Here is a 56,046-nt window from a genome sequence, read left to right as displayed (position 1 = left end):
GATGGAAATCATCGTGTGACCTTTTTCTGGAGACTCTTGACGAGAACCGACGCCAACGAGCAAATCACGAAATAGCATGCGCCGGCGAACAGGACCATCTCGACGGTCGTGCCGTCGCGATCGCCGACGTTGGCGGCCGTGCGGAAGAAGTCCGCGAGGCTGATCACGTACACGAGCGACGTATCCTGGAACAGGACGATCGCCTGCGTGAGCAGCAGCGGCACCATCGCGCGGAACGCCTGCGGCAGGATCACGAGGCGCATTGCGTGCGAGTAGTTCATGCCGAGCGCGAACGCCGCATTCACCTGCCCGCGCGGCACGGACTGGATGCCGGCGCGGATGATCTCTGAATAATACGCGGCTTCGAACAGCGAGAACGCGACCATCGCCGACGCGAGCCGGATGTCGATCGTCGGCGACAGCCCGAGCACGCCCTGCAGCAACTGCGGCACGATCAGGAAGAACCACAGCAGCACCATCACGAGCGGGATCGAGCGAAACACCGTCACGTAGCCCTGCGCGAACCACGCGAGCGGCTTGACGCCCGACAGCCGCATCAGCGCCAGCAGCGTGCCCCACACGATCCCGATGACGATCGCGATCAGCGTGATCTGCAGCGTGACGATCGCACCTGTCCACAGCGTCGGCAGCGCGCCGGGAATACTACTCCAGTCGAACTGATGCATCACTTGCCTCCGATATAGCCGGGCAGCCGCGTACGGCCTTCGATCCAGCGCATGAGCGCCATCACGACGAGGTTGATCAGCACGTACGCGAGCGTGACCGCGATGAACGACTCGTAGGTCTGCGCGGTGTAGTCGACGAGCTGCCGCGCCTGCGCGGACAGGTCGAGCAGGCCGATCGTCGATGCGACGGCGGAGTTCTTGAAGATGTTCAGGAATTCCGACGTGAGCGGCGGCACGATGATCCGGTACGCAACGGGCAGCAGCACGTAGCGGTACGTCTGCCATTGCGTGAAGCCCATCGCGAGGCCGGCGGCGCGCTGGCCCTTCGGCAGCGCGTTGATCCCCGAGCGCACCTGTTCGCACACGCGCGCGCCCGTGAACAGCCCGAGACAGACGATCGACGCGGTAAAGAACTGCGTGCCGGGCGGCAACTGCTTGATCCAGGTACCGATCGACGCGGGCAGCAGTTCGGGTATCACGAGATACCAGACGAAGAACTGCACGATCAGCGGAATGTTCCGGAAGATCGACACGTACGCGGTGCCGAGCGCGGACAGCCATTTGTTCGGCACCGTGCGCAGCACGCCGAACAGCGAACCGACGATCAGCGCGATGACCCAGGCGGCGAGCGACACTTCGATCGTCACCCGGAAGCCGGACATCAGCCATCCGAAATAAGTCGTCGGCTCGCCGGTCGACACGGGGCTCAGGAAGATGCCCCAGTTCCAGTGGTAAGACATGGGCAAGACTCCAGCAAAAAGAGACGGAAGAAGCGTGGCCTCTTCCGTCTCAGTAGCGTCATTTCTGCATCAACGGCCGTATGGTCAGTCGAGCGCCTTGTCGTTCGGGTTCGCGTACAGCTTCTTCATCGAATCGGACAGCGGGAAGTTCAGGTTCAGCCCCTTCGGCGGGATCGGGTTCTCGAACCACTTCGAGTAGATCTTCGCGGCTTCGCCCGACTTCTCGACTTGCGAGATCGCGTCGTCGACGACCTTCTTGAAGTCCGCATCGCCCTTGCGCATCATGCAGCCGTACGCTTCTTCCGATTGCGGCGTGCCGACGATCACCCACTCGCCCGGCTGCTTCGCCTTCGCGCGCTCGCCCGCGAGCAGCGCGTCATCCATCATGAACGCAACCGCGCGGCCCGATTCCAGCGTGTTGAACGAATCGCCGTGATCCTTCGCGCTGATGATGTTCATGCCCAACTGCTTGTCGTTGTTCATCTTGCGCAGCAGGCGCTCGGACGTCGTGCCGGCAGTGGTCACGACCGTCTTGCCCTTCAGGTCCGCGAAATCCTTGACGCCCGAATCCTTCTTCGTCATCAGGCGCGTGCCGATCACGAAGATCGTGTCGGAAAAGGCAGCCTGCTGCTGACGCTCGGTGTTGTTGGTCGTCGAGCCGCACTCGATGTCGACCGTGCCGTTCTGCACGAGCGGAATGCGGTTCTGCGACGTGACCGGGATGTTCTTCACCTGCAGGTTCGGCAGGTTCAGCTTCTTCTTCACCGCGTCGACCACCTTCAGCTGGAATTCGCGCGAATAGCCGACTACCTGCTGGCTCTGGTCGTAGTAGGAGAACGGGATCGACGATTCGCGGTGGCCCAGCGCGATCACGCCCGTGTCCTTGATCTTCTTCAGCGTGCCCGTCTCCTGAGCATGCGCGCCGCTTGCGAACGCGCAGAGCGCCGCGGCCATCAGGACTGCCTTGTGGTATTTCATTTTGGTCATCTCCTTGGCTAAAACCCGCGCCAGTGTATCAAAGTAATATTTTTGAAAGTACTGGTTGTTTACCGAACTACGAATCGCGCTGCCCGGCGCCTTCCTCCCGGCTCCGGGCCCCTTCCCGCGCCCCAATGCGCGCGCGGGCGGCACCGCATTCGGCACCGCCCGCGAGGGTTCATGTACGCAACCGGATGGATTGCGTCATGGCTAGATCATAGTCAATGATCAGGGGTAGAGGCCGCGCATTTCGCGCGCCATCAGGATGCGCTTGCACGCGACGATGAACGCCGCCGTACGCACCGTCACCTTGTGCTCTTCCGAGACCGCCCACACGCCGGCGAACGCTTCGCGCATCACGCGCTCGAGACGGTGATTGATCTCGTCTTCCGTCCAGAAGAAGCTCGAGAAATCCTGCACCCATTCGAAGTACGACACGGTCACGCCGCCCGCGTTCGCGATCACGTCGGGGATCACGAGCACGCCGTTCGCGCTCAGGATGTCGTCCGCGGCCGTCGTCGTCGGGCCGTTCGCGCCTTCGACGATGATCTTCGTGCGGATCTTCGCTGCGTTCTTCTCGGTGATCTGGTTTTCCAGTGCCGCCGGGATCAGGATGTCGGTCTCGACCGTCCAGAACTCGTCGTTCGGCATCGGCTCTGCGCCTTCGAAGCCCGCGACACCGCCCGTGCGTGCGACGTGGTCGAGCAGCTTGTTCGAATCGAGGCCGGCCGGCTGGTAGATCGTGCCCGTGTGATCCTGAACCGCGATCACCTTCGAGCCCGCTTCCTGGAACAGCTTCGCCGCGATGCCGCCGACGTTGCCGAAGCCCTGCACCGCGATGCGCGCGCCTGCGATTTCGAGGCCCTTCTTCTTCGCCGCTTCCGAACCGACGACGAACACGCCGCGGCCCGTTGCTTCCTTGCGGCCGAGCGAACCGCCGAGCGCGATCGGCTTGCCGGTCACGACGCCGGTCGACGTCTGGCCCTGGTTCATCGAGTAGGTGTCCATCATCCACGCCATCACCTGTTCGTTGGTGTTGACGTCCGGCGCCGGAATGTCGGTGTTCGGGCCGATGATGATGCCGATTTCGCTGGTGTAGCGGCGCGTCACGCGCTCGAGCTCACCACGCGACAGCTTGCGCGGGTCGACGCGGATACCGCCCTTCGCGCCGCCGTACGGCACGTTCACGGCCGCGTTCTTGACCGACATCCATGCGGACAACGCCATCACTTCCGACAGCGTCACGTCCTGGTGGTAGCGCACGCCGCCCTTGCCCGGGCCGCGCGACACGTTGTGCTGCACGCGATAGCCTTCGAAGTGCGCGACGGTGCCGTTGTCGAGCTCGATGGGGCAGTCGACGATCAGGATGCGCTTCGGACGCTTCAGCGTCTCGAGCCAGCGCGACAGCGAGCCGAGGTACGGCGCGACGCGATCGACTTGCTGAAGGTAGTTGCCCCACGGTCCGAGATCGTCGGCGTGCAGGTAGGACGGGATGGACTGCAATTGCGAAGACATGGATGCTCCAACGGTCAACAGGTGCGCACATTGTCGAAAAACCCGTTTTTTTTATCCAATGCCGTTTGCTTATTCGATTATGCGTTTCTTGCATGATCGCGATTTTTCGCAAATCCGCGGTCGATTTGCGCAAGAACGCACGCGATCGGTCATGTATCGCGTCCGAGAAAAATCGTGTTGTCGGGTGCGGGCCGGCTGCCGGTCAGCCGTCCGACAGGCGCCGCAAGGTCGCCGTCAGCCCGCCGCCATCAAGCGGCCACAATCAGGCGTCGGTATCGCGCAGCTCGTCGCGCACGACCTCCCACAGCGCGCGCACCAGCTTCTGGCGTGGATCGTCGCCCTGCAGCGCGAGCTTGTCGCAGTACAGCCGGATTTCCATCGTCAGCGTGAACGGATGCGCGCCGCCGCGCACCGACCGGTCGAGCCGGATCAGGCGACCACCGGCAACCGAGTCCTCGACCGCGCTGTGCGGCAGGAACGCGACGCCGTGGCCCGCAAGCGCCATCGCCTTCAGCCCTTCGGCCATGTCGGTTTCGTAGACGCGATCGAGGAACAGCCGGGTCGGCGCGTTCGCGACGATGACTTCCGTCATCCGGCCGAGATACGCGTTCGGCGTATACGACAGGTACGGCACGCGCGCGTCGGCCGTGCCGGGCAGCGTATAGCGCGGCCGGCCGGCGCGGCCGGGCGCCGAGAACGGGCTGATCGGCTCGCTGCCGAGGACCAGCATGTCGTAGCGCGCCGGGTCGAGTGCGACCGGATGGCTCGGATGGTGGTAACCCATCACGAGATCGCAGCCGCCCTCGACGAGCGACAGCACCGCGTCGTGCACGTTCAGCGCGCGCAGCCGCGTGTGGACCTGGCCCATCTTCGCCTCGATCCGCTGCAGCCAGCGCGGGAAATACGTGAGCGACAGCGTGTGCGGCACCGCGAACTCGATCGTCGGCACCGGCGCGCCGACGTGGCCGCGCAGCAGCGTGCGTGCCTCGTGCGCCTGCGACAGCATCGTCAGCGCCTGCTCGTAGAAGATCTGCCCGGCCTGCGTGAGCCGCGTCGGATAGACCGAACGATCGATCAGTTCGGTCGCGAGCCATGCCTCGAGCGCCTGGATGCGCCGCGAGAACGCCGGCTGCGACACGTGCCGCAGTTCGGCGGACCGGCTAAAGCTGCGCGTTTCCGCGAGCGAAACGAAGTCTTCGAGCCATTTCAGTTCCATGCAGGCGGGCGCGGCGGGCGGCGGTCGGGAAGAAGCCTGCATTCTACCGGCGGCCGGGCCCGGCCGGCGGCGTGGCGAGCGGCCCGGCGGCCCGCTGCGGACGGGCGCCGGCGCGGCGTTCGCCCGCGACGGCACCCGCCGGCCGGCCGCGGCCGGGATCGTCCCGCGCCGATGGTAAAATACCGGATTCTCCTCCCCTCGCTTGCCCCGGCTTCAAGGCCCGCCCGATCATGTCCGACACTCGTCCCGATACGCTTTTCGCCCTCACCGCGCTCTCGCCCATCGACGGCCGCTACGCCAGCAAGACCGAAGCGCTGCGCGACTGGCTCTCCGAAGCCGCCTTCATGCGCCACCGCGTCACCGTCGAGGTGCACTGGCTGATCGCGCTGTCGCGCGCCGGCTTCGCGGAAGTCCCGCGCTTCTCCGACGCCGCCGAGCAGTTCCTGCTGCAGCTCGCCGAGCGCTTCACCGCGCACGACGCCGCACGCATCAAGGAAATCGAGCGCGTGACGAACCACGACGTGAAGGCCGTCGAATACTGGCTGAAGGAATCGGTGAAGGGCCAGGCCGAACTCGAGAAGGCAAGCGAGTTCATCCACTTCGCGTGCACGTCCGAGGACATCAACAACACGTCGCACGGGATGATGCTCGCCGGCGCGCGCGAACACGTGATCGTGCCGGCGCTGCGCACGGTCTACCAGCGCCTCGTCGCGCTCGCGCACGCGCATGCCGAACAGCCGATGCTGTCGCGCACGCACGGCCAGCCGGCCAGCCCGACGACGCTCGGCAAGGAACTCGCGAACGTCGCCGCGCGTCTCGCGCGTGCGATCGCACGCATCGAGAAGGTCGAGATCCTCGGCAAGATGAACGGCGCGGTCGGCAACTTCAACGCGCATCTTTCCGCATATCCGGAATTCGACTGGGAAGCGTTCTCGCGCGACGTGATCGAGAACCGCCTGAAGCTCACGTTCAACCCGTACACGATCCAGATCGAGCCGCACGACTACATGGCCGAGCTGTTCGACGCGGTCGCACGCGCAAACACGATCCTGCTCGACCTCGACCGCGACGTGTGGGGCTACATCTCGGTCGGCTACTTCAAGCAGAAGACCAAGGCCGGTGAAATCGGCTCGTCGACGATGCCGCACAAGGTCAACCCGATCGACTTCGAAAACTCGGAAGGCAACCTCGGCCTCGCGAACGCGACGCTGCGCCACCTCGCCGACAAGCTGCCGGTGTCGCGCTGGCAGCGCGACCTGACCGACTCGACGGTGCTGCGCAACATGGGCGTCGCGCTCGGCTACTCGCTGCTCGCGTACGACTCGCTGATCCGCGGCCTCGACAAGCTCGAAGTGAACCCGCAGCGCCTGAACGAAGATCTCGACAACTGCTGGGAAGTGCTCGCCGAGCCGGTGCAGACGGTGATGCGCCGCTACGGCATCGAGAACCCGTACGAGCAGCTGAAGGAACTGACGCGCGGCAAGGGCATCACGCGCGAAGCGCTGCAGCAGTTCGTCGGCACGCTCGCGATCCCGCAGGACGCGAAGGATCGCCTGCTCGCGATGACGCCCGCGTCGTACATCGGCAAGGCCGTCGAACTCGCGAAGCGGATCGCATAAGCGCCGCCGTCGCCGGACGAACCAAAGCCCGATGCGAGCAATCGCATCGGGCTTTTTCCTTTTCGGGCGCTCAGAACGAAATCATCCGGCCCGGGTTGAGCGCACTCATCACGCTCATCGCGGCTTTCGCGGCCGGAATCGCGATCGGCGACAACTGTCGGCCGAGCGGAATCTCGCGATGGTCGATGCCGGTCAGCATCGAGAAATCGTCGTTGCGGCCGACGAAATCGTCGCAGATCGCCTTGCCGATCCGCACCGTCTGCGCGACGCCGTGGCCGCTCCAGCCCTGCACCATGTACATCGGCACGCGGCCGTCGGTCTTGCGGCTGTCGGTGGCGCCGTTCAGCGTGAAGTCGCTGACGCCGCTCCAGCAGTAATCGAGCGCGAAGCTGCCGTCCGCCTGCGGAAACACCGTGTTCAGCCGCGTCAGCAGATACGCGTTGACGTCGGGCTGCGCCCAGCAGGACCCGGTACCCTGCCCGCCGAACAGCAGGCGGTTGCCGCGCACCGGCCGGTAGTAGTCGATCTGGAACTGCGTGTCGTACACGGGCATGCCGGCCGGCATCAGCGTCGCGACATCGACGTCGAGCGGCGCCGTCACGCTCACGTACGTGAAGAACGGCACGGTCGTCGTGCCGCCGTCGTCGAGCAGGCGGAACGTCGTGTTGTGCAGCGCGAGCACGACGCCCTTGCGCGCGGTGATCGTGCCGCCCGGCGTCGTCGCGACGACGCCCGCGGGCGTCTCGTCGAGCTCGAGCACCTCGGTGCCCTCGAACAACGCGCCGCCGTTCAGCCGGAAGCCGTGCACGAGGCCGCGCACGAGCGCGAGCGGATGGATCTGGCCGCCGATCGCGTCGATCGCCGCGCCGTGGTACAGCCCCGAGCGCACGTATTCGTCGTGCAGCTGATGGCGGCCGACGAGCGTCACGCCCGCGTCGCCGAGATGGCGGCGCGCATCCGCGCCGTCGAGCAGCGCGCTCATGTGGCCGGGGTGGACGGCCGCGGTGACGTGGCCGCGCTTGCGATCGAGATCGAGCGCGTAACGCGCGCCGATCGCATCGATCAGGTCCATCGATTCGCCCGACGCGAAGCGCCACAGCCGCTTCGCATCGTCGTGCGACAGGTAATCGATCATGTCGGCCGCTTCCCAGCGCGCGAGGCCGGGCGTCAGCTGCCCGCCGTTGCGGCCCGATGCGGCCGAGCCGACGTGATGCTTGTCGACGAGGATCGTGTCGACGCCCGCTTCCGCTAGATGCAGCGCGGCCGATGCGCCGAGCAGGCCCGCGCCGATCACGAGCACGTCGCACACGGCATCGTGCGCGAGCGGCGCGCTGTTCGCATGGTGCGACAGCGACGCCTCGTACCAGTTGGCCGGGCGCTCGCCGTCGTGGCGGGACGGATCGCACCAGTTCCAGTTGTCTTTTTCGATGTTCAGTTGCGTTTCCACGAAACGCGATTCGCCCTGGATCAGGGGCTTGTGATTGAAAGTCATGATTGCACTTGCATGGTCTTGGGCCGCCTTCGAAGTGCCTGTTGGCTTCGCGGGTGGGGCAGCCGGTTCCACTTGGGTGTCAACGAGATAAAGGGCGCGATGGCCCGTGTTGACGGCGGGCACGCTCGTGCCGCCTGGGTCCCGGACCGTGCGAAAGCACGCATTGAAAAGTACCGGGACACCCAATTTCTACACCGCAGAAATAATTCTACAGTGTAGAATAAGCTTTCGTCAAGTTTACAGCCGGGCCTGTGCCGGCTGCCCGGTCCGATCGATGAAAGACAAACCCGCCCAGGGCCCGCGCGGCCTCGACAAGGACGCGATCGTCGCAGCCGCGCTCGCGCTGCTCGAAGACGTCGGCGAAGCCGCGTTCAGCGTGCGCAAGCTCGCGCAGTCGGTCGGCTGCGACCCGATGAGCGTGCTGTATCACTTCAAGTCGAAGGATGGCCTGAGCCGCGCGATCGCGAACGCGCTGTCGCGCTCGCTCGTGCCGGTCGACCCCACCTTGCCGTGGCGCGAGCGGCTGCGCGACCTCGCGCGCCAGTACCGCGCGCTCGCGCTGCGCCACCCGGCCGCGTTCGCGCTCCTGCAGCGCCACATGAGCACAGGGCCGGCCGATCTCGCGCACATCGAGGCCGTGCATCGCGCACTGGTCGACGCCGGCATCCCGCGCGCGGCGCTGCCGTCGGTGTGCGTCGGCTGGTATGCGAGCGTGATCGGGCTCGCCGCCGCCGAGGCCGGCGGTCTCACGCGGCCCGCGAACGACGTGGAGCTGGAGGAGATGAACGCACTGTCGGACACCGAGCATCCGCTCGTCCGGTCCGCCGCCCCGCTCTATGCACAGCTCGATCCGGAGATCGTGCACGACACGATGCTCGACGTGCTGCTCGACGGCATCGCGAAGCGCGCGCACGCGGCCTGACCGGCTGGCGCGCCGCCAACGAAAAGGCGCCCCGAAGGGCGCCTTTGTCATGACGATTGCCGCGAACCGTGCTCAGTGCTGATGCGCGATGTCGATCTTCAGCATCACCTGATCGACGATCTGTTCGGGCGTCAGCTCGATGCTGACCACGATCGCTTCGTCCGGGCCCGGCTCCTCGAGCGTGTCGAGCTGGCTCTTCAGCAGCGACGGATCGAAGAAATGGCCGGTGCGGGTCTTCAGGCGCTCGTGCAACACCTCGAACGAACCCTTCAGATACACGAACCGCACGTCGGTGTCGGTGCCGCGCAGCACGTCGCGGTACGAACGCTTCAGCGACGAACACGTGAACACGGCCGTCTCGCCCGCGCGCTGCTTTTCCTCGATGGCCTCGCGGATCGAGCGCAGCCACGGCCAACGGTCGTCGTCGGTCAGCGGAATGCCGTTGTGCATCTTTTCCTTGTTCGCCGCGCTGTGAAACGCGTCGCCGTCGGTATAGCTGCACGACAGGCGTTCCGCCAGCATTTCGCCGATTCGCGACTTGCCCGCGCCCGACACGCCCATTGCGATCAGAATCATTGACTACCCCTTGTTACAAAACCATGCTCAGCAGCAGCGTGAAGCTCAGGCCGAGCACCGAGATGATCGTTTCGAGCAGCGTCCACGTCTTGAACGTCTGGCCGACCGTCATCCCGAAATATTCCTTGATCAGCCAGAAGCCGCCGTCGTTCACGTGCGAGAAGATCAGCGAGCCCGAGCCCGTCGCGAGCACCAGCAGTTCCGGACGGACCGCCGCGCCCGACGCCGCCGCGATCGGTGCGACGATGCCGCAGGCCGTCGTCATCGCGACCGTTGCCGAGCCCGTGGCCAGACGAATCAGCGCGGCGACGAACCAGCCGAGCAGCAGCGGCGACAGGTGCGCCTGGGTGGCGGTTGCGACGATCTGCTGCGAGATCCCGCTATCACGCAGGATACCGCCAAAGCCGCCGCCCGCGCCGACGATCAGCGTGATCCCGGCGATCGGTGCCAGGCACTCGCCGCAGAACTTCTGGATCTGGTCGCGGTTGAAGCCCTGCAGCTTGCCGAACGTGAAGAAGCTCACGAGCACGGCGATCAGCAGCGCGACGTCCGAGTTGCCGGCAAAGCGCAGCAGGTTGTTCGGCAGCGTCTTCGGCGCGAACAGCAGGTCGGCCCAGCTGCCGACCAGCATCAGGATCACCGGCAGCAGGATCGTGAACAGCGTGATGCCGAAGCCCGGCAGCTCGCGCTTCTTGCCTTCGGTGTGCGTGTCGACGAATTGCGCGGCGAGCGGGTTGTTCTCCGGCAGCTTCACGAACTTCGAGATCGTCAGCGCGAACAGCGGGCCCGCGACGATCGCGGTCGGCACGCCGACGATCAGGCCGAATGCGATTGTCTTGCCGATATCGGCGCCGTACTGCTGGACCGCGAGCAGCGCGGCCGGGTGCGGCGGGATCAGCCCGTGCACGACCGACAGGCCGGCCACCATCGGCAGGCCGACGACGAGCAGCGACTTGCCGGTGCGCTTCGCGACGTTGAACGCGATCGGGATCAGCAGCACGAAGCCGACTTCGAAGAACACCGGCAGGCCGACGATGATCGCGACGAACATCATCGCCCAGTGGATGTTCTTTTCACCGAACCAGTCGATCAGCGTGGTCGCGATCCGTTCGGCGCCGCCCGATTCGGCCATCATCTTGCCGAGCATCGTGCCGAGGCCGACGACGATCGCGATGTGGCCGAGCGTATTGCCGTTGCCCGTCTCGAACGACTTGACGATCTTGTCCATCGGCATCCCGACCACCAGGCCGAGGCCGAGCGACACGATGATGAGCACCAGGAACGGATAGATCTTGAACCGCGCGATCATCACGATCAACGCCACGATCGCGATCACGGTATAGATGAGCAGCATGCTGCCTTGGACAGCCCCCATGTGGACTCCTCCTTGGGATTATTCGAACCGGGCGGATCGTTGCGAGTATGCCCGGCTATGCAGGTCTCCGAAACAGCGGGGAGACCCCCACCGTCAGGACGCTGAATTTTACTTATCTTTACGGCCCGCGGATAGAACCGGTTCCATCAGCAAAAACCCTCGGTAAAACAAGCATTAAGCGCTTGTTTCACGAGGGTCAGACTACCATTTAGTACAAGTCTTAACGGGGGAGCTGGCTCGCGGCTTGCGCGAGACGCGTGACTTCGGCCCAGTCCTGCGCGGCGAGCGCGGCCTTCGGCGTGAGCCACGAGCCGCCGACGCACACGACGTTCGGCAGCTTCAGGAAATTCGGCGCGGTGTCGACCGTAATGCCGCCCGTCGGGCAGAACTTCAGCGCCGGGAACGGGCCGTGGAAGGCCTGCAGCATCGGCACGCCGCCGGCCTGCTGCGCGGGGAAGAACTTCACGATCTCGTAGCCGAATTCGAGTGCCTGGATGATGTCGCTCGGCGTCATCACGCCCGGCAGCAGAGGCAGGCCCGCGTCGAGCGACGCGAGGTGCAGGTCCTTCGTCAGGCCCGGCGACACGCCGAACTTCGCGCCGGCCTTCTTCGCCTGCGCGCAGTGCTCGGGCTTCGTGATCGTGCCGACGCCGACGACGATGTCGTCCGCGAGCTGGCTCGCGCGCTGGATCGCCTCCAGGCCGGCCGGCGTGCGCAGCGTGATCTCGAGCACCTTCACGCCGCCCGCGTGCAACGCACGCGACACGTGTTCGCCCTGCTCGACCGAGTCGAATGCGAGCACCGGAATGACCGGGCCCAGCTTCACGATTTCAGCAATCGTCTTCATCAAATTCGCTCCTTGAAATTCATGCGTCGACGCGGACGGCCGTTTCGCCGACCAGCGTCCCGAAAACCGATGCGCCCTGCTCGGCCGGCGCCGCGGCCGCGCGGAACACGCCGAACAGTTCGCGTCCGAAACCGACCTCGTTCTCGGCCTGGTGCAGCGGCTGCGCGACCGGGCGCGCGTGCCACTCGGCGGCGTCGACGTCGATGTCGAGCACGCCGGCTTCCGCGTCGATCACGAGCGTGTCGCCCGTCTTCACCTTGCCGAGCGGGCCGGCCAGCAGCGCTTCCGGCGACACGTGGATCACGGCCGGCACCTTGCCCGACGCGCCCGACATGCGGCCGTCGGTCACCAGCGCGACGTGGAAGCCCTGATCCTGCAGCACGCCGAGCAGCGGCGTCAAACGGTGCAGCTCGGGCATCCCGTTCGCGCGCGCGCCCTGGAAGCGCACGACCGCGACGAAATCGCGCTTCAGCTCGCCGCGATCGAACGCTTCCTGCACGGCTTCCTGCGAATCGAACACGATCGCGGGCGCCGTCACCTTGCGGTGTTCGGGCGCGACCGCCGAAATCTTGATCACGCCGCGGCCGAGCCGGCCCTGCATCAGGCGCAGGCCGCCGTCCGGCTGGAACGGTTCGCGGATGCCGCGCAGCACCTTCGTGTCGTGGCTCTCGGCCGCGCCGTCGACCCACGCGAGCTTGCCGTCGATCAGCTTCGGCTCCTTCGTGTAGTGCGACAGCCCCTTGCCGGCAACCGTCGTCACGTCCTCGTGCAGCAGCCCGCCTTCGAGCAGGTTGCGCACCAGGAACGCGACGCCGCCCGCCGCGTGGAAATGGTTCACGTCGGCCTTGCCGTTCGGGTAGATCTTCGCGAGCAGCGGCACGACCGCCGACAGTTCGTCGAAATCGTTCCAGTCGATCAGGATGCCGGCCGCGCGCGCGATCGCGACGAGGTGCAGCGTGTGGTTGGTCGAACCGCCCGTCGCGAGCAGCGCGACGATCCCGTTGACGATCGCCTTCTCGTCGATCACATGGCCGATCGGCGTGTACTGGCCGCGCTCGACGGTCAGGTCGAGCACGCGGCGCGCGGCCTCGGCCGTCAGCGCGGTGCGCAGCGGCGTGTGCGGATGGACGAACGCCGAACCCGGCAGGTGCAGGCCCATCAGCTCCATCAGCATCTGGTTGCTGTTCGCGGTGCCGTAGAACGTGCAGGTGCCGTGGCCGTGATACGCGGCCGATTCGGCTTCGAGCAGCGCGTCGCGGCCAACCTGGCCGGTCGCGAACTGCTGGCGGATCTTCGCCTTGTCGTCGTTCGACAGGCCGCTCGTCATCGGGCCGGCCGGCACGAAGATGGTCGGCAGGTGGCCGAACTGCAGCGCGCCGATCAGGAGGCCCGGCACGATCTTGTCGCAGATGCCGAGGCACAGCGCCGCGTCGAACATGTTGTGCGTGAGCGCGATCGCCGTGCCCATCGCGATCGCCTCGCGCGAGAACAGCGACAGCTCCATCCCCGGGTTGCCCTGCGTAACGCCGTCGCACATCGCCGGCACGCCGCCCGCGAACTGCGCGACACCGCCGTTCTCGCGCGCGGCGACCTTGATGATGTCGGGGAAATCCTTGTAAGGCGCATGCGCGGACAGCATCTCGTTGTACGAGGACACGATGCCGATGTTCGGCTCGCGGATCGTCTTGATCGCGAACTTGTCGCTGCCCTCGAGGCCCGCGAAGCCGTGCGCGAGGTTCGCGCAGGACAGCGCGCCGCGCGCCGGGAACTTGCCCTGCGCGCCGTCGATGCGCTGCAGATAGGCGGAACGGGTCGATTGGCTGCGGGCGATCACGCGTTCGGTGACCTTCGCCAGAGTGGGGTGCAGCGACGTCATGCTGGGCGCTCCTGTATGCCGGCCGACACCGGCGGTTGGAATCGTGGGGACGGTCGAATGCATCGACTGAACGAAGCCAGTCTAGTAGAAAAACTACACGCATGCAATGCGGATCGATTCGCGCGTAACCCTTACTCCCGCCACCAGTATGGCATCACCTAGTGAAAACCCTAATCACCACTCCAATCGCCTCGCCGGAAGCACCACGATAACGCTAGCATTTTCATGTAGATTTTCTACAATTCGATTGCGATACACTCGCTCATCCGAACCCGATTTCCATCTGCCGTCCCATGCTGCCTCGCATTGAAGCGATCCGCGCCGAGTTGCGCCCGTCCGAGCGCAAGCTCGCCGACTACATCCTCGCCGCGCCGCGCGAGGTGCTCGACCTCGCGATGACCGAGCTGTCGACGCGCGCGGGCGTCAGCCAGCCGACGATTGCGCGCTTCTGCCAGGCGCTCGGCTGCAGCGGTTTTCGCGAATTCAAGATCCGGCTCGCGCAGAGCGTCGCGCCGGGCGTGTCGTCGGTGTATCGCGACGTCGAGCCCGACGAACCGGCGCCCGGCATCATCGGCAAGGTGTTCGACCGCACGATCGGCGCGCTGATCGAGGTGCGCAACAGCCTGTCCGCGGGCAGCGTCGCCGATGCGATCGCGCTGCTGTCGAACGCGTCGCGGATCGAGTTCTACGGCGCCGGCGGCTCGGGCATCGCCGCGCAGGACATCCAGCACAAGTTCTTCCGGCTCGGCGTGCCGAGCGTTGCGTATTCGGATCCGCACACGTTCTCGATGTCGTCGGCGCTGCTCGGGCCGCACGACGTCGTCGTCGCGATCTCAAACACCGGCCGCACGCGCGACATCGTCGACGCCGCGCGCTCCGCGCTCGCGTGCGGCGCGAAAGTCGTCGCGATCACGCAGAGCCATTCGCCGCTCGCGAAGCTCGCGACGGTGAGCCTCGCGTCGAACGTCGCCGAGGAAACGGACGTGTTCTCGCCGATGACGTCGCGGATGTCGCATCTCGCGATCGGCGACATCCTCGCGGTCGGCGTCGCGCTGTCGCGCGGCCCAGCGCTGATGGAACGGGTCGGCCGCGCGAAGGAAGCGATCACGCGCCGGCGTATCGACGACGGCGCGAAGGATTGAACAAGCCATGCGGTAAGGCGCGTAAACGACAACGGCGCCCCGAAGGGCGCCGTTGCGCATGGATCGACGCCGGTACTCGCCGGCCGCACCTCGCCGGCCGCACCGCTCAAAACGGCTTGATCACGACCAGCGCGACCGCCGCGAGCATGCCGAGCACCGGCAGCTCGTTGAACACGCGATACCACTTGTCGGTGCGGCGGTTCTCGCCGCGCTCGAACACCCGCAGCAGGTGCCCGCAGTACGCGTGGTAGACGACGAGCAGCAGCACGACCGTCACCTTCGCGTGAATCCAGCCCTGCCCCTGCCCGATGCCGATCACGAGCCAGAGCCACAGCCCGCAGGCCAGCGCCGGCACCGCGATCATCGTCATGAAGCGGAACAGCTTGCGCGCCATCAGCAGCAGGCGTCGCACGGCGGCCGGATCGGTTTCCATGGCCAGGTTCACGTAGATGCGCGGCAGGTAGAACAGCCCCGCGAACCACGCGGCGATCAGAACGACATGGAACGTCTTGACCCAGAGCATTGCCATCGGTTGTGCGCCTCGCTTTACTGGCGGCCTTCGCCGTGTCCGAGCACGATGTACTTCAGCGACGTCAGCCCTTCCAGGCCCACGGGGCCGCGTGCGTGCAGCTTGTCGTTCGAGATGCCGATCTCCGCGCCGAGGCCGAATTCGAAGCCGTCCGCGAAGCGCGTCGACGCGTTGACCATCACGCTCGCCGAATCGACCTCGCGCAGGAAACGCATCGCGCGGTCGTGATCCTCGGTGACGATCGCATCCGTGTGATGCGAGCCGTACTGGTTGATGTGCTCGATCGCGGCGTCGAGGCCGTCGACGACCTTGATCGCGAGCACCGGCGCGAGGTATTCGGTGTGCCAGTCTTCCTCGGTCGCATCGACGAGCGGACCAATGCCCGCATCGGCGAGCACCGCGCGCGCGGCCGCATCGACGCGCAGCTCGACCTGCTTGTCGCGATACAGCTTGCCGAGCGGCGGCAGCAGCTTCGCCGCGATGCCGCTCGCGACGAGCAGCGTCTCCATCGTGTTGCAGGTGCCGTAGCGGTGCGTCTTCGCGTTGTCGCAGACGGTCAGCGCCTTGTCGAGATCGGCGCGATCGTCGACGTACACGTGGCAGATGCCGTCGAGGTGCTTGATCATCGGCACGCGCGCCTCGTTGATCAGGCGCTCGATCAGGCTCTTGCCGCCGCGCGGCACGATCACGTCGACGTATTCGGTCATCGTGATCAGCTTGCCGACCGCCGCGCGATCGGCCGTCGCGACGACCTGCACCGCGTCCTGCGGCAGGCCGGCTGCCGCGAGCCCTTCGCCGATCAGCTTCGCGAGCGCCGCGTTCGATTCGAGCGCTTCGGAGCCGCCGCGCAGGATCGTTGCGTTGCCCGACTTCAGGCACAGCGCGGCCGCGTCGATCGTCACGTTCGGGCGCGACTCGTAGATGATGCCGATCACGCCGAGCGGCACGCGCATCTGGCCGACCTGGATCCCGCTCGGGCGGTACTTGAGGTTGCCGATCTCGCCGATCGGATCGGCCAGCGACGCGACCTGGCGCAGGCCTTCGACCATCGTCTTCAGCGCCTTGTCGGACAGCGTCAGGCGGTCGACGAATGCTGCATCGAGCCCCTTTTCACGGGCGCGGGCGACGTCGCGCGCGTTCGCGTCCTTCAGCGCCTGCGCGTCGCGTTCGATCGCGCGGGCCACGGCGTCGAGCGCCGCGTTCTTCGCGGCCGTGCTGGCGCGCGCCATCGCGCGGGAAGCGTGCCGGGCGCGACGGCCCAGGTCGGTCATGTACTGATCGATATCCATCGTGTGACTCGAGAAGCGAGCCGCGCTGGGCGGCATGAATTCGTGGGGAGCGTGGAGGCCATCCGCGGGACGGCGATCCGGGCGCGGCGGCCGAAAAGCCGCCCCGACTATCGAAGTATTGTAAGCGGGTTGCGCAGCGCGCGCAGAAGGCCCGAACGGGACCTAGCGTCGCACGCGACCCGCGGTCGGCGGTCGCTCGCCGCGCGCGCCCGCGACCGTCATCGCGAGCTGGAACAGCCCGTCCCACGGATCGGGCGGCGGTTCGTCCTGCGTGCGGCGACCCGGCACGACGGCCGTAAGCCCCTTGACCTGCCGGTCGAGCTTCGCGGCGAATGCAAGCGCCTTCTCGAGCACGGGTTCCGACACGCGATTCAGCGCGGGGCCGATCAGCCGCTCACGCGGGCCCCACACGCGGTTCTCGCGCAGCAGCGTCGCCAGCGGCTTGCCGGCCGTCGCGCCGCGCTTGATCCGCAGCAGCGTGCGCAACTCCTCGACGACGGCCCACATCACGAGCACGATCGCCTCGCCCTCGCCCTTCAGCCCGTCGATCATCCGCGCGAGCCGCGCGGCGTCGCCGGCAAGCATCGCTTCGTTCAGCTTGAACACGTCGTAGCGCGCGACGTTCAGCACCGCATCGTGCACCTGCTCGAACGACAGCGCGCCCTGCGGATACAGCAGCCCGAGTTTCTGGATTTCCTGGTGTGCGGCGAGCAGGTTGCCTTCGACGCGCTCAGTGATGAACTGCAATGCGCGCCGCCCGTCGTCGCCGGCCGCGACCCGCTGGCCCTGCATCGACAGACGCTGGCCGATCCAGTTCGGCAGTTGCGCGCGGTCGACCGGATCGATCTTCAGCGCGACGCCGCCGTTCTGCAGCGCGGTAAACCATGCGGATTTCTGCGTGGCCGCGTCGAGACGCGGCAACGTGACGAGCATCAGCGCATCGGGATTCGGCGTGGCCGCGAGCGTCTTCAGCGCATCCGCGCCTTCCTTGCCGGGCTTGCCCGACGGAATGCGCAGCTCGATCAGCTGGCGCTCGCCGAACAGCGACATCGCCTGGGTCGCGCCGAGCAGCACGCTCCAGTCGAAGCCGCGCTCGACCGTATGCACCGACCGCTCGGTGAAGCCGGCCGCGCGCGCGGCCGCACGAATGCGGTCGCACGCTTCCTGCGCGAGCAGCGGCTCGTCGCCGTAGACGGTATAGAGCCCGGCCAACCCCTTCGCGAGGTGCGGCTCCAGCGCATCAAGTCGCAATTGCATCGGTGCGTGCGCCGTCGATCAGAGCGGCGGCGGCGGCAGCGGCGCGCGCGGCGAGACGCCCGGCACCACGTCCTCCGGCGCCGGCGTCAGCGAGTGGACGATCGCGAGACGCCGCATCAACTGGTCGACCGCATCGTTCTGCATGTCGCCGTACAGGATGTCGGCTTCCTGCGCCTTCGCGTTCGTGTACTGGTCGCTGTACGTCATCGCGCGGTTCAGCGCGATCGCGCTCGTCGGGATCAGCACGGTGCCGTCCTTGCTCGTCAGCGTGTAGTTCAGCGTATAGAACAGCGCGTATTCCTGCGCCGACCCGTACTTGTTGAGTGTCAGCGTGTTCTGCCCGCGCGACTCCCACATGCGCAGCACGGCGTCGGCGTCGTCCGCCGACTTGACGATCTTCGTGTCGCTGCCGGCCTCGACGAGACGCGTGAGCCGCGCCGCGACAGCCGCCGGCGCGCCGGCCACCAGCAGGTGCTTGAACGCATAGTCCTGCTGGCCGCGCAACTGGAAGCCGCATGCCGACAGCGCGACCGCGCTGCCGACGAGCATCAAAAACGATCTGCGGATCACCTTCGCTCCTTCTGGGTACGTCCGACGGCCGGCGGCCGTCAGACGACGATGTTCACGAGGCGGCCCGGCACGACGACGATCTTCTTCGCCGGCTTGCCGTCGCTGAACTTCGCGAACGCGTCGTCGGCCACTGCCGCGGCTTCGATCGCCTCGCGGCTCGCGTCCTTCGCGACCTTCAGCGCGCCGCGCACCTTGCCGTTCACCTGCAGCACGAGTTCGATCTCGGCCTGCTCGAGCGCGGCCTCGTCGACCTTCGGCCACGGCGCATCGAGCAGCGGGCCGAATTCGTCCGCGTAGCCGAGCGCCTTCCACAGCTCGAACGTGACGTGCGGCACGACCGGGTACAGCACGCGCAGCAGCACGCCGTACGTTTCGCGCAGCACGCCGGGCGTTGCGCCCTTCGCGCCGTCGACCGCATTCAGCATCTTCATCGCGGCCGACACGACCGTGTTGTACTGCAGGCGCTGGTAGTCGAAATCGGCCTGCTTCAGCACGCTGTAGATCTCGCGGCGCAGCGCCTTGTCGGCTTCGCCGAGCGCAGCCGCATCGAAGCCCGCGCGCGCGGCGAGCGCTTCGCGGTTCGCATGGCCGAAGCTCCACACGCGGCGCAGGAAGCGGCTCGCGCCCTCGACGCCCGCGCCCGACCACTCGAGCTGCTGCTCGGGCGGCGCGGCGAACATCGTGAACAGGCGCGCGGTATCGGCGCCGTACAGGTCGATCAGCACCTGCGGATCGACGCCGTTGTTCTTCGACTTCGACATCTTCTCGATGCCGCCGAGCACGACCGGCTCGCCGTCCGTGTTCAGCGTCGCGCCGACCGGGCGGCCCTTGTCGTCGTGCGTGACCGTCACGTCGGCCGGGTTGTACCAGGTCTTCTTGCCCGATGCGTCTTCGCGGTAGAACGTCTCGTTCAGCACCATCCCCTGCGTGAGCAGGTTCTTCGCCGGCTCGCCGAACTTCACGAGGCCGAGGTCGCGCATCACCTTGGTCCAGAAGCGCGAATACAGCAGGTGCAGGATCGCGTGCTCGATGCCGCCGATGTATTGGTCCATCGGCATCCAGTAGTCGGTGCGCGCGTCGACCATCGTCTCGGCGTCCGGCGCCGTGTAGCGCGAGAAGTACCACGACGAATCGACGAAGGTATCCATCGTGTCGGTTTCGCGCTTCGCGGCCGCGCCGCACTTCGGGCACGTGCAGTTCAGGAACGCTTCCGACTTCGCGAGCGGGTTGCCCGAGCCGTCCGGCACGAGGTCTTCCGGCAGCACGACGGGCAGATCCTGCTCCGGCACCGGCACGTCGCCGCACGACGGGCAGTGGATGATCGGGATCGGCGTGCCCCAGTAGCGCTGGCGCGATACGCCCCAGTCGCGCAGGCGCCACGTGACCTGCTTGTCGCCGAAACCGCCGGCGTTCAGGTCGGCCGCGATCGCGTCGACCGCATCCGCGTAGCGCAGGCCGTCGTACTTGCCGCTGTTCACGCAGGCCGCGACTTCCTTGTCGCCGTACCACTCCTGCCACGCGTCGAGCGAGTACGTCTGGCCTTCGGCCGCGATCACCTGCTTGATCGGCAGGTCGTACTTCTTCGCGAACGCGAAATCGCGCTCGTCGTGCGCGGGCACGCCCATCACCGCGCCTTCGCCATAGCTCATCAGCACGTAGTTGCCGATCCACACCTCGACGGGTTCGCCCGTCAGCGGGTGCGTGACCGAGAAGCCCGTCGCGACGCCCTTCTTCTCCATCGTCGCGACATCGGCCTCGGCGACGCCGCCGCGCTTGCATTCGTCGATGAACGCCAGCAGCTCGGGCTTGTCCTGGGCGAGGCGCGTGGCGAGCGGATGCTCGGCCGCGACCGCGCAGAACGTGACGCCCATGATCGTGTCGGCGCGCGTCGTGAACACGCGCAGCAGCTTCTTCTCGCCGTCGAGTTCGTACGGGAAGCCGAAGTTCACGCCGAAGCTCTTGCCGATCCAGTTCTGCTGCATGATCTTCACGCGCTCGGGCCAGCCGAGGCCGTCGAGATCGTTCAGCAGCTCATCCGCGTACTGCGTGATCCGCAGGTAGTACATCGGGATCTCGCGCTTCTCGACGAGCGCGCCCGAACGCCAGCCGCGGCCGTCGATCACCTGCTCGTTCGCGAGCACGGTCTGGTCGACCGGATCCCAGTTCACGGTGCCCGTCTTCTTGTACGCGATGCCCTTCTCGAGCATCTTCAGGAACAGCCACTGGTTCCACTTGTAATAGTCGGGCTTGCAGGTCGCGATCTCGCGCGACCAGTCGATCGCGAGGCCCATCGACTGCATCTGGCCCTTCATGTAGTCGATGTTGTCGTAGGTCCACTTCGCGGGCGGCACGCCGTTCGCCATCGCGGCGTTCTCGGCCGGCATCCCGAACGCATCCCAGCCCATCGGCATCAGCGTGTTGTAGCCGTTCATCCGCAGATAGCGGTACATCACGTCGTTGATCGTGTAGTTGCGCACGTGACCCATGTGCAGCTTGCCGGACGGGTACGGCAGCATCGACACGCAGTAGAACTTCGGCTTCTGCGAATCTTCCTTCGTCTTGTAGACATCGGCTGCGCGCCAGTCGCCCTGGGCGGCGGCTTCGACGTCGGCGGGTACGTATCTCTCGTGCATGGTGTGGTTCGGACTAGGCTTTAAGCGGCGCGACGGCTCGCGCGCAGGTGTGGATCGAAAATCGTGCTTGCCCGGCGGACATGCAGGTTCGCTGTTGCCGGCCCCGTTCACGGTTTCCGGGCATTTTCCGGGTAACCCGCAGCATGCCCGGGTAGCCTGGAAAATTCCGGGTTACCTGAAACAGCCTGCCAACCGGGAAAAACGTTGATTATACCGCCCGCGCCGACCCATTCGGCCGGTCTTGCGGCGGTCGGCCGATCGCGCGGCGGGTGTGGGCCGGCCGGACGATCCGCTCAGCGGTTCGCCGGCACGGCAGACGGCGCAGCGGAACCGCCCGCCTGCGGCGGCACGTCGGTCACGAAGCCGATCCGCACGAGGCCCGCGGCCTGCGCGGCGCCCATCACCTGCGCGATCACGTCGTAGCGCGTCGCGCGCGACGCACGCAGTCGCAGTTCGGGCGGGCTGCCGCCCGCGGCGGCGGCCCGGAAGCGCGCGGGCAGCGCGTCGAGCGCAACCGGCGCGTCGTCCCAGTACAGCTTGCCCGCGTCGTCGATCGACAGCGTCACGGATTGCGGCGTGTCGCGCGCGACGCTGGCCGCGACCTTCGGCAAGTCGAGCCGGATCGCGTGCGTCATCAGCGGCGCGGTAATGATGAAGATGACGAGCAGCACGAGCATCACGTCGATCAGCGGCGTCATGTTGATCTCCGCCATCGGCGCGGAGGTCTTGTGGTGCTCGAGCCCGCCGAATGCCATGGTCGTTCCTCCCGGGCCGGTGCGTCAGGCGTCCTGCGCGCACACGAATACGTGCAGGTCGCGCGCGAAGCCGTCGAGTTCCTCGGCGAGCTGCCGCACGAGCCGGCCGAGGATGTTGTAGGCCAGCACCGCCGGAATCGCGACGACGAGCCCGAACGCGGTCATGATCAGCGCCTCGCCGACCGGCCCCGCGACGTTCTCGATCTGCGCCTGCCCGCTCGCGGCGATGCTGCCGAGCGCGTGGTAGATGCCCCACACGGTGCCGAGCAGCCCGACGAACGGCGCGGTGCTGCCGATCGACGCGAGCAGCACCTGGCCGAATTCGAGACGCCGCTGCGAGCGCAGCATCGCATGGCGCAACGCACGCAGCACGCGTTCGCTGCGCTCCACGCGCGCGGCCAGCGCGGCCGGATCGTGGTCGTCGGCCGCGTCGCGCGCGGCTTCGGCGAGCGGCACGAACACGCGCTCGCGGTCGGCGCCGGCGAGCGCGGCGATGCCAGCGTCGAGCGACGGCGCACGCCAGAACGCGGCGAGCGCACGCGGCCCCTGCCGCTTCGCGCGGACCAGCAGCCAGGCTTTCATGAAGAGGAAGCACCAGCTGGCGACGGACATCGCCAGCAGCACATAGGCAACGGCATGCGTGATCGCATCGCCGCTTTCGAGGTAGTGGACAACGCCGGTGGGAATCGCCATCGGAGTTTCCCCGTTGGGTGTCAGCGCAGGCCGAGCACGTCCTGCATGTCGAACAGGCCGGCGCCGCGCGCCGACAGGAAGCGGACCGCACGCAGCGCGCCCTGCGCATACGACACGCGGCTCGACGACTTGTGCGTGATCTCGATGCGCTCGCCGATCCCGGCGAACAGCACGGTGTGATCGCCGACGATGTCGCCGCCGCGCACCGCGGCAAAGCCGATCGACGACGGATCGCGTTCGCCCGTCACGCCGTGGCGGCCGTACACCGCGCAATCGTCGAGCGAGCGCCCGAGCGCGCCGGCGACGGCTTCGCCCATCATCAGCGCGGTGCCCGACGGCGCATCGACCTTGTGGCGGTGATGCGCCTCGATGATCTCGATGTCGTAGCCGTGCGAGAAATGCTTTGCCGCGAATTCGAGCAGCTTCAGCGTGACGTTCACGCCGACGCTCATGTTCGCCGCGAACACGATGCCGATCTTGCCCGCAGCGGCCTGCAGTTCGGCCTTCTGTTCGGCGGTGAAGCCGGTCGTGCCGATCACGAGCTTCACGTCGTGGCGCAGCGCGGCCTCGATGTGCGCGATCGTGCCTTCCGGACGCGTGAAATCGATCAGGTAGTCGGCCTGCGCGAACACGGCGTCGAGGTCGTCGGTCAGCTTGATCCCGGTTTCCTTGCCGAGGAACGCGCCTGCGTCCTGGCCGAGGAACGGCGAATCGGCGCGGTCGAGCGCGCCGACGAGCTGGGCGTCGGGATCGTTGAGAACGGCTTCGATCAGCATCCGGCCCATTCGGCCCGATGCGCCGGCAATCGCAATCTTCATGGCTTTCTACACGACAGGTCTAAAGGCGGGCGGCGCTAGCCGCCCGGTTTCCGCACGCCGGCCGCTTACTGCGACTGGGCCGGCGCGGTGATCGGCTGGTTCTGCAGCGTGTCCGAGCCTTGCGGGCCGACCGGCGGCGACGCCTCGCTCGACACGTTCGGCTGCGGCGGACGATGGAACTGGAACTGCGGCTGGATCGCCGGCACCGCGCCCGGCGGCTGGCCGCCTGGCACCGGCGCACCGCCGGCAGCCTTCGTGGACGGCGTGAAGCGGCGCGCGCTCGAGCCCTGACCCGACACCTGGTTGGTCGCGCGGTTCGCCGCGCGGGCGGCCTGCGCGTTCGCATCCTGGTCGACCACCGCGCCGGACGCCGGCACGACGGACGGGCTGGCGACGGTGTCGGGCGCCGGCTCGCTCGCCGCTTGCGCAGCGCGCGCGGCAGCAGCCTCGGAAGCGGCCTTCGCCGCCGCGGCCGCCTTCGCCTTCCTGCCGCCGCGATCGCCGTCGATGTCGGCCAGCAGGTCGAGCTCGGACGGCAGGTTCTCGGCGCCCGTCCAGCCCGCCAGGCGATCGCCCGCGAAGGTCACGACGAGATCGCGCTGCTGGACGATCGCCGTCGAGCCGCGCTTGAAGTAGAAGAGGTAATCCCAGCGGTCGGCGTGGAACATGTCCGCCAGCAGCGGCGTGCCGAGCAATGCGCGCACCTGCTCGCGCGTCATGCCGACCTGCAGTTGTGCGGCCTTCTCCTGCGACACGAAGTTGCCCTGCACGACGGTGATCCGATAGGGCGTGATGCTCTGCGCGATGCGCTGCGTCACGCTGTCGTACGACGAACAACCAGCCAGCGCCGCAACGGCGGCGGCAGCGATGATGGCACTCCGCATGCGACTCCTCTGAAAGTGCGAAAGCGTTTCTGGGATCATTTCCTTCACCGTGCTGGCCCGCGTCGCGGGCCGCGCGTGTATCTGGAACGGCGAAAAGCCGGTAACATTGAAGCCCTGCATTGTACTCTAGGGATGCCTAGCCATGACCAATCCGACGGATCTCAAGAATATCGGGCTAAAGGCCACCCTACCGCGCCTCAAGATTCTCGAGATCTTCCAGCAGAGCCCCGTGCGCCACCTGACGGCCGAAGACGTCTACCGGAACCTGCTCAACGAGCAGCTCGACATCGGCCTCGCCACGGTCTACCGCGTGCTTACGCAGTTCGAGCAGGCCGGCCTGCTCACGCGCAGCAACTTCGAATCCGGCAAGGCCGTGTTCGAACTGAACGAAGGCTCGCACCACGACCACCTCGTGTGCCTCGATTGCGGCCGCGTCGAGGAATTCTTCGACGCCGAGATCGAAGGCCGCCAGCAGGCAATCGCGAAGGAGCGCGGTTTCCGGCTCCAGGAGCACTCGCTCGCGATGTACGGTTCCTGCACGACCGAGAACTGCCCGCACCGCAAGCACTGAATCGCGCCACCCGCGCACGCAGCACGGCCCGGCCGGCATCTCGCCGCCCGGGCCGTGTTCTTTTCGGGATCGTACCGCGCGCCGTGCGCGGGCCGGTTCGGAACGCTTACGAAAACCCTTCGGCGCTCGCGCGAAACCGGTATCCGGTTCCCGGCGCCGGGAACCGGACCCCGGCTGCGCGCCGCGTCAGGCCGTGCTCGCGCAGGCCGGCTCGAACTCGAGCGCCCACGCGTGGTCGAGCGGGATCTCGTCGCAGTTCGGCTGCGGGCCGCCGCGATCGACGATCACGAAATCGCTGACCGCGTCGAGCGCGAGCAGCGGATGGTGCCAGACGCCCTTCGCATAATTCACGCCCTGCCAGCCTTCGGCCAGGAACGCGCGCATCGCGTCGGGCCGGAATTCGCCGGCCGGCGCGACGACGATCGCGTAGCGCGACACGGCCGCGAGCGGGATGAACGCCTGGCTGCCGTGCGGATGGCGCTCCATCAGCGTGACCGCGACCGGCAGCGCGCGCGGTTGCGCGCGAAACACGCTGACGAGCGGCCGGCCGCCGTCCGCGCAGACGTCGATCGTCGCGAGATCGTGGAAACGCTCGGTCGTGCCGCCGTTGATCGGGAAATGCCGCGCGCCTTCGAGCGCGATCACGTCGCCGAACGGCGCGAACGCTTCGCGGGTCAGGCGCTCGACGCGCAGGATGTGTGCTCCGCTCATGCCGTTGCCCTCCTTCAAGCCGGCTCGCCCCACAGACGCAGGCGCGACACGCCGCCGTCCGGGAAGATGTTGAAACGCACGTGCGTGACGGGGCCGAGCGCCGCGAGCTGGTCGAACGTATGCACGTGGTCCATCGACAACTTCTGCTCGCCGAGCAATTCGGCCCAGAACATCGCCTGCGTGACCAGCGAATCGTCGGTGCCGCCCGCGACCCGCGCGGCCTGCAGCGAGCAGCGGTCGGGGAAGTTGCCCTTGAAGAACGCCGTATCGACCTCGACGCGCCGGATGATGCCCGGCCGTGCGAGCGCGACGATCGCCCAGTCGTTGCCGGGCTCGCGGCGGCGCCGCGTTTCCCAGCCGTCGCCCATGTTCGCGCCGCGCCCCGGCATCAGCATCTGCGATGCCGGGCCGAAGTGCTGGTTGTTCGCGGCCACCAGATAACCGCCGTTCTCGATCGCGGCGAGATCGACGAGTTCGCCGGCCGGCACATGGCGCCAGTCGCGCTGCGGCTGGCCGTACACGCGCAGCCGCGCGAGCCCGCCGTCCGGATACAGGTTCACGCGCAGGTGCGTGACCGGCTGCGCGTCGTCGACGCTTACGTAGTGATGCGAATTGCCCTGCAAGGTCGTCGCGGGGACGATCGTGCGCCATTCGGCGTCGTCGGGCGGCGTGTCGCCGTCGGCGACGCACGCCTCGATCGACGCGGCCGGCGGGAAGTTGCCGGTGAAGTGGCTCGTATCGAGATCGACACCGAAAATCACGCCCGGCCGCGCGAGGCGCACCACGCAGAAGTCGTGGCCGGTCGTGCGCTTGCGGCGCGTTTCCCAGCCGTCCATCCACTTGCCGTGGTCGTCGTACTTGCCGGGAATGAACACGGCCGGCTCGGGATTCAGCATGCGCTCTTTCGGCGCGAAGAACTCGTCGCTCGCAAACAATGCCCGCGCACCGAGGCGCGGGTCGGCGAGGTTCATGTAACGCCGCGTAAACGCCGGCGCGTTCGGATCGAGGATGGGGGCTGCCATGTCGTCTCCTGTCGATGAGAGTTAGCGCTTTAGCGGTTACTCTCATCCCATGCTTCGCGGTCGATGAGAGTTAGCGCTTTAGCGGTTACTCCCATCCCATGCAAAGCAATTTCTGATTAAACGCCGGCGCATCGAGGCGCCGGCCGCGGGTAAATCGATTGCGCGGGTCAACCAGGGGCGAAGGTGCCCCGCGCGGCGCTCAGAGCGCGTGGGCCTGGTCGCCGGCAACCGGCGCCGCGTTGCCTTCTTCTTCGGCCGGCACGTAGCGCAGCTCGCGGTTCAGCACGCGCTTCGCGCGGACCTTGTCGATATCGTTCTCCCACACCGCGACGACGACCGTCGCGACGCAATTGCCGATCAGGTTGGTCACCGCGCGGGCGATGCCGACGAACCAGTCGACCGGCAGGATCAGCACCAGGCCGAGCACCGGAATCGCCGGGATCGCCGACAGCGTCGCCGCGAGGATCACGATCGCCGAACCCGGGATGCCGTGCGCGCCCTTCGACGTGACGAGCGACACGAGCAGCACGACGATCAGGTCATGCGTCGACAGCGGCGTGTTGGTGGCCTGCGCGATGAACAGCACGGCGAGCGTCAGGTAGATCGAGAAGCCATCGAGGTTGAACGAATAGCCGGTCGGGATCACGAGGCCGACCGTCGAATCCTTGACGCCCATGTATTCGAGCTTGCGCATCACCTGCGGCAGTACCGCATCCGACGACGCCGTGCCGAGCACGATCGACAGTTCCTCGCGCAGGTAGCGGATCAGCTTGAACACCGAGAAGCCCGCGAGCCGCATCACGATGCCGAGCACGACCGTGACGAACACGAAGCAGCTCAGGTAGAACACCGCGACCAGGTAGCCGAGCTGCTTGAGCGACGAGACGCCGTACTTGCCGGTCGTGAACGCGATCGCGCCGAGCACGCCGAGCGGCGCGAGCTTGATGATGAAGCCGATGATCCGGAAGAACACGTGCGACAGTTCCTCGATCAGCGAGTTGACGCGCTGCGCCTTGTCGCCGAGCAGCGACAGCGCGGAGCCGAACAGCACCGCGAACACGAGGATCTGCAGGATGTCGCCCTTCGCGAACGCGTCGATCGCGGTCTCGGGGATGATCTTCATCAGGTAGCCGGCCGTGTCCTTCAGGCTTTCGGCGTTCTTCGCATACGACGCGAGCGACGACGCGTCGAGCGAGCGCAGGTCGATGTTCATCCCGACGCCCGGACGCGTGAGCCACGCAAGCACGAGCCCGATGCCGAGCGCGAGCGTCGTCATGATCTCGAAGTAGATGACGGCCTTCAGGCCGACCCGGCCGACCTTCTTCAGGTCGCCCGCATTGGCCATCCCGCTGACCACGACGCAGAACACGATCGGGCCGATGACCATCTTGATGAGCTTCAGGAACCCGTCGCCGAGCGGTCGCAACGACTCGGCGAAATGCGGGAAGAACGCGCCGAGCGCGACCCCCAGGATCAATGCGACGACTACTCGGCCAAACAGCGAATTGAGGAATTTCGACACGGCGCTCTCCCGATCAAACGGTTGCAGTTTCGTCTGTTCATACTGGTAAGACCAGTGATGTTATGGTGGATAGTAGGAAGCCGATATAGTGACGTCAAGGACGGACGAAATAGGGATTTCCCGCCCCCTCCGCACGCACCCGGCTGCCCCGAAAGCGGGCCTGATCGTGGCTTTCCCGTAGTGCGGTCATGCACCGCGCGTGTGCGGATTACAATGCTGGTCAGACCGGCCATCGCTCACATCTTGACTGCTCTCCTCCGTAACGGAAGAAGATTCCCGCTTCGCCGAATGCAACCCGACATCGCCTCAAAGAGACATGGGATTTACGCTTTCTCCATGGGCTGACACCGCCAGTCCGGCGGCCAAAACGTTACGCGCTGCGTTGATATCGCGGTCGTGGGTCGTCTCGCATTTCGGACAGGCCCACGCTCGCACCTTCAACGGCATGCTGGCTACGGTATGCCCGCAATCGGAACATCGTTTGCTGGACGGATACCAGCGGTCGATACCGATCAACGTGCGTCCGTACCACGCTGCCTTGTACGTCAATTGCCGCACGAATTCCGACCAGCCTGCGTCGCCGATCGATTTCGCGAGTCTTCGATTCTTCTGCACGTGGCTAACGGAAAGACTTTCGATGGCGATCATTTGGTTTTCGTTGATCAACCTCGTCGAAAGCTTGTGCAGGAAATCCCTGCGGCAGTCTGCTATCCGGGCGTGCATGCGTGCGACTTTGAGTTTCGCCTTCCTGCGATTCGCGGACCCCGTTTGCTTCCTCGCCAGCCGTCGTTGCAGCTTGGCGAGCTTGGCTTCGTTCTTGCGAAACGCGTTCGGTGCAGGAATCTTCTCACCCGTCGAAAGAACGACAAAATCTGTCAACCCGAAGTCGATGCCGACCTTGCTTGTCGATTCCGACTTTGCCGATACCACGTCGTCGCAAAGCATCGAGACGTGGTATCGACCGGCAGTGTCTTTCGACACTGTGACGGTTGTCACCTTCGCACCTTTCGGAATCGTGCGTGACCAACAGACAGCAAGCGGCGCATTCATCTTCGCCAGCTTCAGCGAAGTGCCATCCCATTTGAAGGCGCTTGCCGTGTACTCGGCCGATTGCGTGCCGCCCTTGCGCCGGAAGTTTGGGTACTTGGCTCGCTTGGCGAAGAAGTTCTCGAACGCCGTCTGCAAATGGCGCAACGCCTGCTGGAGCGGAACCGAGCTGACTTCGTTCAACCAAATATGATCGGGAGATTTCTTCAGCGCAGTAAGTGCCGCGGAGGTTTCGTGATAGCCAATACTCGTCTGGTACTGCTGCCACGCATCGGCGCGCATTCGCAGCATGTGGTTATACACAAAGCGTGCGCACCCAAACGTCCGGGCGAGTATCACTTCCTGCTCGGACGTCGGGTAGAACCGGAATCGGTAGGCGCGCTTGATGTTCATGTCACATGCTCGCATGTGCCTCAAGCTTCGGAGAAGCGGCCGTTCGGTCGCGCTCCGTTCACTCCCCGCCGTGAAGGACAGGGTTTCTCGGAGCAAACCTGATGAAAAACGTTCCGCATACCGTGACCGACGCCGCCATCGCGACGATCCGCGACCGGATCGAGGCAGGCGTTTATCCGGTCGGCAGCCTGCTGCCGGCCCAGCGCCAGCTCTCCGAGGAGCTGGAGATCAGCCGCGCGTCGCTGCGCGAGGCGTTGTCGACGCTCGAGGCGCTCGGGATGCTGCGCATCCGCGCGGGCAAGGGCGTGTACGTCGAAAGCGCGCAGGCCGCGACCGACCACGCCTGGCGGTTCGCCGAGCAGTCGTCGCCGCCCGACACGTACCAGATGCGCTATGCGCTCGAAGGGTTCGCCGCGCGGATGGCCGCGCACGTCGTCAGCGACGACGACATCGCGTGGTTCGAGGACAACCTCGCCGACCTGCACGTCGCGCTGACCGAAAGCGCGCTCGACGAAGCGTCGCAGCTCGACTTCGACTTCCACATGCGGATCATCCATCTCGCCGGCAACGCGGCGATCGAATCGATCCTGCGCGGCAGCGCCGACATCATGAAGGAAAGCCAGCGCATGCCGTTCTACCGGCGCGAGCTGCTGCTGTCGACGTGGCACGAACACCGCGCGATCGTCGATGCGCTGATCGCGCGCGACGCGGCCGCCGCGGGCACCGCGATCGAAACGCACATCGCGAACGCCGCGCAGCGCGCGGGCATCTTCTTCCCGACGCCGGGCGCATGACGGCGCGGGCGGCCGCCCGTCACGCGCGCCGCCCGGTCATCCCGGTCAACCTCCCGACGGATCGCGATACGCAAGCGCGCGCTCGATGAACGCGCGCGCCGCGACGCTGCGGTACGCGCCCTTGCGCGTCAGCAGCGCGGCCGTGCGGGTCGGCAGCGGCGGATCGATCTCCAGCGCGCACAGGTCGCTGCTCTCTCGCGCGACCGCATCGGGCAACACCGTCGCGAGCCTGCCGCATCGCACGAGCTCCAGCACCGCGCTGATCGTATTCGTTTCGATCGCGATCTTCGGCTGCGCGCCATGCTCGATGAAATACCGGTCGATGCTCTCGCGCGTCGCGAACGCGCGGCTCAGCAGCACCAGCGGCTCGCCGCCGAGCTCGGCCGGCGTCAGCGCGCGACGGCGCCGCGCAAGTCGGTGCGTGCGCCCCGTCACGAGCGCGAGCGGTTCGTCCCACAGCGGCAGCGCGTCGATGTCCGGCGCGCGCGGCGGCACGAACGCGAAACCCGCGTCGAGCCGGTCGTCGGCAAGCAGCGCCTCGATGCGCTCCTGCGGCATCGCGTCGATCGTCAGCGCGACGTTCGGATATTCGGCATGGAACGCATCGATCAGCGAGCCGCTCAGGTAGGCCGCGAAAGTCGGCATCATCGCGAGCCGCAACGAGCCGCTGCCGAGATCGGCGACGTCGTGCAGCGCCCGCTGCCCCGTATCGAGCTCGTGCAGCGCGGCGCGCGCGTGGCGCGCATAGACCTCGCCGAACTCGGTGAGCCGCACCGTGCGACCCGAGCGGTCGAACAGCTGCACGCCGAGCGTTTCCTCGAGCTGGCGGACCTGCTGCGACAGCGTCGGCTGCGACACGTGCAGCGCATCGGCCGCGCGCGTGAAGCTGCGCTGCTCGGCGACGGCCAGGAAATAGCGGATGTGGCGGAGAAGCATCGCGGCCAATGTATTGGATTCACCAATGGACACCATAACGATCCAGTCTTGGACGCTATGGATCGATTCCCGCATCATACGCACATCCGCTCCCGTGCATCGCACCTGTCGCCGCACCGGAGCGGCACGCCCGGGCCCGCCCTGCCCCCGCCCGCCGCACGGCGATCCGCCGCCCGCCCGACCCGGGCGCCGGCCGCGATCCGCCCGGCGCGCATCGGTTCATCGGCGATCCGTTGACGCCGGCCCCGATTTCCGCAACCCCGCGCAGCCGACGGCCCCGTGCCGCCGGCCGGCACCGCTGTTTTTCGCCACCATGGAACCGCATCACGACACCCATCCTCCCCTGACCCGTGGCATGACGCTGCTGTTCGCCTGCGCGTGCGGCATCGTCATCGGCAACATCTATTACGCGCAGCCGCTGCTCGCCGCGATCGCGCACAGCTTCGGGCGCGCGCCGACCGAGCTCGGCTATCTCGTCACGCTGACGCAGCTCGGCTACGCGGCGAGCCTGCTGCTGATCGTCCCGCTCGGCGACGCGGTCAACCGCCATACGCTGATCGTGCGGCTCTTGATGCTCAACGTCGTCGCGCTGGTCGCGGTCACGTTCAGCACGAACTTCACAATGTTCGTCGTCGCGAACGTCGCGGTCGGCTTCGTCACGTGTTCGACGCAGTTGCTCGTGCCGTTCGCGGCGTCGCTCGCCGACGCGCGCTCGCGCGGCCGCGCGGTCGGCACCGTGATGAGCGGCCTGTTGCTCGGCATCCTGCTCGCGCGCGTCGCGGCCGGCGCGATCGCCGACGGGTTCGGCTGGCGCGCGGTGTACGGCATCGCCGCGGCGATGGTGCTCGCACTGACCGGCGTGCTCGCCAAGAAGCTGCCGAAGGATCGCCGCGACACGCGCGTCGACTACGCGGCACTGGTGAAGTCGCTCGTCGCGCTGGTGCGCGCGCAACCGCTGATCGCGCTGCGCTCCACCTACGGCGCGCTCGTGTTCGCCTGCTTCAGCCTGCTGTGGACGGGCCTCACGTTCCTGCTGAGCCAGCCGCCGTACAGCTATTCCGAAGGGCAGATCGGCCTGTTCGGGATGGTCGGCGCGGTGGGCGCGCTCGCGGCAACGTCAGCCGGCCGGCTGGTCGATCGCGGGCACGGCAATGCGGCGACCGGGCTGTTCGCGGCGGCCGTGCTCGCGTCGTTCGCGCTGATTGCAACCGGCGCGCACTCGCTCGCGGCGCTGATCGCAGGCATCCTGCTGCTCGACGTCGGCGTGCAGGGCATGCACATCTCGAACCAGAGCGTGATCTACGCACTGGCGGGCAACGCACGCAGCCGCGTGACGACGATCTACCTGACGAGCTACTTCATCGGCGGCGCGTTCGGGTCGTTCGCGGCGAGCGTCGCGTACGGCATCGACGGCTGGCGCGGCGTGTGCGTCGCGGGCGCGGCGCTCTCGGGCGTGTTGATCGCGCTGTGGCTCGCATCGCAACGCGTCGGCTCGCGGCAGGTCACGCAGTAATCCGTTTCCGCACCGCAACGATACAAGGCACGCCGCGCGAGCCGCGGGCGTGCCTTTTTCAATGACGCCGGTGCCACGGGCGGACGATCAGGCAGCCTCGTCCGCGAAATCGATCAGCACCTTCATCGCGCGCTGCCGGTCGCCGGCCAGTTCGAACGCGAGGTTCGCGTCGCGCATCGGGAACACGCGCGTGACGGCCGGCCGCAGGTCGACGCGCCCCGTGTTGATCAGTTGCACCGCGAGCGCGAATTCCGCATGGAAGCGGAACGATCCGCAGATCGACAACTCCTTCGCGACCACGACGTTCTGCGGCAGGCTGACATCGCCGCCGAGCCCGAGCTGCACGACGACCCCGCGCGGACGCATCACGTCCAGACCGTCGCGCAGCGCGCGCGCATTGCCCGAACACTCGATCATCACGTCGAACGTGCCTTTGTCGGCGCCGTAGCGCGCGACCCATCCGGCATCGGCCGCCGCATTGATCGTGTGGTCGGCACCGAGCGCGCGGGCCACCTCCAGCGGCGCTTCGACGACGTCGGTCGCGACGATCTCCGCCGCGCCGTGCACGCGCGCCGCAGCGACCGCCAGCACGCCGATCGGCCCGCAGCCCGACACGAGCACGCGCTTGCCGATCAGCGGGCCCGCGCGCGACACCGCATGCAGCCCGACCGAGAACGGCTCGGCGAGCGCCGCGAGCGACAGCGGCACGTGATCGGCAACCTTCACGCACTGCGTCGCGTCGCACACGAGCGCGTTGCGAAACGCGCCCTGAACGTGCGGCATCCGCATCGCGCTGCCGTAGAAGTGCATGTCGAGACACTGGTTCGGCAAGCCTTCGAGGCAGTAGCGGCACGTACCGCACGGCCGGCTCGGATTGACCGCGACGCGATCGCCGACCTTCACCGAAGTCACGTCCGGCGCGACTTCCGCGACGGTGCCGGCAACCTCGTGGCCGAGCACCATCGGCTGCTGCAGCCGGATCGCGCCGAAGCCGCCGTGCCGGAAGTAATGCAGGTCGGACCCGCAGATACCGCCCATCGCGACATCGACGCGCACCTGGCCCGGTCCGATCTCGCCCGCGTCCTGCTCTTCGATCCGCAGGTCGTTCGGACCATGGATCACGACACACATGCAACGCATACGCATAACGTCCTCCTCCTATACGGCGCTGGTCAGCCCGCCATCGACGAACAGTGTCTGGCCGTTCACGAAATCGGACGCGGCCGACGCGAGGAAGATCGCCGCGCCGCACAGCTCGTCGACGCGCCCCCAGCGGCCGGCCGGCGTGCGCTTGCACAGCCAGTCCGAGAACGCCGCGTCGTCGACCAGCGCGCGATTCAGTTCGGTCTCGAAATAGCCGGGCGCGAGGCCATTGGCCTGGATGCCGTGGCGTGCCCAGTCGGCGCACATCCCTTTGGTCAGCATCCGCACTGCGCCCTTCGTCGCCGCATACGGCGCGATCGTCGGCCGCGCGAGCTCGCTCTGCACCGAACAGATGTTGATGATCTTCCCATGGCCGCGCGCGATCATGTGACGCGCGACGGCCTGCGCGACGTTGAACACGCCGTCGAGATTCACGCGCATCAGCGCATGCCAGTCGTCGGGATCGAATGCGTCGAGCGGCGCGCGCCGCTGGATGCCCGCGTTGTTTACAAGGATGTCGATCGCGCCGACGCGCGCCTCGAAATCGTCGATCGCCGCGCGCACCTGCGCGTGCTCGGTGACGTCGAACACCGCATGGTCGGCCGCGAAGCCCTCGTCGCGGAAACGGCGCGCGAGCGTCGCGGCCTTCTCCTCATTGCGATCGTTGATGACGATCGCCGCGCCGGCTTCCGCGAGCCCGCGGGCGAGCGTCAGCCCGATCCCGCGTCCGGAACCCGTGATCAGCGCGCGGCGGCCGTCGAGGCGGAACCGGTCAAGTGCGTGGGTCATGCATGTCTCCTCGTGCCAGTGGAGCCGACTGCCCGTCGCGGCCGGTCTCGCGTTGACGGTATCTTCGGCTGCCGGCCCGATGCCGCGCCAATGGTCTTTTTTGATCCGGTTATCATGAAATCTGATTACCGCCCTCTCCTGCCCGCCGCCCATGGAACTCAAGCAATTGCGCGCCTTCGTCACGCTCGCGGAAGAGCTGCATTTCGGGCGCGCGGCGCAGCGCCTGTTCATCGTGCAGCCCGCGCTGAGCATGCAGATCAAGGCGCTCGAGGAAGCGCTCGGCGCGCGGCTGTTCGAGCGGGACCGCCACAAGGTCGAACTGAGCGACACGGGGCGCGTGTTCCTGCCGGAAGCGCGCGCGACGCTGCAACAGGCCGCGCGCGCGGAACAGATGGCGCGGCTGTCGAGCCGCGGCGAGATCGGCACGCTGCGGATCGCGTTCGTGTCGTCGGTACTGCCCGCGCTGCTGCCGGCCGTGCTGCGTACGATGCGCGAGCGCTACCCGCTGATCGCGCTGGAACTGAAGGACATGCCGACGCCGGACCAGATCGCCGCGCTGCGCGACCGGCGGATCGATTTCGGGATGATCCGGCTGCCGGCCGCGTATGCGGGCATCGACACGCGCGTGGTGCTCGAGGAGGGCTTCGTCGTCGCGCTGCCGCTCGACCATCCGCTCGCCGCACACGACACGATCCCGCCGGCCGCGCTGCGCGGCCAGCCCGCGTTCGTGCTCGCGCGACGCTACGCGCCCGGCTTTCACGACGACATGCTGCTCGCGCTGAGCCGCGCGGGCACGACGCTCGAAATCGCGCAGGAGTTCGGGGAATTCACGACGATGCTTGCGCTCGTCGCGGCGGGGATGGGCATCGGGCTGATCCCGGCGGAAGCCGCGAGCGCGCTGCCGCCGAACGTGCTCGCGCGGCCGCTCGACCTGGCCGGGCACCGGACCGGCATCGGCCTCGCGTGGACGGACCTCGACAGCCCGCTGAAGCGCGCATTCGTCGCCGCGCTCGAACAGGTGACGGCGGACCGGTGACGACGCATTCCTGACAATAAAAAAGCCCGGCCGGAAAACCGGGCCGGGCTCGTTCGCCGCGCGTGCCGCGTTGCCGCGGCCGCGCAACGTGCGGGATTACTTCGCGTTCGCGAACGCGACAGCCGTATCCAGCATGCGGTTCGAGAAACCCCACTCGTTGTCGTACCAGCTCGACACCTTGACGAGGCGGCCCGACACCTTGGTCAGCGTCGCGTCGAACGTCGACGAAGCCGGGTTGTGGTTGAAGTCGATCGACACCAGCGGTGCGTCGTTGTAGCCGAGGATGCCCTTCAGCGAGCCTTCCGACGCTTCCTTCATGATCGCATTGACTTCCTCGACCGTCGTGTCGCGCTTCGCGATGAACGACAGGTCGACGATCGACACGTTGATCGTCGGGACGCGGATCGCGTAGCCGTCGAGCTTGCCGTTCAGTTCCGGCAGCACGAGGCCGACGGCCGAAGCAGCGCCCGTCTTCGTCGGGATCTGGCTGTGCGTGGCCGAACGCGCGCGGCGCAGGTCTTCGTGATAGACGTCCGTCAGAACCTGGTCGTTCGTGTACGCGTGGATCGTCGTCATCAGGCCCGTTTCGAGGCCGATCTTGTCGTTCAGCGGCTTGACGAGCGGCGCGAGGCAGTTCGTCGTGCACGATGCGTTCGAGATGACGGTGTGCTCGGCCTTCAGCACGTCGTGGTTCACGCCGTAGACGATCGTCGCGTCGACGTCCTTGCCGCCCGGCGCCGAGATGATCACCTTCTTCGCGCCGCCCTTCAGGTGCGCGCTCGCCTTTTCCTTGGTCGTGAAGAAGCCCGTGCACTCCATCACGACGTCGACGCCGAGCTCGCCCCACGGCAGTTCTGCCGGGTTGCGGTTCGCCAGCACGCGGATCTTGTCGCCGTTCACGACGAGGTAGTCGCCGTCGACCGACACTTCGCCCGGGAACTTGCCGTGCGCGGTGTCGTACTGGGTCAGGTGCGCGTTGGTCTTCGCATCGCCCAGGTCGTTGATCGCGACGATCTCGAGATCGTGCTTCTTGCCGTTTTCATAAAACGCGCGCAGCGTGTTGCGGCCGATACGGCCGTAGCCGTTGATTGCGACGCGAATCGTCATGGTCTATCTCCTGATGGCTGAAAAAATTCGTTTCGTGCAGCTTCACGGTGCGACGCGCGCAAGGGGTGGCGCGCGTCGCGAATGCTTTTAGGCCAGCACGGCCTTCGCGGTCTCGACGACGTGCTCGACGGTAAAGCCGAAGTACTTGAACAGCACGCCGGCCGGCGCCGATTCGCCGAACGTATCGATCCCGACGACGCCGCCTTCGAGGCCGACGTACTTGTGCCAGAAGCTCGTCACGCCCGCTTCGATCGCGACGCGGCGCACGCCGTGCGGCAGCACGCGTTCGCGGTATTCGGCGTCCTGGCGGTCGAACACGTTGGTCGACGGCATCGACACGACGCGGGCCGCGATGCCCTGCTGCGCGAGCGGCTCGACGGCCTTCATCGCGAGCTCGACTTCCGAACCCGTCGCGATCAGGATGATCTTGCGCGCGACGATTTCTTCGTCCCAGTCCTTCAGTACGTAGCCGCCCTTCTCGATGTTGGCGATCTGCGCGTCGGTACGCGGGTTGAACGCGAGGTTCTGGCGGCTGAAGATCAGGCTCGACGGACGATCCGCGGCAACCGCGTGCGTCCAAGCAACGGCCGTCTCGACCGTGTCGGCCGGACGCCACACGTCGTGGTTCGGGATCAGGCGCAGGCTCGACACGTGCTCGATCGACTGGTGCGTCGGGCCGTCTTCGCCAAGGCCGATCGAATCGTGCGTAAACACGAAGATCGACGGCACCTTCATCAGCGCGGCCACGCGCAGCGCGTTGCGGCTGTAGTCGGAGAACGTCAGGAACGTGCCGCCGAACGGCTTGTGGCCGCCGTGCAGCGCGAGGCCGTTGATCGCGGCGCTCATGCCGAATTCGCGCACGCCGTAGTTGATGTGGTTGCCCAGCACGACGCCCGCGCCTTCCGGATTCGCGCGGACCGCCTTCGACGCCTTCCAGTTGGTCAGGTTCGAGCCGGTCAGGTCGGCCGAGCCGCCGAGCAGCTCGGGCAGCGCGGCGGCCAGCCCTTCGATCGCCTGTTGCGACGCCTTGCGGGTCGCGACCGTCTCGGCGCGCTCGTTCGCACCGGCGATGATCGCCGCAGCCTTCTGCGCCCAGTCGGCCGGCAGCCGGTTGGCCATCCGGCGCTCGAATTCGGCGGCTTCTGCCGGGAACTGCGCGCGATATTGCGCGAACGTCGCGTCCCAGTCGGTCTCGGCACGCTGGCCGGCTTCCTTCGCGTCCCAGGCCGCATAGACTTCCTGCGGAATCACGAACGGCTCCCACTTCCAGCCGAGCGCTTCGCGCGTCTTCGCGATTTCTTCCGCGCCGAGCGCCGCACCGTGCACGTCGTGGCCGCCGGCCTTGGTCGCCGCACCCTTGCCGATCACCGTCTTGCAGCAGATCAGCGTCGGCTTGTCGGACAGCTTCGCCTTCGCGATCGCCGCGTCGACCGCGTCGACGTCATGGCCGTTCACGTGCGGAATCACGTTCCAGCCGTACGCTTCGAAGCGCTTCGGGGTATCGTCGTGGAACCAGTTCACGACGTCGCCGTCGATCGAGATGCCGTTGTCGTCGTACAGCGCGATCAGCTTGTTCAGCTTCAGCGTGCCCGCGAGCGAGCAGGCTTCGTGCGAGATGCCTTCCATCAGGCAGCCGTCGCCGAGGAACACGTACGTGTGGTGATCGACGATCTTCGCGCCGTCGCGGTTGAACTCGTCGGCCATCAGCGCTTCGCCGAGCGCCATGCCGACCGCGTTCGCGAGACCCTGGCCGAGCGGGCCGGTGGTCGTCTCGACACCCGGCGTGATCCCGTATTCCGGGTGGCCCGGCGTCTTCGAGTGCAGCTGGCGGAAGTTCTTCAGCTCTTCGATCGGCAGGTCGTAGCCGGTCAGGTGCAGCAGCGAGTACAGCAGCATCGAGCCATGGCCGTTCGACAGCACGAAGCGGTCGCGGTCCGCCCAGTGCGGGTTCGTCGGGTTGTGCTTCAGATGGCGCGACCAGAGCGCGACGCCGATTTCGGCCATGCCCATCGGCATGCCGGGGTGGCCGGAGTTCGCTTGCTGGACGGCGTCCATCGCGAGCGCACGGATCGCGTTGGCCATCAGGGTGGTGGAGGCGGGAGACGAAGTCGTCATGTCGAGTCCGGAGAACGAGTCGAGGAAACGGGGGCACGGCGGCATCCGGAAGCTCGAGCGTCAATCGTTCCCGGCGCGCGGTGCGGCGCCTGACGGACGCGAAGCGGACGGAGCCTACGGACGGGGCTGCAAAGCTCGTCATTTTAACAGATGGGCTGACATTTCCCTTGTCGGCGCGTGGTGTTCCGGCACGGTTTTCCGTCAAACCGTGCGCCTCCTATAATTCAGACGTCAGAAACGACTGCCCTTGGCGGCCCACCCGTGAGCACCACGCTACTCTTTCACCCTACGCCCGACGCCACCTACGGCTTCCCGAATGCTCGGCGGCTCGCGCGCGTCGCGTCCCCGCACCAGCAGATCGAAGTCTGGGAAACCCCGCAGCTCGGCCGGCTGTTTACGCTGGACGGCCAGCCGATGACGTCGGTCGGCGACGAGTACGTCTATCACGAGTGCATGACGCACCCGGCCGCGCTCGCGCATCCGTCGCCGAAGAAGGCGCTCGTGCTCGGCGGCGGCGACGGCGGCGCGGCACGCCAGCTGCTCAAGCACGCGTGCATCGAGCGGATCGTGATCGCGGAACTCGACGACGAGGTGGTCGGAATGGCGCGCCGTTATCTCGACGACGTCCACCAGGGTGCGCTCGACGACCCGCGCGTCGAGGTCGTGATCGGCGATGCCGCGCATTTCGTAGACTCGACCGTCGAGCATTTCGATCTCGTCGTGTTCGACCTCACGCCGCCCGATTCGCCGGCGGCCGGCCTCTATACGCGCGCGTTCTACGCGCGGCTCAAGCGAATCCTCACGCCGTGCGGCGCGATCTCGATGCATCTCGGCTCGCCGGTGTTCCACGCGGCGCGCATCGCCGCGCTGCTCGACGACCTGCGCGCGAGCTTCGCGGTCGTCGATCCGTTGTCCGCGCACGTGCCGCTGTACGGCTCGCAATGGCTGATGGTGATCGCGAGCGACACGCTCGATGCGGCCGCGCTGTTCGCGCACGACGTCGACGAGCGGCTCGCCGCGCGCCACGTGCAGGGCTTGCGCTACTACGACGCGCGGCTGCATGCGTCCCTCTTTGCCCTGCCGCACACGCTGCGCGATACACTGGGCATTCGCCGCTGAGCCTCCGGGCGGCCGCATCGTTCTGCTTATCCTTCATGGTTTCGCATGGTTCGCCGTGCGAAACGCGGGATCGGAACGCCCCGGATGCCATGCCAACCCTCTGGCCGACCGCGAAGCACGAGACCCGATCCGAAACATGGGGTTCGAGTAAGTGCTGAAACGCCAACTCGGTCCGACACAGGCACTGAAGCGCCAACACTGTTCGACCGCGAAGCATGGGAACAGAGTAAGCGCTGAAGCGCTAACACTGTTCGACAGGAGATTTTCATGACCGATCCACGTCCGGCCGACGTGCCTTGGTTGACGCCGTATCTGGCCGTGCGCAACGCGCGCGCGGCCATCGATTTCTTCAAGGCCGCATTCGGCTTCGAACTGCGCGACGTACACGACGAAGACGGCGCGATCATGCACGTCGAGATGGCCTACCGCGGCCAGTTGATCGTGATGTTCGCGCCCGAAGGCGCGTTCGGCTCGACCGCGCTCACGCCGAACAGCGCGAACGCCACCGCGCCGCAGTCGTTCTATCTGTATGTCGACGACGTCGACGCCACCTGGCAGCGCGCGCTCGACGCGGGCGCGAAATCGCTGACCGCGCCGCAAGACCAGTTCTGGGGCGACCGGTTCGCGCAGATCGAGGATCTCGACGGCTACCGCTGGGCGCTCGCGCGCCATCTCGACGCATGAACGAAACCGCCACACGCATGAACGAAGCCACCACCACCGCGGCCGTGCCGCGCTTTTTCGTCGACGCGGCACTGCGCGCCGACGCCACGTTCGCGCTGCCGGCCGACGTCGCGCGCCACGCGCAGGTGCTGCGCCTGCAGCCCGGCGACGTGCTCGCGCTGTTCGACGGCACCGGCGGCCAGTACCGCGCACGGCTCGTCGAGATCGACAAGCGCAGCGCGCTCGCGCAGATCGACGCGTTCGAGCCGGCCGAGGCCGAGCCGCCGTACCGCGTGACGCTCGCGCAGGGAATCGCCGGCGGCGACAAGATGGACTGGGTGATCGAAAAGGCCGTCGAGCTCGGCGTCGCGGCGGTCGTGCCGCTGTCGACCGCACGCGGCGTCGTGAAGCTCGCCGGCGAACGTGCGGACAAGCGCGTCGCGCACTGGCGCGGCGTCGTGCGCGCGTCGTGCGAACAGTGCGGGCGCAACCGCGTGCCCGACGTCGCGCCGGTACTCGGCTTCAACGCGTGGCTCGATGCGCTGCCGGCCGCGCCGGCCGACGGCGAACTGCGGCTGCTGCTGTCGCCGCGCGCGAGCATCCCGTTCGCGTCGCTGCCCGACACGCCGCCCGCGGCACCCGTCACGCTGCTGATCGGCCCCGAAGGCGGACTGTCGCCCGACGAGGAAAACGCGGCGCGCGCGCACGGCTTCACCGCGCTGTCGCTTGGGCCCCGCGTGCTGCGCACCGAGACGGCCGGCGCGGCCGTGCTTGCGGCGCTGGCGGCGCGGTGGGGCGGGTGGTGAGCGCGTCGGTCGCCGGGCGCTACTTCGCGTCGCCCGGCACCGGAATCGGGTCGATCAGCGCATCGATGACCGGCGACAGCAAACTCCCCGGGCGCACACGCAAAAAAGCCCGCTCGAAGCGGGCTTTTCGCCATGCCGGCCGCGGAGAGCCGCGGGGCGATCCGCGCTTACGCGAACGAGTAGAACACGCGGAACGCGACCTTGCGCTCGGCCCAGAACTCGGCCGCCTCGCGGAACACGTCGAGCAGCGTCTCGCGCCCTTCCTTGTCGAATTTCTGCGCGATCGGCAGCCCTTCGAGGACGATCACGAAACCGGGCTGCGCGCCGGCCTTCGCGACGAGGTCGGTCAGGCAGTCGTACAGCGCGTCGTAGTTCTTCCCGAAATGCTTCGGGAACAGGAACGACGTCGCGATCGTTTCCATCACTTCCTGCTTCGACTGCGCGGCGCCGCAATACGCATACAGGAAGTGCTGGCCGAGCCGGCCGGCTTCGTCGGCAAGATCCTGCACGCGGAACGCGCGGATCGACTGCACGAGATTGGGTCGCACGGTCGTGAAAAGGCTCATAGGCTCCTCGTTCGATGAAAGCCCGGGCTCGGCTTCCTGTTGCTCCGGCGCGCCGACGGCCTGCGCCGCCGCGTTCAATTGAATCACGCGCTGAAACAGGTTGCCGTCGCCGGCCGCGAACAGTTCCGCCGCCGCCGAATCGTGCGCGTAGATGGAGTCGCTCATGCCATTCGTCCCGAAGTCATTCAACAATACGTTTAAAACTGTTGTAGTGGTCGCCCGTGTAATAACAGTTGTCGATCCGGCGCAAGGGCCCGCCACAGACGATCCGGCGCGCGCCGCGATTGCGGGCACGCGGTGTCGGCACCGTGTACTCATGGTAGTAGCCGCGCTTCGCCTTCGGCAGGATCCGCTCGCGGTTGCCGAACACGACGCCGTCTTTCTCGTACGGATAGGGGCCGCCTGCGCCGATCAGGCCCAGCGTGGTCACGGCCTCGCGCGGAAGACTGGCGGTCGGGATCGTATCGAGCCCGCCGGCGGCCACGTCGGCCGAAACGGCCTCCCGTGCGTAAGCGGCGGAAACCAGACTGCCCGTCGGCGTGCCGACGATACCCATCGCGAACATCGCGAAGACGGACGCGAGCGCGCCGTTGCGGAGCCACTTGCGTGCCATGAACCAGGGTTCCCGCTGTTAAATCAAGTAGTTGACGACCAACAAAGGCGTTAGCGTAGCGTTATTGGCCGCGCGAATCAATGTCCGTTTGGGAATCGAAAGCCCGACGACGCTCGGATTTGCGCATTTCTTACCGAAATTACTCTACATTTATCTTACATAGGATAAAATGCGGGCGGCATCTCTCTGATGGCAAGACCTGCCTCCTTGCCACACTCGCTACCCGGAGTGGAGAAAGATGCTGCTGTTGCTTGAGGGAAGCGCGTTTGCGCCCTGCCCGGCGGCGTGCCCATTGCGGGCACGCCTCTTTTTGCTTTTGTTTACAATTTCGCCCGACGCGCCACGCCGGTTCGACCGGCCTGGCGCGTTCGTTTTTGCTCAGCGCGCGGCGTTCACGTCGGCGACCAGCAGCGCCGCCATGTTGACGATGCGGCGAACGGTCGCCGATTCGGTCAGCACATGCACCGGCTGGGCCGCACCCAGCAGGATCGGGCCGATCGCGATGTTGTTGCCGGCGGCCGTCTTCAGCAGGTTGTATGCGATGTTCGCGGCGTCGATGTTCGGCAGGATCAGCAGGTTCGCGTCGCCTTCCAGCGTCGATTCCGGCAGGATTTCCTTGCGCAGCGCCGCGTCGAGCGCGACATCGCCATGCATCTCGCCGTCGACCTTCAGCTCCGGTGCGCATTCCTGCAGGATCGCGAGCGTATCGCGCATCTTCTTCGCCGAAGGTGCGTTGCTCGTGCCGAAATTCGAGTGCGACAGCAGCGCGACCTTCGGCTCGATTCCGAAGCGGCGCACTTCTTCCGCGGCCATGATCGTGATCTCGGCCAGTTGCTCCGGGGTCGGATCGACGTTCACGTGCGTGTCGACGAGGAAAATCTGGCGCCCCGGCAGCACGAGGCCGTTCATTGCCGCGTACACGCTGCAACCGTCGCGCTTGCCGATCACCTGGTCGATGAAGTGCAGATGGCGGTGCGTGGTGCTGATCGTGCCGCAGATCATCCCGTCCGCTTCGCCCTTCTTCACCAGCATCGCGCCGATCAGCGTCGTGCGGCGGCGCATCTCGACGCGCGCGAGCTGTTCGCTGATGCCCTTGCGCGCCATCAGCTTGTAATACGTCTGCCAGAAGTCGCGGTAGCGCTCGTCGTGCTCGGTGTTGACGACCGTGAAGTCGACGCCCGGATTCAGGCGCAGGCCGTAGCGCTGGATACGGTGCTCGATCACCGACGGGCGGCCGATCAGGATCGGCGTCGCGAGTTTTTCGTCGACGATGATCTGAACGGCACGCAACACGCGCTCTTCTTCGCCTTCCGCGAACACCACGCGCTTCTTCTCTTCCGGCGCGGCGCGCGCGATCTGGAAGATCGGCTTCATCGTCGTGCCGCTGTGATACACGAACTGCTGGAGGTGGACGCGGTACGCCTCCATGTCCTCGATCGGGCGCGTCGCGACGCCGCCGTCCATCGCGGCCCGCGCGACGGCCGGCGCGATCTTCACGATCAGGCGCGGATCGAACGGCTTCGGAATCAGGTATTCGGGCCCGAACGACAGGTCCTGGATGCCGTACGCGGTCGCGACGATGTCGCTTTGCTCGTGCTGCGCGAGCTCGGCGATCGCGTTGACGGCGGCGATCTCCATTTCACGCGTGATCGTCGTCGCGCCGACGTCGAGCGCACCGCGGAAGATGAACGGGAAGCACAGGACGTTGTTGACCTGGTTCGGGTAGTCGGTACGGCCGGTCGCGAGAATCGCGTCCGGGCGCACTTCGAGCGCCGCTTCCGGCAGGATTTCCGGCGTCGGGTTCGCGAGTGCGAGGATCAGCGGGCGCTCGGCCATGCCCTTCACCATCTCCGGCTTCAGCACGCCGGCAGCCGACAGGCCGAGGAAGATGTCCGCGCCGTCGATCACTTCGGCCAGCGTCCGCGCTTCCGTTTCGCGTGCGAAGCGCTCCTTGTCCGGGTCCATCAGTTCGGTGCGGCCCTTGTAGACCACGCCGGCCAGGTCGGTCACCAGGATGTTCTCGATCGGCAAGCCGATGTCGACCAGCAGGTCCAGACACGCAAGCGCGGCCGCGCCCGCGCCGGACGCGACGAGCTTCACCTTCTTGATGTCCTTGCCGACGACCTTCAGGCCGTTCGTGACGGCCGCGGCCACCACGATCGCAGTGCCGTGCTGGTCGTCGTGGAACACCGGGATCTTCATCCGCTTGCGGCACTCGCGCTCGACGATGAAGCAGTCCGGCGCCTTGATGTCTTCCAGGTTGATCCCGCCGAAGGTCGGCTCCAGCGCGGCGATCACGTCGACGAGCTTGTGCGGGTCCGACTCGTTCAGCTCGATGTCGAACACGTCGATGCCGGCGAACTTCTTGAACAGCACGGCCTTGCCTTCCATCACCGGCTTCGACGCGAGCGGGCCGATGTTGCCGAGACCGAGCACCGCGGTGCCGTTCGTGACGACGCCGACCAGGTTGCTGCGCGCGGTGAAACGCGCCGCGTTGAGCGGATTCTCGACGATCTCCTCGCACGCAAACGCCACGCCCGGCGAATACGCGAGCGCGAGGTCGCGCTGGTTGATCATCTGCTTGGTCGGGGCGATCGCGATCTTCCCCGGAGTCGGGAATTCGTGATAATCGAGCGCGGCTTCGCGGAGCTTGGCTTTGGAAGAGGCTTGGGTGGACATGTGTCTCGTGACGTGCGGATTAGAATAACTGTTCGACGGCATTGTAGCGCCAATCGAAGGCCGTCAGACCGGCGATTCGGGTGCGACAGCCGCGACAAAAATGTACTGAACAGTGCAGGAACGCCGCCGTTCGCCTCGTACAATGCCGTTCCCTCAACCGTATCGGATCCACCCGCCGTGCCAGCCGCCCTCTCCGAGTTTTCGCTGATCGATCGCTTCTTCGCGCGCCGCGCCGCACAGGGCGCACGCGCGTCGACGCTCGGCATCGGCGACGATTGTGCGCTGATCGCACCTCGATCCGGGAAATTGCTGGCCATTTCGACGGACATGCTGGTCGAAGGCCGCCATTTCTTCCCCGACGTCGCGCCCGACGCGCTCGGCCACAAGACGCTCGCGGTCAACCTGTCCGACCTCGCGGCGATGGGCGCCGAGCCGCGCGCGTTCACGCTCGCGTGCGCGCTGCCGCGCGCCGACGCGGCGTGGCTCGAGGCATTCAGCAACGGGCTGTTCGCGCTTGCCGAGCGGTTCGGCTGCGAGCTGATCGGCGGCGACACGACGAGCGGGCCGCTGAACCTGTGCGTGACCGTCTTCGGCGAAGTCGCGCCCGACGCGGCGCTGCGGCGCGATGCCGCGCGCGACGGCGACGACGTCTGGGTGTCCGGTACGCTCGGCGACGCGCGCGCCGGCCTCGGTGTCGCACGCGGCGAATGGGCGGCCGGCGCGAACGAAGCGGCCGCGTTCCGGCGTGCGCTCGAGCGCCCCGAGCCGCGTATCGCGCTCGGCCTCGCGCTCGCGGGCGTCGCGCACGCGGCGCTCGACATCTCGGACGGCCTCGCCGGCGACCTGCAGCACATCCTGGCGCGCTCGAACGTGCGCGCCGAGATCGACGCCGACGCGGTGCCGCGCTCGGCCGCGCTCGCGACGCTGCCGCCCGACGTGCAGCGCCGCTGCACGCTGGCGGGCGGCGACGACTACGAACTGTGCTTCACGGCCCCGGCTTCGGCCCGCGCGGCGGTCGAGGCGGCCGGCGCGACGGCCGGCGTGCCGGTCACGCGAATCGGTACAATACGCGCGTTGTCCGCTCCATCGGAGCGGCCCGCGATCGCGTGGCGCGACGCCGCCGGCGCGCCCCTGGCTCTCACGTTGCACGGCTTCGACCACTTCCATGCAGACTGACCCGACGCCCGCGCAGGCCGCGGCCGAGCCCGGCGCCGCACCGAACGGAAACGCGCCGAAGCGCGCGAGCGCGCACTTCATGCTGTCGCACCCGGCGCACATCGTGTCGCTCGGCTTCGGCAGCGGGCTCGCGCCGATCATGCCCGGCACGTTCGGCTCGCTGTTCGGCTGGCTCACGTTCGTCGTGCTGAACCGCTACCTAACGGTGCCCGAATGGTGGGTACTGATCGCGGCCGGTTTCGTGGCGGGCACGTGGATCACCGGTTTCACCGCGAGGAAGATGGGCACGTCCGATCCGGGCGCCGTCGTCTGGGACGAGATCGTCGCGATCTGGCTCGTGATGCTGTTCGTCACGCCCGCGACCTTCGTCGGCCAGTTGTGGGCGTTCGTCGCGTTCCGCTTCTTCGACATGCTCAAGCCGCCGCCGATCCGCTATGTCGACCGCCGCCTGAAAGGCGGGCTCGGCATCATGATCGACGACCTGGTCGCCGCGTTCATGACGCTGCTCGTGATCGCCCTGTGGCGCTCCGTCGTCGGCTGACCGATTTCCCGACTCCCGTTTCCCGACGCGCATGCCAACCGATTCCGTCGTCCACCAGCTTGCGATCCGCGCAGGCAACAAGCTGCGTGACGAGCACCTGACGCTCGCCACCGCCGAATCCTGCACCGGCGGCATGATCGCCGCGGCGATCACCGACATCTCCGGCAGCAGCCAGTGGTTCGAGCGCGGCTTCGTCACGTATTCGAACCAGGCCAAGATCGACATGATCGGCGTGCCGCCCGACCTGATCGACAAGCACGGCGCCGTCAGCGAGCCCGTCGCGCGCGCGATGGCCGAAGGCGCGCTGCGCAACAGCCGCGCGCAGGTCGCGCTGTCCGTCACGGGCATCGCGGGCCCGGCGGGCGGCAGCGAGAAGAAGCCGGTCGGCACCGTGTCGTTCGGCTGGAGCAACCGGCTCCATACCGACGTCGAGACGCTCGTGTTCAAGGGCGACCGCGAACAGATTCGCACGCAGGCTGCCGCGCATGCGCTGCGCGGGCTGCTGAAGCTGCTCGACGAGCGCGAGCGCTGACCGGGCAGGCGGACGAAGCGGGAAAGTTGCGCGGGAAAACTGCGCAAGAATGCGGCACGGGCCCGCCGGCGCGGGCCTGCCGGAGTCGGCCGCCCGAACGGGCGGCCGGACCGATCAGCGATGCGCGTTGATCGTGTCGCGGGTCTTCTGCGCGGCGAGCGCCGCGGCTTCCGCGAAATCCTCGCCGTTGCTCGCGTACAGGATCGCGCGCGACGAGTTGATCATCATGCCCGTGCCGTCGGCCGTGCGGCCGGCGTTGACGGTCGCCTGCACGTCGCCGCCCTGCGCGCCGATGCCGGGGATCAGCAGCGGCATGTCGCCGACGATCCCGCGCACGATCTCGATTTCCTTCGGGAACGTCGCGCCGACCACCAGGCCGAGCTGGCCGTTCTTCGCGTTCCACTTGTTCGCCGCGAGATCCGCGACGACCTGGTACAGCGGCCGGCCGTTCGTGTCGAGGAACTGCAGGTCGGAGCCGCCCGGGTTCGACGTGCGGCACAGCACGATCACGCCCTTGCCTTCGTGCTCGAAGTACGGCTCGACCGAGTCGTAGCCCATGTACGGGTTCACCGTGACCGCGTCCGCGCGATAGCGCTCGAACGCTTCGCGCGCGTACTGCTCGGCCGTGCTGCCGATGTCGCCGCGCTTCGCGTCGAGGATCACGGGCAGGCCCGGATGCTGAAGGTGGATGTGCGCGATCAGCCGTTCGAGCTGGTCTTCCGCGCGATGCGCGGCGAAGTAGGCGATCTGCGGCTTGAACGCGCTCGCGTACTGCGCGGTCGCGTCGACGATCTGCCGGCAGAATTCGAAGATCGCGTCGGGCTGGCCGTCGAACTGCACGGGAAAGCGCGACGGCTCGGGATCGAGGCCGACGCACAGCAGCGAATGGGTGCGCTGCCACGCGGCGCGCAGCGATTCGATGAAAGTAAGCGGGGAAGACATGGCGGGTACTCGCGTCAAACCGTTGGTAGACCGCGTATTTTACCCGCGTCGCCGGCGCGCCTCGCGAGTCGCGGCATTACCGCGCGCATCGGCGCGCCCGACGGTGAACGCGAAACGCCGCGTGAGCCGCTCGCCGGGCGCGAGCAGCGTCATCCCGTGCGCGGCCGCGCCGCCCGGCAGGTTCACCGCATTGATCGGATGATCGACCGGCTCGAAGCAGAAGAAATCCTCGCCGGGCGGCGTATAGAGCACGTACGCGTCGGCGTCGGCCGCGACGGTCAGCGACAGCCCACGGCGCGGCCAGCTCACCGTCGCGTGGCCGCCCCAGCCCGTGAACGCATGATTGACGAGCGCGGTCGGCAACGGATACGCGACGCCGAACTGCCAGGCCGGCGGCACGCTCACGTGCCGCACCGGCAGGAAATCGGCACCCGACAGCCACAGCCCGCCGGCCGCCGCGGCCAGCTCGGTCACTGCGTCGCGTACGAGGAACGGGTGCACGCCGAGCCCGAACGGCAGCCGGGCGCGCCCCGCGTTCTCGATCGTCAGCGCGATCGACAGCGTCGTGTCGTCGAGTTCGAACGACTGGATCGCGCGGAACGCATACGGCGCGCCGCCCGCGCGGTCGAGCGACAACTGCAGCGTCGTGTCGGTCGCATCGTCCACCTGCCACGGCGCGAGCCAGCCGTCGCCGTGGATCGGCAGCGGCTCGTCGCGGCGGTTGCGCGGCACCGCGACCTTGCGCCCGTCGCATTCGAAGCGCGCGCCGCCGATCCGGTTCGAATACGGCAACAGCGGATAACACGCGAGCTCGTTCGGGTCCGTCGCCGTCTCCGGATGCTCGCAGCGGCGGAACACCGGCATCAGCGCGCCGTTGTCGCCGCGCCAGTCGAAGCGTGCGATGCCGCCACCCAGGTGCGGCAGCACGTCGAGCCGCAGCGACGCGTTCGTCAGCGTGACGGCCGCCGCATGCGCGGCGCCGACGCCCTGCGCGAATGCAGCCGTCTGCGGGCCGGGGCTGACCGGCTGCGCGGCGGCGGCCAGGCGGGCGCGGCGCGACTGGCTCGTGGACGACGCTGCGCGCGAGGACGTGGCGGTCATGATGAACTCCTTTCCTTCGTCGAAAAAACGATGCAGGTCGGTACGAACGGTCAGGCCCAGCCGCCGTCGACGATCACGTCCTGCGCGGTGATCATCCGGCTGTCGTCGGCCGCGAGGAACAGCGCCATCCGCGCGAGGTCGGCGGGCAGCAGTTCGGCGTCGAGGCACTGGCCGGCCTTGATCGACGCACGGCCCGCGTCGTCGAGCCACAACCGGCGCTGCTTGTCGGTCATCACCCAGCCGGGCACCAGCGAATTCACGCGGATGCCGAACGGGCCGAGGTCGCGCGCGAGGCCGCGCGTCAGGCCCTGCACGGCCGCCTTCGCCATCACGTAGACCGGATAGCCGCCGTTCTTCAGCATCCAGCTGATCGAGCCGAGATTGACGATCGCGCCGCCGCCCTGCTGCTTCATGTCGTCGATCACCGCCTGCGCGGCGAAGAACTGGTGGCGCAGGTTCACCGCGATGCCCGCGTCGAACGACGCGGGCGTCACGTCGCCAATCGCGTGGCGCGTGTCGTTCGCCGCGTTGTTCACGAGCACCGCGATCGCGCCGATGCGCGTGCGGATCGCGTCGATCGCATGGCGCAGCGCGTCGACGTCGGTCAGGTCGCACTGGATGAACAGCGGCGCATGACGTACGTGCGGCGCCTGCGCGAGGCTTTCCGCCAGCGCGGCGCCGGCGGCCGCATCGAGGTCGACGAACGCGACGCGCGCGCCCTGCTGCGCGAAGTGCTCGACGAACGACGCGCCGATGCCGGTCGCGCCGCCCGTGATCAGCACCGCGCGATCCTCGAGGCTCGGATATCGCGCAAAGCGCGCATCGCTCGCGGCGTGCGGGTCGTGCGCGGAAGTGTCGATGGTCATGCGGTTCGTCTCCGTGAAATCGGGTCAGTCGCGTACGCCGCGGTTCTTCAACTGGTCGAGCAGCACGGCCGCGAGCAGGATCGCGCCGCGCACGAGGTACTGATAAAACGCGTCGATGTTCAGCAGGTTCATCACGTTCTCGACGGTGCCCATGATCAGCACGCCGATCACGACGCCCGAGATCGTCGCGCGGCCGCCCATCAGCGACACGCCGCCGAGCACGCACGCGGAGATCACGTTCAGCTCGAAGCCCTGCGCGGCGTTCGGCTGGCCCGACGTGATGCGCGACGCGAGGATCACGCCCGCGAGCGCCGTCACCGCGCCCTGGATCAGGAAGATGTACACGCGCGTGCGTTCGACGTTGATCCCCGCGAGCCGCGACGCCTCCGGGTTGCCGCCGATCGCGAGCGTATTGCGGCCGTACACGGTCTGGTTCAGCAGCACGCCGAACGCGATGAAGCACAGCAGCGTGACCCAGATCGGCAGCGATACGCCGAACAGCGACAGCCCGCCGAGCGCGATGAACGTGTCCGACGACACGCCGACCGCCTGCCCCTTCGACACGATGAAGCCGAGCCCGCGCACGATCTCCATCGTCGCGAGCGTCGTGATCAGCGCGTTGATGCGCAGGTACGCGATCACCGCGCCGTTCACGAAGCCGATCGCGGCGCCCGCTGCGACCGCCGCGACGATCGCGACGAACGTGTTGTCGGTCGCGTTCAGCACCATCGCGCACAGCACGCCCGAGAACGCGACGGTCGAGCCGATCGACAGATCGAAGTCGCGCGACGCGAGACAGAACATCATCGTGCACGCGACCATGCCGATCTGCGAGATCGACAGCGCGAGCCCGAGCATGTTGTCGATCGAGAAGAAGTGATCGACCGTCAGCGACATCGTGATGAACATCACCGCGAAGATCGCGATGAGGCTGTACTCGGTGAGGTGCTGCCACCACTTCTGCCGGTCGCTTTGCTGCGGAACCAGCGCGTCGGCCGACTGCTTCACGGCTGCGCTGGCGAGGTTTTCCCTGACTTGCATGATTGTGTCTCCTGCTCCTGCATCGCGCGGCCCGCGCCGCGCCTGGTCGATTCGAATGTCGTGCGCCGCGTCAGGCCGCCTGGGCGGCACTCGTCTGCGGCAGCGCGAGGTTCAGCACCGCGTGCTCGTTCGCCTGTTCGCGCGACAGCTCGCCCGCGATCCGGCCTTCGCGCATCACGACGATGCGATCGGACACGCCGAGCACTTCCGGCAGTTCCGACGACACCATCACGATCGCGCAACCGCGCTCGGCCAGCCGATAGATCACGTCGTAGATCTCGTGCTTCGCGCCGACGTCGATCCCGCGCGTCGGCTCGTCGAGAATCACGACCTTCAGGTCGGGCTCCGCGAGCCAGCGCGACAGGATCGCCTTCTGCTGGTTGCCGCCCGACAGGAAGCGGATCTTCTGCCGCCGGTTCGGCGTCTTGATCTTCAGCCGCTGGATGAAGCGGTCGGCCGTTTCGCTTTCGGTCTTGCGGTCGATGAACAGCCCCGCGCGCAGCGAATGGCGGCGACAACTGATGTTGATGTTCTCCGCGACCGACGCGATCGCGATGATCCCTTCTTCCTTGCGGTCTTCCGGGCACAGCACGATGCCGTGGCGGATCGCGTCGCCGGTGCGCTTCACGTCGATGCGCGCGCCGTCGAGCGTCAGCACGCCCGCGCGCCGGCGGTCCGCGCCGTACACGAGCCGCATCAGTTCGCTGCGGCCCGCGCCGACCAGCCCGAAGAAGCCGACGATCTCGCCCGCGCGCACCGAGAAGCTCGCGGGTTCGCGCAGCGCCGGGCCGTCGACGCCTTCGGCGGAGAATCGCACGTCGCCGAGCGCGCGCGGCGCGTAATGGTAGATGTCCGAAATCTCGCGCCCGACCATCTCGGCGACGAGCCGCTCGCGCGGCACGTCGGCCAGCGATGCGTGCGACGCGATCTTGCGCCCGTCGCGAAAGATCGTGCACGCATCGCACAGCCGGTAGATCTCGTCCATCCGGTGCGAGATGTAGATCAGCGCGCGGCCCTGTGCGCGCAGGTCGTCGACGAGCTTGAACAGCACCTCGGTCTCGCGATGCGACAGCGAGCTCGTCGGTTCGTCCAGCGCGATCACGCGCGCATTGCGCATCAGCGCCTTGCAGATCTCGACCATCTGCCGCTGTGCGATCGACAGCCGCCCGAGCTTCGCGTCGGGATCGAGATCGACGCCCATCGCCGCGAGCCGCTCGCGCACGAAGCGCTTCGCCTCGCGCTTCTTCACCCAGCCGAACGCGTTCGGCAGGCGGCCGAGCAGCAGGTTTTCCGCGACCGTCAGGTCGGGCACGTACTGCAACTCCTGGTGAATCACCGCGATGCCGGCCGCGATCGACGCCGCCGCACTCGCGAACTGCACGGGCCGGCCGTCGACCAGCACGCTGCCCGCATCGGGCTGGTATTCGCCGCCGAGAATCTTCAGCAGCGTCGACTTGCCCGCGCCGTTCTCGCCCATCAGGCCATGCACCTCGCCCGCATGCACGTCGAACGAAATGCCGTCGAGTGCGCGCACGCCGGGAAATACCTTGCCGATATTGTCAAAACGCAGTGCCGCTGACACGTCGTCTCCCTACTTCCTGATCGATCGACCGCCGGCCGCCGCATCGCCGCGGCAGCCGGCGGGCCGCTTACTTCGACGCGAGCCCCATCTCCTCGCGCACCTTCGACACGTTGTCGCGCGTCGCGAGCATGCCCGTCGTCAGCGTCAGCGCCGGCGGTGCCTTGCCCTGCGTGATCCACGAGTACATCAGGTCCGAGGTTTCCTCGCCGTGGCGCTTCGGGCTGATGATCACGGTGCCGTAGAAGCCCGTCGGCTGCGGCTTCTTGAACTCGTTCAGCGCCGAATCGGAACCGCCGATGCCGATGCCGATCATGTTGTCCGCCTTGAAGCCGCGCCCTTCCGCCGCGCGCACCGCGCCGAGCACGGCCTCGTCGTTCAGGCCGTACGCGACCCAGTGCTTGAACTGCGGGTTCTTCGTGAGCGCGATGTTCGCCGCGTTGAACGCGTTCTCGGTATCGGTCTTCGCCTGCGGCGCCACGATCACGTTCGCCTTCGGGAAGCCGGCGGCCACCAGCGCGTCGGTCGCGCCGCTCGTGCGGTCGTGCGCGGTCGGCAACTGTTCGTAGGTGATGTCGATCGCGCCGACATCCTTCATGTCCCAGCCGCGTTTCTTGATCTCGGCCGCGATGCCGTCGCCGACCTGCTTGCCGATGTTGTACGCGGAGATCCCCATGTGCGGCACGGCCTCGATCGGCTTGCCCGCGCCGTCGACGAGGCGGTCGTCGACCGTCATCATCTTCAGGTTGTGCGACTTCGCCTTCGCGACGATGCCCGGCCCGAGCTTCACGTCGGGCGTGCAGATGATGAAGCCCTGCGCCTTCTGCGCGGACAGGTTGTCGATCGCGCTCATCACCTTCTCGCCCGACGGCGCGCCGATCTTCACGAGCGTGAAGCCCTTCGCTTTCGCCGCCATTTCGGCGAACTTCCACTCGTCCTGGAACCACGGCTCTTCCGGCTGCTTCACCAGAAAGCCGATCTTGACCGGGTCGGCCGCGTGCGCGACCGGGCTGCCCATCACCACCGCGGCCGCGGCGGCCAGCGTTACGAACGTTCTGCGTTTCATCTCCAGTGTCTCCTTGTCTTCATCGAACAGGATGTAGCCGCTTGTTGGTTTCGACGCAGCGTGCGCGCGGCCGTCGCACGTGCGGTCTTTCGAATCGTTGCGTCAGTCGTGATACAGCGCCGCGCGCCCGCCATCGACGGTGATGCACGCGGCATTGATGAACGGCGCCTCGTCGGACGCGAGGAACACGGCCGTCATCGCAACCTCCTCGGGCCGGCCGATCCGCTTCATCGGCTGCAGCGCAAGCGTCTCGGCGCGTGCGGCGGCCGGATCGGGCTGCGCGTCCCACCAGTCGCGCGTGAGCTGCGTCTCGATGTAGCCCGGCGCGATCGCGTTCACGCGCACGTTGCGCGCCGCATATTCGATGCCGAGCGCGCGCGTGAGGCCCAGCACGCCGTGCTTCGCGACCGGGTACGGAAAGCAGCCCGGGATGATCCGGAACGCATGCGTCGACGCGATGTTCACGATGCTGCCGCGGCCGCGCTCGACCATCCCTTCCAGCGCCGCGCGGCAGCCGTGCCACACGCCGTCGAGGTCGACCGCGAAGCAGCGGCGCCAGTCGTCGTCGGTCATCGTCAGCGGATCGGCGAACACGTTGATGCCCGCGTTGTTCACGAGCACGTCGAGCGGGCCGAATGCCGCTTCGGTCTGCGCGAGCGCATCGCGTACCGCATCCTGCCGCGCGACGTCCGCCTGCAGCGGCAGCACGCGTGCGCCGTCGAGGTCGTGCGCAATCGCGGCGGCCGTGTGCTGCGCCTGCGGGAAGTCGAGATCGACGAGCGCGACGGCCGCGCCTTCGCGCGCGAACGCACGGGCGATCGCGGCGCCGATTCCGCGGCCCGCGCCCGTCACCATCGCGACCTTGCCCGCGAGGCGGCCCATCATGCGGCTCCGTCGCGCGCGACGCGCAATCCGGCCTGGAACGCGCGCGCGTTCGCCGCGGTCGCGTCGGCCGGCTGGCCGGGCCGGTACAGCGCCGAGCCGAGCCCGAAGCCGTTCGCGCCGGCCGCGAGGAACGGCTGCATGTTGTCGGGCGAGATCCCGCCGACCGGGATCAGCGGCACCGCGCGATCGATCACCGCGCGCCACGCCTTCACGATCGTCACGCCGAGCTGCTCGGCCGGGAACATCTTCAGCACGTCGGCACCGTTCGCGAGCGCGGAAAATGCTTCGGTCGGCGTCGCGACGCCCGGTGCGCTCGCGAGGCCGCGCTCACGTGCGCGGCGGATCACGGCCGCGTCGCTGTGCGGCATCACGATCAGCGCGCCGCCCGCGTCCTGCACGCGATCGACATACTCGGCGCGCAGCACGGTGCCCGCGCCGACGATCGCGTCGTCGGGCAGCGCGCGCCGCAGCGCGGCGATGCTGTCGAACGGATCCGGCGAATTGAGCGGCACCTCGACGATCCGGAAACCGGCTTCGTACAGCGCATGGCCGTGGTCGGCCGCTTCGGCGGGCGTGATTCCGCGCATGATCGCAATCAGCGGACACGCATCGAACGCGCGCATCAGCGCCGCATGAGGCGTGTACGGCGCGGGCAACGTAAGGTCGGACGGCATCAAGGGTTCCTCTGCAATCGGTTCATTGGTCGGCGCAGACGGGTTCACCGTCCGCACGCACGAGCCCGGCGCGCGACGCGATCCAC

General features: G+C 67.3%; 54 protein-coding genes (2 of these 54 cut by a window edge). 13 read left to right on the top strand and 41 right to left on the bottom strand.

The genetic code is table 11. The features are described from left to right. From LXM88_RS08190 to LXM88_RS08165, 6 genes are all read right to left on the bottom strand, one after another. Positions 1-12, bottom strand: the 5' end (the start) of a protein-coding gene (locus LXM88_RS08190; protein WP_262540941.1) for an amino acid ABC transporter ATP-binding protein. 714 nt of this gene lie to the left of the window's left edge; only the first 12 of its 726 coding nucleotides appear in the window; it begins with the start codon at positions 10-12; the stop codon falls past the left edge of the window. Continuing rightward, on the bottom strand, positions 9-686 hold the full coding sequence (gltK, locus tag LXM88_RS08185; protein WP_111015304.1) for a glutamate/aspartate ABC transporter permease GltK: 678 nt from the start codon (positions 684-686) through the stop codon (positions 9-11). Before gltK ends, LXM88_RS08190 begins: the two co-directional genes overlap by 4 nt. Continuing rightward, positions 686-1,426 carry an amino acid ABC transporter permease gene (locus tag LXM88_RS08180; protein ID WP_262540936.1) on the bottom strand — a complete coding sequence of 247 codons (741 nt, stop codon included), beginning with the start codon at positions 1,424-1,426 and terminating at the stop codon, positions 686-688. Before LXM88_RS08180 ends, gltK begins: the two co-directional genes overlap by 1 nt. An 84-nt stretch (positions 1,427-1,510) precedes the next feature. Beyond that, complete coding sequence (locus tag LXM88_RS08175; protein ID WP_262540933.1) at positions 1,511-2,404, bottom strand: glutamate/aspartate ABC transporter substrate-binding protein; 894 nt, start codon at positions 2,402-2,404, stop codon at positions 1,511-1,513. A gap of 228 nt (positions 2,405-2,632) precedes the next feature. Then, entirely contained in the window at positions 2,633-3,919 is a 1,287-nt protein-coding gene (locus tag LXM88_RS08170; RefSeq protein ID WP_262540931.1) for a Glu/Leu/Phe/Val family dehydrogenase, read from the bottom strand. Between the two features lie 262 nt (positions 3,920-4,181). Continuing rightward, positions 4,182-5,135 (bottom strand): LysR substrate-binding domain-containing protein, encoded by a 954-nt coding sequence (locus LXM88_RS08165; protein WP_262540929.1) that lies wholly within the window; start codon positions 5,133-5,135, stop codon positions 4,182-4,184. Positions 5,136-5,365: 230 nt separating this feature from the next. Here LXM88_RS08165 and purB point away from each other — a divergent pair, with 230 nt between their 5' ends. Continuing rightward, the gene (purB, locus tag LXM88_RS08160; protein ID WP_174383532.1) at positions 5,366-6,754 is read left to right on the top strand and encodes an adenylosuccinate lyase; all 1,389 of its coding nucleotides are present in this window, start codon (positions 5,366-5,368) and stop codon (positions 6,752-6,754) included. Between the two features lie 70 nt (positions 6,755-6,824). On the opposite strand, the gene LXM88_RS08155 is transcribed toward purB, so the two are convergent. Further along, positions 6,825-8,246: an NAD(P)/FAD-dependent oxidoreductase gene (locus LXM88_RS08155; RefSeq protein ID WP_262540925.1), complete on the bottom strand. Its 1,422-nt coding sequence runs from the start codon at positions 8,244-8,246 to the stop codon at positions 6,825-6,827. A gap of 274 nt (positions 8,247-8,520) precedes the next feature. Here LXM88_RS08155 and LXM88_RS08150 point away from each other — a divergent pair, with 274 nt between their 5' ends. Then, positions 8,521-9,168, top strand: a complete 648-nt coding sequence (locus LXM88_RS08150; protein WP_262540923.1) for a TetR/AcrR family transcriptional regulator — start codon at positions 8,521-8,523, stop codon at positions 9,166-9,168. Between the two features lie 72 nt (positions 9,169-9,240). On the opposite strand, the gene LXM88_RS08145 is transcribed toward LXM88_RS08150, so the two are convergent. The 4 genes from LXM88_RS08145 to edd all read right to left on the bottom strand — a co-directional run bounded on the left by LXM88_RS08145 (position 9,241) and on the right by edd (position 13,842). Continuing rightward, on the bottom strand, positions 9,241-9,744 hold the full coding sequence (locus tag LXM88_RS08145) for a gluconokinase (protein WP_065500789.1): 504 nt from the start codon (positions 9,742-9,744) through the stop codon (positions 9,241-9,243). A gap of 13 nt (positions 9,745-9,757) precedes the next feature. Continuing rightward, a complete protein-coding gene (locus LXM88_RS08140; protein ID WP_059687156.1) occupies positions 9,758-11,119 on the bottom strand; it encodes a GntP family permease in 1,362 nt (453 codons plus the stop codon). A gap of 220 nt (positions 11,120-11,339) precedes the next feature. Next, on the bottom strand, positions 11,340-11,966 hold the full coding sequence (gene eda, locus LXM88_RS08135) for a bifunctional 4-hydroxy-2-oxoglutarate aldolase/2-dehydro-3-deoxy-phosphogluconate aldolase (protein ID WP_034182721.1): 627 nt from the start codon (positions 11,964-11,966) through the stop codon (positions 11,340-11,342). A gap of 19 nt (positions 11,967-11,985) precedes the next feature. Further along, positions 11,986-13,842 carry a phosphogluconate dehydratase gene (edd, locus tag LXM88_RS08130; protein ID WP_262540916.1) on the bottom strand — a complete coding sequence of 619 codons (1,857 nt, stop codon included), beginning with the start codon at positions 13,840-13,842 and terminating at the stop codon, positions 11,986-11,988. A 293-nt stretch (positions 13,843-14,135) separates the two neighbouring features. Between edd and LXM88_RS08125 the strand changes: the two genes are divergently transcribed. Further along, complete coding sequence (locus LXM88_RS08125) at positions 14,136-14,984, top strand: MurR/RpiR family transcriptional regulator (protein ID WP_011350936.1); 849 nt, start codon at positions 14,136-14,138, stop codon at positions 14,982-14,984. 106 nt (positions 14,985-15,090) lie between these two features. On the opposite strand, the gene LXM88_RS08120 is transcribed toward LXM88_RS08125, so the two are convergent. The 9 genes from LXM88_RS08120 to bamE all read right to left on the bottom strand — a co-directional run bounded on the left by LXM88_RS08120 (position 15,091) and on the right by bamE (position 24,412). Then, a complete protein-coding gene (locus tag LXM88_RS08120) occupies positions 15,091-15,513 on the bottom strand; it encodes a CopD family protein (protein WP_262540914.1) in 423 nt (140 codons plus the stop codon). Positions 15,514-15,530: 17 nt separating this feature from the next. Next, positions 15,531-16,802: a glutamate-5-semialdehyde dehydrogenase gene (locus LXM88_RS08115; protein ID WP_262540912.1), complete on the bottom strand. Its 1,272-nt coding sequence runs from the start codon at positions 16,800-16,802 to the stop codon at positions 15,531-15,533. A gap of 162 nt (positions 16,803-16,964) precedes the next feature. After that, entirely contained in the window at positions 16,965-18,059 is a 1,095-nt protein-coding gene (gene holA, locus LXM88_RS08110) for a DNA polymerase III subunit delta (protein ID WP_262540910.1), read from the bottom strand. A gap of 18 nt (positions 18,060-18,077) precedes the next feature. Continuing rightward, the gene (locus LXM88_RS08105) at positions 18,078-18,629 is read right to left on the bottom strand and encodes an LPS-assembly lipoprotein LptE (protein ID WP_262540909.1); all 552 of its coding nucleotides are present in this window, start codon (positions 18,627-18,629) and stop codon (positions 18,078-18,080) included. A gap of 38 nt (positions 18,630-18,667) precedes the next feature. Next, a complete protein-coding gene (leuS, locus tag LXM88_RS08100; protein ID WP_262540907.1) occupies positions 18,668-21,262 on the bottom strand; it encodes a leucine--tRNA ligase in 2,595 nt (864 codons plus the stop codon). Between the two features lie 293 nt (positions 21,263-21,555). Then, a complete protein-coding gene (locus tag LXM88_RS08095; RefSeq protein ID WP_262540905.1) occupies positions 21,556-22,017 on the bottom strand; it encodes an ExbD/TolR family protein in 462 nt (153 codons plus the stop codon). A gap of 24 nt (positions 22,018-22,041) precedes the next feature. Continuing rightward, on the bottom strand, positions 22,042-22,710 hold the full coding sequence (locus tag LXM88_RS08090) for a MotA/TolQ/ExbB proton channel family protein (protein WP_262540904.1): 669 nt from the start codon (positions 22,708-22,710) through the stop codon (positions 22,042-22,044). A gap of 20 nt (positions 22,711-22,730) precedes the next feature. Then, positions 22,731-23,528: a 4-hydroxy-tetrahydrodipicolinate reductase gene (dapB, locus tag LXM88_RS08085; protein ID WP_096472441.1), complete on the bottom strand. Its 798-nt coding sequence runs from the start codon at positions 23,526-23,528 to the stop codon at positions 22,731-22,733. 65 nt (positions 23,529-23,593) lie between these two features. Continuing rightward, positions 23,594-24,412, bottom strand: a complete 819-nt coding sequence (gene bamE, locus LXM88_RS08080) for an outer membrane protein assembly factor BamE (protein WP_262540903.1) — start codon at positions 24,410-24,412, stop codon at positions 23,594-23,596. Between the two features lie 142 nt (positions 24,413-24,554). Between bamE and fur the strand changes: the two genes are divergently transcribed. Beyond that, positions 24,555-24,983 (top strand): ferric iron uptake transcriptional regulator, encoded by a 429-nt coding sequence (fur, locus tag LXM88_RS08075; RefSeq protein ID WP_011350926.1) that lies wholly within the window; start codon positions 24,555-24,557, stop codon positions 24,981-24,983. Between the two features lie 186 nt (positions 24,984-25,169). Here fur and LXM88_RS08070 read toward each other — a convergent pair whose 3' ends face one another. The 4 genes from LXM88_RS08070 to LXM88_RS08055 form a co-directional block, all read right to left on the bottom strand. Next, a complete protein-coding gene (locus tag LXM88_RS08070) occupies positions 25,170-25,694 on the bottom strand; it encodes an ureidoglycolate lyase (RefSeq protein ID WP_262540897.1) in 525 nt (174 codons plus the stop codon). A gap of 14 nt (positions 25,695-25,708) precedes the next feature. After that, complete coding sequence (alc, locus tag LXM88_RS08065) at positions 25,709-26,716, bottom strand: allantoicase (protein ID WP_262540896.1); 1,008 nt, start codon at positions 26,714-26,716, stop codon at positions 25,709-25,711. A 199-nt stretch (positions 26,717-26,915) separates the two neighbouring features. Further along, positions 26,916-28,238 carry a C4-dicarboxylate transporter DctA gene (locus tag LXM88_RS08060; RefSeq protein ID WP_262540895.1) on the bottom strand — a complete coding sequence of 441 codons (1,323 nt, stop codon included), beginning with the start codon at positions 28,236-28,238 and terminating at the stop codon, positions 26,916-26,918. Between the two features lie 306 nt (positions 28,239-28,544). Then, positions 28,545-29,678: an RNA-guided endonuclease InsQ/TnpB family protein gene (locus LXM88_RS08055; protein WP_262540893.1), complete on the bottom strand. Its 1,134-nt coding sequence runs from the start codon at positions 29,676-29,678 to the stop codon at positions 28,545-28,547. A 101-nt stretch (positions 29,679-29,779) separates the two neighbouring features. On the opposite strand from LXM88_RS08055, the gene LXM88_RS08050 reads away from it, so the two are divergent. Then, complete coding sequence (locus LXM88_RS08050) at positions 29,780-30,472, top strand: FadR/GntR family transcriptional regulator (RefSeq protein WP_262540892.1); 693 nt, start codon at positions 29,780-29,782, stop codon at positions 30,470-30,472. 45 nt (positions 30,473-30,517) lie between these two features. Here LXM88_RS08050 and cynR read toward each other — a convergent pair whose 3' ends face one another. Continuing rightward, positions 30,518-31,408: a transcriptional regulator CynR gene (gene cynR / locus LXM88_RS08045; protein WP_262540891.1), complete on the bottom strand. Its 891-nt coding sequence runs from the start codon at positions 31,406-31,408 to the stop codon at positions 30,518-30,520. A 313-nt stretch (positions 31,409-31,721) separates the two neighbouring features. Here cynR and LXM88_RS08040 point away from each other — a divergent pair, with 313 nt between their 5' ends. Further along, positions 31,722-32,921 (top strand): MFS transporter, encoded by a 1,200-nt coding sequence (locus LXM88_RS08040; protein WP_262540890.1) that lies wholly within the window; start codon positions 31,722-31,724, stop codon positions 32,919-32,921. Positions 32,922-33,008: 87 nt separating this feature from the next. On the opposite strand, the gene LXM88_RS08035 is transcribed toward LXM88_RS08040, so the two are convergent. Continuing rightward, entirely contained in the window at positions 33,009-34,067 is a 1,059-nt protein-coding gene (locus LXM88_RS08035; RefSeq protein WP_262540889.1) for an L-idonate 5-dehydrogenase, read from the bottom strand. A 12-nt stretch (positions 34,068-34,079) separates the two neighbouring features. Next, positions 34,080-34,853 carry an SDR family NAD(P)-dependent oxidoreductase gene (locus tag LXM88_RS08030; RefSeq protein ID WP_262540886.1) on the bottom strand — a complete coding sequence of 258 codons (774 nt, stop codon included), beginning with the start codon at positions 34,851-34,853 and terminating at the stop codon, positions 34,080-34,082. Between the two features lie 151 nt (positions 34,854-35,004). On the opposite strand from LXM88_RS08030, the gene LXM88_RS08025 reads away from it, so the two are divergent. Continuing rightward, positions 35,005-35,889: a LysR family transcriptional regulator gene (locus LXM88_RS08025; protein ID WP_262540885.1), complete on the top strand. Its 885-nt coding sequence runs from the start codon at positions 35,005-35,007 to the stop codon at positions 35,887-35,889. Between the two features lie 96 nt (positions 35,890-35,985). Here LXM88_RS08025 and gap read toward each other — a convergent pair whose 3' ends face one another. Continuing rightward, complete coding sequence (gap, locus tag LXM88_RS08020; RefSeq protein ID WP_069255748.1) at positions 35,986-36,996, bottom strand: type I glyceraldehyde-3-phosphate dehydrogenase; 1,011 nt, start codon at positions 36,994-36,996, stop codon at positions 35,986-35,988. 87 nt (positions 36,997-37,083) lie between these two features. Next, positions 37,084-39,156 (bottom strand): transketolase, encoded by a 2,073-nt coding sequence (tkt, locus tag LXM88_RS08015; RefSeq protein ID WP_262540881.1) that lies wholly within the window; start codon positions 39,154-39,156, stop codon positions 37,084-37,086. Positions 39,157-39,372: 216 nt separating this feature from the next. Here tkt and speE point away from each other — a divergent pair, with 216 nt between their 5' ends. The 3 genes from speE to LXM88_RS08000 all read left to right on the top strand — a co-directional run bounded on the left by speE (position 39,373) and on the right by LXM88_RS08000 (position 41,699). Further along, entirely contained in the window at positions 39,373-40,230 is an 858-nt protein-coding gene (gene speE, locus LXM88_RS08010) for a polyamine aminopropyltransferase (protein ID WP_096472427.1), read from the top strand. Between the two features lie 267 nt (positions 40,231-40,497). Continuing rightward, the gene (locus LXM88_RS08005) at positions 40,498-40,914 is read left to right on the top strand and encodes a VOC family protein (RefSeq protein ID WP_262540879.1); all 417 of its coding nucleotides are present in this window, start codon (positions 40,498-40,500) and stop codon (positions 40,912-40,914) included. Positions 40,915-40,931: 17 nt separating this feature from the next. After that, on the top strand, positions 40,932-41,699 hold the full coding sequence (locus LXM88_RS08000; RefSeq protein ID WP_262540877.1) for a 16S rRNA (uracil(1498)-N(3))-methyltransferase: 768 nt from the start codon (positions 40,932-40,934) through the stop codon (positions 41,697-41,699). Between the two features lie 167 nt (positions 41,700-41,866). On the opposite strand, the gene LXM88_RS07995 is transcribed toward LXM88_RS08000, so the two are convergent. The 3 genes from LXM88_RS07995 to LXM88_RS07985 form a co-directional block, all read right to left on the bottom strand. After that, positions 41,867-42,430, bottom strand: a complete 564-nt coding sequence (locus tag LXM88_RS07995; protein ID WP_027783519.1) for a barstar family protein — start codon at positions 42,428-42,430, stop codon at positions 41,867-41,869. 16 nt (positions 42,431-42,446) lie between these two features. Beyond that, the gene (locus LXM88_RS07990; RefSeq protein WP_262540873.1) at positions 42,447-42,878 is read right to left on the bottom strand and encodes a ribonuclease; all 432 of its coding nucleotides are present in this window, start codon (positions 42,876-42,878) and stop codon (positions 42,447-42,449) included. 378 nt (positions 42,879-43,256) lie between these two features. Further along, entirely contained in the window at positions 43,257-45,599 is a 2,343-nt protein-coding gene (locus tag LXM88_RS07985) for an NADP-dependent malic enzyme (protein ID WP_318654682.1), read from the bottom strand. A gap of 135 nt (positions 45,600-45,734) precedes the next feature. Here LXM88_RS07985 and thiL point away from each other — a divergent pair, with 135 nt between their 5' ends. The 3 genes from thiL to LXM88_RS07970 are packed head-to-tail and all read left to right on the top strand — an operon-like array spanning position 45,735 to position 47,806. Further along, positions 45,735-46,733 (top strand): thiamine-phosphate kinase, encoded by a 999-nt coding sequence (gene thiL / locus LXM88_RS07980; RefSeq protein WP_262540870.1) that lies wholly within the window; start codon positions 45,735-45,737, stop codon positions 46,731-46,733. Next, entirely contained in the window at positions 46,723-47,274 is a 552-nt protein-coding gene (locus LXM88_RS07975) for a phosphatidylglycerophosphatase A family protein (RefSeq protein WP_262540867.1), read from the top strand. The genes thiL and LXM88_RS07975 overlap by 11 nt, the downstream gene beginning before the upstream one ends. Before the next feature lie 31 nt (positions 47,275-47,305). Then, complete coding sequence (locus tag LXM88_RS07970) at positions 47,306-47,806, top strand: CinA family protein (protein ID WP_096472418.1); 501 nt, start codon at positions 47,306-47,308, stop codon at positions 47,804-47,806. Between the two features lie 114 nt (positions 47,807-47,920). Here LXM88_RS07970 and pyrF read toward each other — a convergent pair whose 3' ends face one another. From pyrF to LXM88_RS07925, 9 genes are all read right to left on the bottom strand, one after another. Further along, on the bottom strand, positions 47,921-48,748 hold the full coding sequence (gene pyrF, locus LXM88_RS07965) for an orotidine-5'-phosphate decarboxylase (RefSeq protein WP_043191335.1): 828 nt from the start codon (positions 48,746-48,748) through the stop codon (positions 47,921-47,923). Between the two features lie 39 nt (positions 48,749-48,787). After that, positions 48,788-49,849, bottom strand: a complete 1,062-nt coding sequence (locus tag LXM88_RS07960) for an aldose 1-epimerase (RefSeq protein ID WP_262540864.1) — start codon at positions 49,847-49,849, stop codon at positions 48,788-48,790. Positions 49,850-49,899: 50 nt separating this feature from the next. Beyond that, the gene (locus LXM88_RS07955) at positions 49,900-50,715 is read right to left on the bottom strand and encodes an SDR family NAD(P)-dependent oxidoreductase (RefSeq protein ID WP_262540862.1); all 816 of its coding nucleotides are present in this window, start codon (positions 50,713-50,715) and stop codon (positions 49,900-49,902) included. Between the two features lie 24 nt (positions 50,716-50,739). Beyond that, positions 50,740-51,756: an L-arabinose ABC transporter permease AraH gene (gene araH / locus LXM88_RS07950; RefSeq protein WP_262540861.1), complete on the bottom strand. Its 1,017-nt coding sequence runs from the start codon at positions 51,754-51,756 to the stop codon at positions 50,740-50,742. 70 nt (positions 51,757-51,826) lie between these two features. Then, complete coding sequence (gene araG, locus LXM88_RS07945) at positions 51,827-53,338, bottom strand: L-arabinose ABC transporter ATP-binding protein AraG (RefSeq protein WP_262540859.1); 1,512 nt, start codon at positions 53,336-53,338, stop codon at positions 51,827-51,829. Positions 53,339-53,405: 67 nt separating this feature from the next. After that, positions 53,406-54,401 (bottom strand): arabinose ABC transporter substrate-binding protein, encoded by a 996-nt coding sequence (locus LXM88_RS07940; protein ID WP_262540857.1) that lies wholly within the window; start codon positions 54,399-54,401, stop codon positions 53,406-53,408. Between the two features lie 102 nt (positions 54,402-54,503). Next, the gene (locus LXM88_RS07935; protein ID WP_262542817.1) at positions 54,504-55,283 is read right to left on the bottom strand and encodes an SDR family oxidoreductase; all 780 of its coding nucleotides are present in this window, start codon (positions 55,281-55,283) and stop codon (positions 54,504-54,506) included. Beyond that, the gene (locus LXM88_RS07930; RefSeq protein ID WP_262540855.1) at positions 55,283-55,960 is read right to left on the bottom strand and encodes a 2-dehydro-3-deoxy-6-phosphogalactonate aldolase; all 678 of its coding nucleotides are present in this window, start codon (positions 55,958-55,960) and stop codon (positions 55,283-55,285) included. Before LXM88_RS07930 ends, LXM88_RS07935 begins: the two co-directional genes overlap by 1 nt. A gap of 22 nt (positions 55,961-55,982) precedes the next feature. Beyond that, a protein-coding gene (locus tag LXM88_RS07925; RefSeq protein WP_262540853.1) for a 2-dehydro-3-deoxygalactonokinase crosses the window boundary here: on the bottom strand, positions 55,983-56,046 show its final stretch. It continues 962 nt past the right edge of the window; only the last 64 of its 1,026 coding nucleotides appear in the window; its start codon lies off the right edge, out of view; the stop codon is at positions 55,983-55,985.

This window comes from Burkholderia sp. S-53, assembly GCF_025560745.1.
Taxonomy (GTDB): Bacteria; Pseudomonadota; Gammaproteobacteria; order Burkholderiales; family Burkholderiaceae; genus Burkholderia; species Burkholderia pyrrocinia.
The sequence above is the reverse complement of the archived record's forward strand: the minus strand, read 5'-3'. Positions and strand labels throughout refer to the sequence as shown.

Bases quoted from the DNA above. Each gene is read 5' to 3' on its own strand.
- gltK (WP_111015304.1), bottom strand. From the start codon at position 686: ATGCATCAGTTCGACTGGAGTAGTATTCCCGGCGCGCTGCCGACGCTG.
- LXM88_RS08180 (WP_262540936.1), bottom strand. From the start codon at position 1,426: ATGTCTTACCACTGGAACTGGGGCATCTTCCTGAGCCCCGTGTCGACC.
- LXM88_RS08175 (WP_262540933.1), bottom strand. From the start codon at position 2,404: ATGAAATACCACAAGGCAGTCCTGATGGCCGCGGCGCTCTGCGCGTTC.
- LXM88_RS08170 (WP_262540931.1), bottom strand. From the start codon at position 3,919: ATGTCTTCGCAATTGCAGTCCATCCCGTCCTACCTGCACGCCGACGAT.
- LXM88_RS08165 (WP_262540929.1), bottom strand. From the start codon at position 5,135: ATGGAACTGAAATGGCTCGAAGACTTCGTTTCGCTCGCGGAAACGCGC.
- purB (WP_174383532.1), top strand. From the start codon at position 5,366: ATGTCCGACACTCGTCCCGATACGCTTTTCGCCCTCACCGCGCTCTCG.
- LXM88_RS08155 (WP_262540925.1), bottom strand. From the start codon at position 8,246: ATGACTTTCAATCACAAGCCCCTGATCCAGGGCGAATCGCGTTTCGTG.
- LXM88_RS08150 (WP_262540923.1), top strand. From the start codon at position 8,521: ATGAAAGACAAACCCGCCCAGGGCCCGCGCGGCCTCGACAAGGACGCG.
- LXM88_RS08145 (WP_065500789.1), bottom strand. From the start codon at position 9,744: ATGATTCTGATCGCAATGGGCGTGTCGGGCGCGGGCAAGTCGCGAATC.
- LXM88_RS08140 (WP_059687156.1), bottom strand. From the start codon at position 11,119: ATGGGGGCTGTCCAAGGCAGCATGCTGCTCATCTATACCGTGATCGCG.
- eda (WP_034182721.1), bottom strand. From the start codon at position 11,966: ATGAAGACGATTGCTGAAATCGTGAAGCTGGGCCCGGTCATTCCGGTG.
- edd (WP_262540916.1), bottom strand. From the start codon at position 13,842: ATGACGTCGCTGCACCCCACTCTGGCGAAGGTCACCGAACGCGTGATC.
- LXM88_RS08125 (WP_011350936.1), top strand. From the start codon at position 14,136: ATGCTGCCTCGCATTGAAGCGATCCGCGCCGAGTTGCGCCCGTCCGAG.
- LXM88_RS08120 (WP_262540914.1), bottom strand. From the start codon at position 15,513: ATGGCAATGCTCTGGGTCAAGACGTTCCATGTCGTTCTGATCGCCGCG.
- LXM88_RS08115 (WP_262540912.1), bottom strand. From the start codon at position 16,802: ATGGATATCGATCAGTACATGACCGACCTGGGCCGTCGCGCCCGGCAC.
- holA (WP_262540910.1), bottom strand. From the start codon at position 18,059: ATGCAATTGCGACTTGATGCGCTGGAGCCGCACCTCGCGAAGGGGTTG.
- leuS (WP_262540907.1), bottom strand. From the start codon at position 21,262: ATGCACGAGAGATACGTACCCGCCGACGTCGAAGCCGCCGCCCAGGGC.
- LXM88_RS08095 (WP_262540905.1), bottom strand. From the start codon at position 22,017: ATGGCATTCGGCGGGCTCGAGCACCACAAGACCTCCGCGCCGATGGCG.
- LXM88_RS08090 (WP_262540904.1), bottom strand. From the start codon at position 22,710: ATGGCGATTCCCACCGGCGTTGTCCACTACCTCGAAAGCGGCGATGCG.
- dapB (WP_096472441.1), bottom strand. From the start codon at position 23,528: ATGAAGATTGCGATTGCCGGCGCATCGGGCCGAATGGGCCGGATGCTG.
- bamE (WP_262540903.1), bottom strand. From the start codon at position 24,412: ATGCGGAGTGCCATCATCGCTGCCGCCGCCGTTGCGGCGCTGGCTGGT.
- fur (WP_011350926.1), top strand. From the start codon at position 24,555: ATGACCAATCCGACGGATCTCAAGAATATCGGGCTAAAGGCCACCCTA.
- LXM88_RS08070 (WP_262540897.1), bottom strand. From the start codon at position 25,694: ATGAGCGGAGCACACATCCTGCGCGTCGAGCGCCTGACCCGCGAAGCG.
- alc (WP_262540896.1), bottom strand. From the start codon at position 26,716: ATGGCAGCCCCCATCCTCGATCCGAACGCGCCGGCGTTTACGCGGCGT.
- LXM88_RS08055 (WP_262540893.1), bottom strand. From the start codon at position 29,678: ATGAACATCAAGCGCGCCTACCGATTCCGGTTCTACCCGACGTCCGAG.
- LXM88_RS08050 (WP_262540892.1), top strand. From the start codon at position 29,780: ATGAAAAACGTTCCGCATACCGTGACCGACGCCGCCATCGCGACGATC.
- cynR (WP_262540891.1), bottom strand. From the start codon at position 31,408: ATGCTTCTCCGCCACATCCGCTATTTCCTGGCCGTCGCCGAGCAGCGC.
- LXM88_RS08040 (WP_262540890.1), top strand. From the start codon at position 31,722: ATGGAACCGCATCACGACACCCATCCTCCCCTGACCCGTGGCATGACG.
- LXM88_RS08035 (WP_262540889.1), bottom strand. From the start codon at position 34,067: ATGCGTATGCGTTGCATGTGTGTCGTGATCCATGGTCCGAACGACCTG.
- LXM88_RS08030 (WP_262540886.1), bottom strand. From the start codon at position 34,853: ATGACCCACGCACTTGACCGGTTCCGCCTCGACGGCCGCCGCGCGCTG.
- LXM88_RS08025 (WP_262540885.1), top strand. From the start codon at position 35,005: ATGGAACTCAAGCAATTGCGCGCCTTCGTCACGCTCGCGGAAGAGCTG.
- gap (WP_069255748.1), bottom strand. From the start codon at position 36,996: ATGACGATTCGCGTCGCAATCAACGGCTACGGCCGTATCGGCCGCAAC.
- tkt (WP_262540881.1), bottom strand. From the start codon at position 39,156: ATGCCGCCGTGCCCCCGTTTCCTCGACTCGTTCTCCGGACTCGACATG.
- LXM88_RS08005 (WP_262540879.1), top strand. From the start codon at position 40,498: ATGACCGATCCACGTCCGGCCGACGTGCCTTGGTTGACGCCGTATCTG.
- LXM88_RS08000 (WP_262540877.1), top strand. From the start codon at position 40,932: ATGAACGAAGCCACCACCACCGCGGCCGTGCCGCGCTTTTTCGTCGAC.
- LXM88_RS07995 (WP_027783519.1), bottom strand. From the start codon at position 42,430: ATGAGCGACTCCATCTACGCGCACGATTCGGCGGCGGCGGAACTGTTC.
- LXM88_RS07990 (WP_262540873.1), bottom strand. From the start codon at position 42,878: ATGGCACGCAAGTGGCTCCGCAACGGCGCGCTCGCGTCCGTCTTCGCG.
- LXM88_RS07985 (WP_318654682.1), bottom strand. From the start codon at position 45,599: ATGCCGTCGAACAGTTATTCTAATCCGCACGTCACGAGACACATGTCC.
- LXM88_RS07975 (WP_262540867.1), top strand. From the start codon at position 46,723: ATGCAGACTGACCCGACGCCCGCGCAGGCCGCGGCCGAGCCCGGCGCC.
- LXM88_RS07970 (WP_096472418.1), top strand. From the start codon at position 47,306: ATGCCAACCGATTCCGTCGTCCACCAGCTTGCGATCCGCGCAGGCAAC.
- pyrF (WP_043191335.1), bottom strand. From the start codon at position 48,748: ATGTCTTCCCCGCTTACTTTCATCGAATCGCTGCGCGCCGCGTGGCAG.
- LXM88_RS07960 (WP_262540864.1), bottom strand. From the start codon at position 49,849: ATGACCGCCACGTCCTCGCGCGCAGCGTCGTCCACGAGCCAGTCGCGC.
- LXM88_RS07955 (WP_262540862.1), bottom strand. From the start codon at position 50,715: ATGACCATCGACACTTCCGCGCACGACCCGCACGCCGCGAGCGATGCG.
- araH (WP_262540861.1), bottom strand. From the start codon at position 51,756: ATGCAAGTCAGGGAAAACCTCGCCAGCGCAGCCGTGAAGCAGTCGGCC.
- LXM88_RS07940 (WP_262540857.1), bottom strand. From the start codon at position 54,401: ATGAAACGCAGAACGTTCGTAACGCTGGCCGCCGCGGCCGCGGTGGTG.
- LXM88_RS07935 (WP_262542817.1), bottom strand. From the start codon at position 55,283: ATGGGCCGCCTCGCGGGCAAGGTCGCGATGGTGACGGGCGCGGGCCGC.
- LXM88_RS07930 (WP_262540855.1), bottom strand. From the start codon at position 55,960: ATGCCGTCCGACCTTACGTTGCCCGCGCCGTACACGCCTCATGCGGCG.